Annotated in this window: 47 protein-coding genes and 1 pseudogene (2 of these 48 cut by a window edge); 30 read left to right on the forward strand and 18 right to left on the reverse strand. The window is 42.0% G+C overall.

The window, feature by feature from the left end; all coding sequences use genetic code 11:
• The 3 genes in view from RM347_RS17235 to RM347_RS17245 are tightly spaced (at most 19 nt apart) and all read left to right on the forward strand, a layout consistent with a single transcriptional unit that may run on beyond the window.
• Nucleotides 1-701 carry the 3' portion of an ABC transporter permease gene (locus RM347_RS17235; RefSeq protein WP_322717623.1) on the forward strand. 154 nt of this gene lie to the left of the window's left edge, so 701 of the gene's 855 nt are visible here — the last part of the coding sequence; its start codon lies beyond the left edge, outside the window; it ends in the stop codon at nucleotides 699-701.
• A 19-nt stretch (nucleotides 702-720) separates the two neighbouring features.
• The gene (locus RM347_RS17240) at nucleotides 721-1,194 is read left to right on the forward strand and encodes a MarR family winged helix-turn-helix transcriptional regulator (protein ID WP_012410989.1); all 474 of its coding nucleotides are present in this window, start codon (nucleotides 721-723) and stop codon (nucleotides 1,192-1,194) included.
• Nucleotides 1,160-2,428 (forward strand): MFS transporter, encoded by a 1,269-nt coding sequence (locus RM347_RS17245; RefSeq protein WP_322717624.1) that lies wholly within the window; start codon nucleotides 1,160-1,162, stop codon nucleotides 2,426-2,428. The genes RM347_RS17240 and RM347_RS17245 overlap by 35 nt, the downstream gene beginning before the upstream one ends.
• A gap of 209 nt (nucleotides 2,429-2,637) precedes the next feature.
• On the opposite strand, the gene RM347_RS17250 is transcribed toward RM347_RS17245, so the two are convergent.
• Nucleotides 2,638-3,075 (reverse strand): hypothetical protein, encoded by a 438-nt coding sequence (locus RM347_RS17250; RefSeq protein WP_322717625.1) that lies wholly within the window; start codon nucleotides 3,073-3,075, stop codon nucleotides 2,638-2,640.
• Nucleotides 3,076-3,923: 848 nt separating this feature from the next.
• Here RM347_RS17250 and RM347_RS17255 point away from each other — a divergent pair.
• On the forward strand, nucleotides 3,924-4,598 hold the full coding sequence (locus RM347_RS17255; protein WP_322717626.1) for a VOC family protein: 675 nt from the start codon (nucleotides 3,924-3,926) through the stop codon (nucleotides 4,596-4,598).
• A gap of 5 nt (nucleotides 4,599-4,603) precedes the next feature.
• On the opposite strand, the gene recN is transcribed toward RM347_RS17255, so the two are convergent.
• Complete coding sequence (gene recN, locus RM347_RS17260; protein ID WP_322717677.1) at nucleotides 4,604-6,352, reverse strand: DNA repair protein RecN; 1,749 nt, start codon at nucleotides 6,350-6,352, stop codon at nucleotides 4,604-4,606.
• A gap of 253 nt (nucleotides 6,353-6,605) precedes the next feature.
• On the opposite strand from recN, the gene RM347_RS17265 reads away from it, so the two are divergent.
• Nucleotides 6,606-8,615: an ABC1 kinase family protein gene (locus RM347_RS17265; protein WP_322717627.1), complete on the forward strand. Its 2,010-nt coding sequence runs from the start codon at nucleotides 6,606-6,608 to the stop codon at nucleotides 8,613-8,615.
• A gap of 31 nt (nucleotides 8,616-8,646) precedes the next feature.
• Here the strand turns inward: RM347_RS17265 and cysC are convergent, their stop codons facing one another.
• On the reverse strand, nucleotides 8,647-9,201 hold the full coding sequence (cysC, locus tag RM347_RS17270) for an adenylyl-sulfate kinase (RefSeq protein ID WP_322717628.1): 555 nt from the start codon (nucleotides 9,199-9,201) through the stop codon (nucleotides 8,647-8,649).
• A 545-nt stretch (nucleotides 9,202-9,746) separates the two neighbouring features.
• Between cysC and RM347_RS17275 the strand changes: the two genes are divergently transcribed.
• Both RM347_RS17275 and RM347_RS17280 read left to right on the forward strand, forming a co-directional pair.
• A complete protein-coding gene (locus tag RM347_RS17275) occupies nucleotides 9,747-10,850 on the forward strand; it encodes a TIGR03032 family protein (protein ID WP_322717629.1) in 1,104 nt (367 codons plus the stop codon).
• A gap of 63 nt (nucleotides 10,851-10,913) precedes the next feature.
• Nucleotides 10,914-14,930, forward strand: coding sequence for a beta strand repeat-containing protein (locus RM347_RS17280; RefSeq protein ID WP_322717630.1), 4,017 nt, complete (start codon nucleotides 10,914-10,916; stop codon nucleotides 14,928-14,930).
• Between the two features lie 125 nt (nucleotides 14,931-15,055).
• Here RM347_RS17280 and RM347_RS17285 read toward each other — a convergent pair whose 3' ends face one another.
• Both RM347_RS17285 and RM347_RS17290 read right to left on the reverse strand, forming a co-directional pair.
• On the reverse strand, nucleotides 15,056-15,490 hold the full coding sequence (locus RM347_RS17285; protein WP_322717631.1) for a hypothetical protein: 435 nt from the start codon (nucleotides 15,488-15,490) through the stop codon (nucleotides 15,056-15,058).
• A gap of 161 nt (nucleotides 15,491-15,651) precedes the next feature.
• On the reverse strand, nucleotides 15,652-18,672 hold the full coding sequence (locus tag RM347_RS17290; RefSeq protein WP_322717632.1) for a valine--tRNA ligase: 3,021 nt from the start codon (nucleotides 18,670-18,672) through the stop codon (nucleotides 15,652-15,654).
• A 440-nt stretch (nucleotides 18,673-19,112) separates the two neighbouring features.
• On the opposite strand from RM347_RS17290, the gene RM347_RS17295 reads away from it, so the two are divergent.
• Nucleotides 19,113-19,295: a hypothetical protein gene (locus RM347_RS17295; RefSeq protein WP_322717633.1), complete on the forward strand. Its 183-nt coding sequence runs from the start codon at nucleotides 19,113-19,115 to the stop codon at nucleotides 19,293-19,295.
• A 372-nt stretch (nucleotides 19,296-19,667) separates the two neighbouring features.
• Here the strand turns inward: RM347_RS17295 and RM347_RS17300 are convergent, their stop codons facing one another.
• Together RM347_RS17300 and RM347_RS17305 are read right to left on the reverse strand one after the other, a co-directional pair.
• A complete protein-coding gene (locus RM347_RS17300) occupies nucleotides 19,668-20,747 on the reverse strand; it encodes a hypothetical protein (protein WP_322717634.1) in 1,080 nt (359 codons plus the stop codon).
• Nucleotides 20,748-20,797: 50 nt separating this feature from the next.
• A complete protein-coding gene (locus RM347_RS17305) occupies nucleotides 20,798-21,781 on the reverse strand; it encodes a hypothetical protein (RefSeq protein ID WP_322717635.1) in 984 nt (327 codons plus the stop codon).
• A gap of 544 nt (nucleotides 21,782-22,325) precedes the next feature.
• Between RM347_RS17305 and RM347_RS17310 the strand changes: the two genes are divergently transcribed.
• The 5 genes from RM347_RS17310 (at nucleotide 22,326) to RM347_RS17330 (ending at nucleotide 28,145) form a co-directional block, all read left to right on the forward strand.
• Nucleotides 22,326-23,078 carry a response regulator transcription factor gene (locus tag RM347_RS17310; RefSeq protein WP_322717636.1) on the forward strand — a complete coding sequence of 251 codons (753 nt, stop codon included), beginning with the start codon at nucleotides 22,326-22,328 and terminating at the stop codon, nucleotides 23,076-23,078.
• A gap of 53 nt (nucleotides 23,079-23,131) precedes the next feature.
• Entirely contained in the window at nucleotides 23,132-24,451 is a 1,320-nt protein-coding gene (locus tag RM347_RS17315; protein ID WP_322717637.1) for a sensor histidine kinase, read from the forward strand.
• A 28-nt stretch (nucleotides 24,452-24,479) separates the two neighbouring features.
• Nucleotides 24,480-25,148 (forward strand): phosphate signaling complex protein PhoU, encoded by a 669-nt coding sequence (gene phoU, locus RM347_RS17320; RefSeq protein WP_322717638.1) that lies wholly within the window; start codon nucleotides 24,480-24,482, stop codon nucleotides 25,146-25,148.
• A 586-nt stretch (nucleotides 25,149-25,734) separates the two neighbouring features.
• Complete coding sequence (locus tag RM347_RS17325) at nucleotides 25,735-26,364, forward strand: Crp/Fnr family transcriptional regulator (protein ID WP_322717639.1); 630 nt, start codon at nucleotides 25,735-25,737, stop codon at nucleotides 26,362-26,364.
• A gap of 131 nt (nucleotides 26,365-26,495) precedes the next feature.
• Nucleotides 26,496-28,145 carry an iron uptake porin gene (locus RM347_RS17330; protein ID WP_322717640.1) on the forward strand — a complete coding sequence of 550 codons (1,650 nt, stop codon included), beginning with the start codon at nucleotides 26,496-26,498 and terminating at the stop codon, nucleotides 28,143-28,145.
• Between the two features lie 82 nt (nucleotides 28,146-28,227).
• Here RM347_RS17330 and RM347_RS17335 read toward each other — a convergent pair whose 3' ends face one another.
• Nucleotides 28,228-28,488, reverse strand: coding sequence for a hypothetical protein (locus tag RM347_RS17335; RefSeq protein WP_322717641.1), 261 nt, complete (start codon nucleotides 28,486-28,488; stop codon nucleotides 28,228-28,230).
• 271 nt (nucleotides 28,489-28,759) lie between these two features.
• On the opposite strand from RM347_RS17335, the gene RM347_RS17340 reads away from it, so the two are divergent.
• Complete coding sequence (locus tag RM347_RS17340; RefSeq protein WP_322717642.1) at nucleotides 28,760-29,365, forward strand: DUF3318 domain-containing protein; 606 nt, start codon at nucleotides 28,760-28,762, stop codon at nucleotides 29,363-29,365.
• A gap of 423 nt (nucleotides 29,366-29,788) precedes the next feature.
• Nucleotides 29,789-29,980, forward strand: a complete 192-nt coding sequence (locus RM347_RS17345; protein WP_109011982.1) for a hypothetical protein — start codon at nucleotides 29,789-29,791, stop codon at nucleotides 29,978-29,980.
• Nucleotides 29,981-30,190: 210 nt separating this feature from the next.
• Here RM347_RS17345 and RM347_RS17350 read toward each other — a convergent pair whose 3' ends face one another.
• The 8 genes from RM347_RS17350 to ssuD form a co-directional block, all read right to left on the reverse strand.
• On the reverse strand, nucleotides 30,191-30,595 hold the full coding sequence (locus tag RM347_RS17350; RefSeq protein ID WP_322717643.1) for a hypothetical protein: 405 nt from the start codon (nucleotides 30,593-30,595) through the stop codon (nucleotides 30,191-30,193).
• Nucleotides 30,596-31,359: 764 nt separating this feature from the next.
• A complete protein-coding gene (locus RM347_RS17355) occupies nucleotides 31,360-32,715 on the reverse strand; it encodes a (Fe-S)-binding protein (RefSeq protein WP_322717644.1) in 1,356 nt (451 codons plus the stop codon).
• Nucleotides 32,716-32,778: 63 nt separating this feature from the next.
• On the reverse strand, nucleotides 32,779-34,128 hold the full coding sequence (locus RM347_RS17360) for an FAD-binding oxidoreductase (RefSeq protein WP_322717645.1): 1,350 nt from the start codon (nucleotides 34,126-34,128) through the stop codon (nucleotides 32,779-32,781).
• Nucleotides 34,129-34,370: 242 nt separating this feature from the next.
• Nucleotides 34,371-35,579, reverse strand: a complete 1,209-nt coding sequence (locus tag RM347_RS17365) for an SfnB family sulfur acquisition oxidoreductase (protein ID WP_322717646.1) — start codon at nucleotides 35,577-35,579, stop codon at nucleotides 34,371-34,373.
• 66 nt (nucleotides 35,580-35,645) lie between these two features.
• Nucleotides 35,646-36,737 (reverse strand): dimethylsulfone monooxygenase SfnG, encoded by a 1,092-nt coding sequence (gene sfnG / locus RM347_RS17370; protein WP_322717647.1) that lies wholly within the window; start codon nucleotides 36,735-36,737, stop codon nucleotides 35,646-35,648.
• Nucleotides 36,738-36,948: 211 nt separating this feature from the next.
• Nucleotides 36,949-37,194: a DUF7219 family protein gene (locus RM347_RS17375; protein ID WP_322717648.1), complete on the reverse strand. Its 246-nt coding sequence runs from the start codon at nucleotides 37,192-37,194 to the stop codon at nucleotides 36,949-36,951.
• A gap of 372 nt (nucleotides 37,195-37,566) precedes the next feature.
• Complete coding sequence (gene ssuE / locus RM347_RS17380; protein ID WP_322717649.1) at nucleotides 37,567-38,133, reverse strand: NADPH-dependent FMN reductase; 567 nt, start codon at nucleotides 38,131-38,133, stop codon at nucleotides 37,567-37,569.
• Between the two features lie 155 nt (nucleotides 38,134-38,288).
• The gene (gene ssuD / locus RM347_RS17385; protein ID WP_322717650.1) at nucleotides 38,289-39,449 is read right to left on the reverse strand and encodes an FMNH2-dependent alkanesulfonate monooxygenase; all 1,161 of its coding nucleotides are present in this window, start codon (nucleotides 39,447-39,449) and stop codon (nucleotides 38,289-38,291) included.
• Nucleotides 39,450-39,866: 417 nt separating this feature from the next.
• On the opposite strand from ssuD, the gene RM347_RS17390 reads away from it, so the two are divergent.
• Nucleotides 39,867-40,400: an MgtC/SapB family protein gene (locus RM347_RS17390; protein ID WP_322717651.1), complete on the forward strand. Its 534-nt coding sequence runs from the start codon at nucleotides 39,867-39,869 to the stop codon at nucleotides 40,398-40,400.
• Nucleotides 40,401-40,902: 502 nt separating this feature from the next.
• Nucleotides 40,903-41,397, forward strand: a complete 495-nt coding sequence (gene msrB, locus RM347_RS17395; RefSeq protein WP_322717652.1) for a peptide-methionine (R)-S-oxide reductase MsrB — start codon at nucleotides 40,903-40,905, stop codon at nucleotides 41,395-41,397.
• A 428-nt stretch (nucleotides 41,398-41,825) separates the two neighbouring features.
• Here the strand turns inward: msrB and RM347_RS17400 are convergent, their stop codons facing one another.
• A complete protein-coding gene (locus RM347_RS17400) occupies nucleotides 41,826-42,053 on the reverse strand; it encodes a hypothetical protein (protein ID WP_416211884.1) in 228 nt (75 codons plus the stop codon).
• On the reverse strand, nucleotides 41,951-42,277 hold the full coding sequence (locus RM347_RS17405) for a hypothetical protein (protein ID WP_322717653.1): 327 nt from the start codon (nucleotides 42,275-42,277) through the stop codon (nucleotides 41,951-41,953). The genes RM347_RS17400 and RM347_RS17405 overlap by 103 nt, the downstream gene beginning before the upstream one ends.
• Nucleotides 42,278-42,358: 81 nt before the next feature.
• On the opposite strand from RM347_RS17405, the pseudogene RM347_RS17410 reads away from it, so the two are divergent.
• The 13 genes and pseudogenes from RM347_RS17410 to RM347_RS17470 all read left to right on the forward strand — a co-directional run.
• Nucleotides 42,359-42,443 (forward strand): annotated as a pseudogene (locus RM347_RS17410) (IS5/IS1182 family transposase); the annotation flags it as partial.
• A gap of 982 nt (nucleotides 42,444-43,425) precedes the next feature.
• A complete protein-coding gene (locus tag RM347_RS17415; protein ID WP_322717654.1) occupies nucleotides 43,426-45,459 on the forward strand; it encodes a polysaccharide biosynthesis protein in 2,034 nt (677 codons plus the stop codon).
• Between the two features lie 72 nt (nucleotides 45,460-45,531).
• Nucleotides 45,532-46,548, forward strand: coding sequence for a glucosamine inositolphosphorylceramide transferase family protein (locus RM347_RS17420; RefSeq protein WP_322717655.1), 1,017 nt, complete (start codon nucleotides 45,532-45,534; stop codon nucleotides 46,546-46,548).
• Nucleotides 46,535-47,773: a lipopolysaccharide biosynthesis protein gene (locus RM347_RS17425; protein WP_322717656.1), complete on the forward strand. Its 1,239-nt coding sequence runs from the start codon at nucleotides 46,535-46,537 to the stop codon at nucleotides 47,771-47,773. Before RM347_RS17420 ends, RM347_RS17425 begins: the two co-directional genes overlap by 14 nt.
• Nucleotides 47,754-48,941, forward strand: coding sequence for a glycosyltransferase family 1 protein (locus tag RM347_RS17430; protein WP_322717657.1), 1,188 nt, complete (start codon nucleotides 47,754-47,756; stop codon nucleotides 48,939-48,941). The genes RM347_RS17425 and RM347_RS17430 overlap by 20 nt, the downstream gene beginning before the upstream one ends.
• 35 nt (nucleotides 48,942-48,976) lie before the next feature.
• The gene (locus RM347_RS17435) at nucleotides 48,977-50,176 is read left to right on the forward strand and encodes a hypothetical protein (RefSeq protein ID WP_322717658.1); all 1,200 of its coding nucleotides are present in this window, start codon (nucleotides 48,977-48,979) and stop codon (nucleotides 50,174-50,176) included.
• A gap of 43 nt (nucleotides 50,177-50,219) precedes the next feature.
• The gene (locus RM347_RS17440; protein ID WP_322717659.1) at nucleotides 50,220-51,359 is read left to right on the forward strand and encodes a glycosyltransferase; all 1,140 of its coding nucleotides are present in this window, start codon (nucleotides 50,220-50,222) and stop codon (nucleotides 51,357-51,359) included.
• Nucleotides 51,360-51,412: 53 nt separating this feature from the next.
• Complete coding sequence (locus RM347_RS17445; RefSeq protein ID WP_322717660.1) at nucleotides 51,413-52,666, forward strand: glycosyltransferase family 4 protein; 1,254 nt, start codon at nucleotides 51,413-51,415, stop codon at nucleotides 52,664-52,666.
• Nucleotides 52,644-53,951: a hypothetical protein gene (locus tag RM347_RS17450; RefSeq protein ID WP_322717661.1), complete on the forward strand. Its 1,308-nt coding sequence runs from the start codon at nucleotides 52,644-52,646 to the stop codon at nucleotides 53,949-53,951. The genes RM347_RS17445 and RM347_RS17450 overlap by 23 nt, the downstream gene beginning before the upstream one ends.
• A 55-nt stretch (nucleotides 53,952-54,006) precedes the next feature.
• On the forward strand, nucleotides 54,007-54,663 hold the full coding sequence (locus RM347_RS17455) for a sugar transferase (RefSeq protein WP_322717662.1): 657 nt from the start codon (nucleotides 54,007-54,009) through the stop codon (nucleotides 54,661-54,663).
• Nucleotides 54,664-55,131: 468 nt separating this feature from the next.
• Complete coding sequence (locus tag RM347_RS17460; protein ID WP_428850570.1) at nucleotides 55,132-55,947, forward strand: DegT/DnrJ/EryC1/StrS aminotransferase family protein; 816 nt, start codon at nucleotides 55,132-55,134, stop codon at nucleotides 55,945-55,947.
• Nucleotides 55,948-56,024: 77 nt separating this feature from the next.
• Nucleotides 56,025-56,903 carry a phytanoyl-CoA dioxygenase family protein gene (locus RM347_RS17465; RefSeq protein ID WP_322717664.1) on the forward strand — a complete coding sequence of 293 codons (879 nt, stop codon included), beginning with the start codon at nucleotides 56,025-56,027 and terminating at the stop codon, nucleotides 56,901-56,903.
• A 48-nt stretch (nucleotides 56,904-56,951) separates the two neighbouring features.
• Nucleotides 56,952-57,671, forward strand: the 5' portion of a protein-coding gene (locus tag RM347_RS17470; RefSeq protein WP_322717665.1) for a FemAB family protein. It continues 360 nt past the right edge of the window; the window shows 720 of its 1,080 coding nt (coding positions 1-720); the start codon lies at nucleotides 56,952-56,954; the stop codon falls past the right edge of the window.

Consider the following 57,671-nt stretch of genomic DNA (forward strand, 5'->3'; position numbering starts at 1 on the left):
ATTTAATAGTTCGAGCTGTACAACCAGCATTATGGCTGCTAATCTTTGGACAAGTTTTCGCCCGGACTCGTGCGATTCCAACAGGCAACTTACCCTATTTAGACTTCATTTCTGCTGGCATCTTGGCTCAGAGTATTTTGTTTGTGGCAATCTTCAGTGGTGGAATGACCCTAATCTGGGAGCGAGATTTAGGGATTGTACATAAATTTCTAGCTAGTCCTACACCCCGTGTAGCGATGGTGTTGGGCAAAGGTCTAGCATGTGGGGTACGGTGCTTATCTCAGGTAATATTCATTTACGGATTGTCATTTTTATTAGGTGTCAAACCAAATCCTCATCCCCTAGCTATTCTCCAAGTACTGCTGCTAGTCATAATGGGGGCGGGAACATTTTGTATTTTTTCATTAATTATTGGCTGTTTAGTGAAAAGCCGAGAAAGGATGACGGGTATTGGACAATTGTTAACCATGCCGTTATTTTTTGCTAGCAATGCCATCTATCCGATCTCGTTGATGCCCAGTTGGTTAAAGTTCATTTCCCATTTAAATCCGTTGACTTATCTGGTTGACGGGTTACGTAGCACCATGCTGTTAAACGGCACTAGCATCTATGGCTTTGGTCTGGATTGTACAATTCTCTTATTCACATTAATAATTTTGGCCATCCTTGGTGGAAAACTTTATCCACGGGTGGCCATGTAACTAGGAGAACAACAAGCCCATGACCTTGGATAAACCTAATCAAGGTGCAACTTCCGAAGAATGTGCCGCTAGAGTAATGGAGACAGTTCCATTAGTGATGCGGTTTATCCGAGCGGATATGCGTGCCCATAGTGCCGCTTTTTTATCTATACCTCAGTTGCGATCGCTAGCATTTATCAACCGCAATCCTGGTGCTTCATTATCTGACTTAGCAGAGCATTTAGGTGTCACCTCTGCCACGGCATCAGCAACCATAGAACGCTTGGTACAACGGGACTTCGTGAAACGGATTGCTCATCCTCAAGAGCGGCGCCGGGTGCTGCTTAATTTAACTGAAGATGGAAAACACCATCTCAAGCAATCCCAAGATCAAACTCGCGCTCATATTACCGACTTGCTGAAAGGTCTTTCAGAAGACCAAATTTCCAACATTGAAGAAGGCTTAACTCTACTAAAAAATGTCTTCGAGAAAACAGAACTCAAAGCCCCATAAATTTGAGGTTGCACAACACGATCCCTTTGCAGCCTTTAAGTTTCGAGACTATCGGCTATTTACCATTGGACGGCTGGTGCTGTTCGTGGGGTCGCAAATGCAAACTGTAGCGATTGGCTGGGAACTCTATGAACGGACTAACTCAGCGATCGCTTTAGGTGGTGTAGGACTGGCGCAAGTCCTACCGATGATTATTCTCACCTTAATTGCCGGAGATGTTGCCGATCGCCGTGATCGCAAAGTGACCATGTTACTCTCGGTAATGTTGCTAGCCCTCTGTTCCCTAGCTTTAGGGGTACTTTCCTATACTCAAGGGGCAATTTTTCTAATTTACGCCTGCTTAGTATTAACAGGTGTCGCTAGGGCATTCCTCAAACCTGCCAGTGATGCTCTGATGTGGCAATTAATACCTGTCACCGCTTTTACCAATGCGGCTACCTGGAATAGTAGTAGCTTTCAATTGGCTGCTGTTATTGGCCCAGCCTTGGGGGGATTCGGGATTGCACTGTTAGGAAGTGCTACAGGAGTTTATGTATTAGCAGCGATCGCAGCTTTACTGTGTTTTATTTTAACACTGGCGATCAAACAACAAAAAGTCATTCGCGCAACTGAGCCAATTTCATTTAAAGCACTTGCAGCCGGTGCTAAATTTGTTTGGCAGAATCAGTTGATTTTAGCAGCGATCACATTAGATATGTTTGCAGTATTGTTGGGTGGTGCGATCGCGTTGCTACCCATCTTTGCCAAAGATATTTTACATGTCGGACCGGTGGAGTTGGGATATCTACAAGCAGCACATTCCATTGGTGCTTTGACTATGGCGATTACCCTGGCGTATTTACCACCGTTACGTAAAGCAGGCCCAGCCTTATTATGGTCAGTGGTTGGCTTTGGGGTTGTAACAATTATCTTTGGACTTTCTCGTTCCTTTTGGCTGTCTATGTTGATGCTGATCCTTGGTGGTGCACTAGATAGTATTAGCGTTGTGATTCGACATACATTAGTTCAAATCAGAACACCAGATCATTTACGTGGTCGGGTTGCTGCTATTAATAGCGTGTTTATTAGTGCCTCGAATGAATTGGGTGGCTTTGAGTCAGGCTTGACTGCGGCTTTATTTGGCCCGGTGATTTCCGTTGTGGGTGGTGGGATTGGCACAATTTTCGTGGTGATTGCTACAGCCATAATTTGGCCGGGAATTGGTAAGTTAGGAGCTTTGCAGGAGTATAAATAAATGATCAAGTCATAGCTACTACTAAGTCTTCTATAAATAACAAAAATCCCCCCCTATGCAAAAGCTACAAGATTGTGATTGTTATCTCTTGCTGGGGTAAGATTTTTGAAAGAGTGAAAGTTGCACATCGCGTAATTAAAAGATAGACAAACCCAGAGTTTTAGGATTATGTCTAAGTTCAATTCACCCTTAAAGTTATACAATTGCCATTAAGCAATTGGGCTACCACTGCCACTACCACTACCACCAAAACTTGGTATATCGCCTCCAGTTGGAATACCATACTTAGAAGGATCAAAGCTGCCTTCAGTTGGGATACCATACTTAGAAGGGTCGAAGCTGCCAGCCGTTGGAATACCATAGCTACCCAAATTAAAGCTGCCTTCGGTTGGGATACCATACTTAGAAGGGTCGAAGCTGCCAGCCGTTGGAATACCATAGCTACCCAAATTAAAGCTGCCTTCGGTTGGGATACCATACTTAGAAGGGTCGAAGCTGCCTTCAGTTGGTATGCCATACTTGGCAAAGTCGAAGCTTCCATCTGTTGGTATGCCAAACGCGCCTCCAGGTGCGAACGGATCGCTGAGGTTGCCAGGATAAAGACTATCAAAAGCGTTACTAGGAAAAGAATTTGCATCAATTGCCATTAGAGTTAATCCTCCTATTAGGACATAAATTTTGCGTAGTCAAGAAATGTCAAGAAGGTGCAATTAAGCTTCCTTCATAACTTTTTTGTTTTTTTAATTGCTAATCTTGAGTTTTTCAGACTGAATTACAGAGTGTTTCCATAAAATTTACTAACTAAAACAGACCTGTAATTAACCCTAGTTGCCTGAAGAAAATATATAAAAATTAATTGATTTTTACAATGAAAAATTTTTAGATGCTTGTGTCAAATCTTTAGATGCTTTTTGTACTGTAATTTGCAGGGTAAACTCATTTAAATTTGTATAAATAGGACTTGACAAATGGGCATCATGAGTAAAAAGACAGCATTGCTGTCTTTGAAAAGTTCAAGGAACTGATTATTCGTATACCTCAAAAAGTACCTGGAGGAAGAGAGTAACAAATCTGTTTCTTACCTTCGGCGGATGTTAAAGAACTACTGACAGTAGCTCAAAAATTTTTCTAAAAGTCGTACCAAGCATTCATTACATTCATTTTAGTTAGAGGATACAATTCGCTAGAATCCTTTTATACGAAGTTCCTATGAAGATGCAATGTACTTAATGTTTATTCAACGAACTCCATAATCATACACAGAAGCAAGCTACGTGTAGCATCCCATTGGCGCAGCCTTTTGTAGAGAAGAGAAAGAAGAGATATTTTTTAAATTATTTTGGGCAATTTTGGAGAAAATTGGTAATATTAGTTACCACAATTGCATGGCAGGTGCTTAAGATTGGCTCAAAGCAATCTTAGTTATGATGGTAGATATAAGCCCTGTTTCTGAGCCTCAGTGTTGAATAGTAGATCGTTTTTATAGGTGAGCATTATGAGCAATAACCTTCCAGCAGACGCTGCAAAAGGTTTTAACTTAAGCGAGACTTCGATGAATAAAGAGTCGCCTTTTGTGGAAAGTGACGGATTGCTCTTGTATAAAGAAGAGTGCAAGACTCCAGAATTCTTAAACTCATCCTTTTGCATACATCTATTTGGTGAACGAGTCGTCGTAGATCACTATGTACTGTTGTTTCCTGATTCAGAAACTCTCACAGACTACGCTAAGACTCTGGTCAACTATGATGCCAAAATCACGGAAGGGCCAGGAAAATGGCCTGATAATTTTTGTCCGGAGCAAAACCTATTGCCCGAAGATGCTAGCATGTACTTTCTTTCAGCCTTAATGCCGTCAGGCATGATTTTGGTACTGCTTGCGCCTAACGCGCCACATGAACAGATCGCTAACTTATTCCAAGAGCAAGGTTTTAATACTGTCCATCACGTTGCCATTCTTGTTGATGATATCTATGCAGCAGCAGAGATGTGGCAGAAGAAGGGCTTTCTTCCTCTGTCTATGACTCCTCAAGATGATGGTTCCTTATGCCAATGGTTTTTCCGCAACTGGGCAGGCCAAATTATAGAGCTAATCTGCCGCCAATGGATGGGTAAAGAGACTTTTTCCTGTGAGAATATCGCTGGTTTACGCCTTTCCGAATTGGCAGCCTAAACTTGTCAAGTATGCCCTCCGAGACGGTGGTTAGCAGCTTGCAGTAACAGAGATTCTGCAAAAGCGATCGCGTCACTAGCAGATTTACCACCAGCTAATTGCGCTAATTCTTCGCGACGAGTGGTTAAATTATCCAAGGTAGTAACTCTGACAACAGTACGTTGTTCAGCGTTGTCATTGTTGGCTTTTTTACCTTTACCTTGATTGATAGTTTGCTTATCTACACGGAAATGACGATCAGCCATTGCTGCAACTAATGGCTGGTGGGTAACACATAATACTTGGTTACGTTGACTTAGCTGGTGTAATTTTTCAGCGATCGCTTGGGCGACTCTTCCCGAAACCCCAACATCAATTTCATCAAAAACCATTGTCCCAGCCACGTCAACCTGAGAAAAACAAGCTTTCAGCGCCAGTAAAAAGCGGCTCATTTCCCCGCCAGAGGCAACTTCCGTTAAAGGTTGCAGTGGTTCTCCAGGGTTGGAACTAAATGTAAAAGTAATTTTATCTGCTCCCATAGCAGTTGGGAAAGCTGGTAATATTTCAACCAGAAATTTCACCTTTTCCATCGCTAGGGGCTTGAGTTCAGCGATCAAACGTGATTCTAAATTAGCAGCCGCCTTACTTCGTAGTTGAGTTAACTGATAACTTGCTTGGGTAAGTTTTTCAAAACACGCCTTTTCTTGCTGTTCTAACTTTTCGATAGATTGTTCGCTGTCGTTAAGTTGGGATAATTCCCCTTGAATACGTTGGTAATAAGCGATCGCTTCTGTAAGTGTCGGCCCATACTTACGACAAATTTGCTTTAATTCCTGAATCCGTTCTTCTACCTCTTCCAACCGCTGCGGATCGGCTTCCAATCCATCCCCATAGGCATTAATCTGCCTTCCCACTTCCATTACCGCAGCTTGCGCGTCCCGCACCAATTCCAACAGGGATTGCAGTTGGGTATCGTATTCCACCATGTCATTTAATGTCGTCTCACTGTCTCCCAATAAATCTGCTGCGGCGGGAGTTTCATTATCGTTTTGATACAAAGCCTGATAAACCTTGTAACTCATTTGTTGCAAATCGACGACATGATTTAGGCGTTCCCGTTCTTGTCCCAACTGTTCCAATTCATTAGGTTCGTTGAGGTTGGCTGCTCCTAATTCTTGCACTTGATAGGTGAGCAAGTCGAGTTGTTGCAATCGTTCCCGTTCTGAAGTCCGGCGTTTTTCTAGTGCTAAATGCGCCTGTTGGTAAGCACTGAAGCTCGTAGCAACTTTATGGCGCTGCTGCATTAGAGAGTCACCGCCATATAAATCCAACCAGTCGCGGACTTGGGCAGATTGTCCAACTTGCACGGTTTGACCTTGGGCCGTGATTTCCACTAAGCGATCGCGCATTCCTGCCATGATCTGCCGATTTACCAACACGCCATTCACCCGCGATCGACTGCGAATATTACTAGCAGTGGCTGTGATTTCTCGGCTAATAACTACGGAGTTTTCATCAAGCAAATCTATTTCTTGTTCGGTCAACCAAGCAGCTAGGGGGGCGTTTGAGGTGAAAGTAGCTTCTACCAATGCCCGACTTGTCCCCGTGCGAATGACTCTACTAGAGACTTTACCGCCCAAAGCGGCATCAATGGCATCCAAGATAATCGATTTTCCAGCGCCGGTTTCACCTGTTAACACATTTAGTCCCGCGCCAAATTCCAATTCCAGTTGGTCAATTAGAGCAAAGTTTTCAATTCGCAGGCAAAGCAACATCAAGCCAAATTCTCCATGAGGGCAGATGCCGGATATTTCTAACTTACAAGACAATAAGTCTCATCTTTCAGCAACTAGCAATACCTACTACTATTGAACTAGTATGCCCGTTTAAGTGTAACAAACCACTGGGTACTGGCGACTGGGTAGTCGAAAAGAATTATTTTAATTCTAATGCCTAATGGCCTATGCCCAATCCTTCAACATATTGTTACAATACTTAATGTGATCGTTCTGACTGGTGGCCTTCTTCATGATTGTTAAGACACTTCCCCCTAGTTCCCGACCGATTCAGGAGGACAGTCGCAACGGCACAAATCGCCGAGGCGAACTGGACGTTATTGATGTAGTACCAGAAAGTGGTACACCAAGTTTAGTTGTGCGTAGGCATAGCCCGTCGCAGACATCGCCAAGACTCTTAGCAGCCCAACAGTTGAGGACAACAGCCCAACCTGAGACGCTTTACGATCCCGTAGGTATAGCGGCGCATTACCAAAACAGACCCCTGCAAGTTCTGCGGCGGATTTTCGCCGTGTTGGGGCCGACTCTATCCTTTGCTTTCGGGTTGTGGTCGGATAGTAAACGGGGAATTGTCGTCAAAAATGATCGCCGTCGAGCCACTCAGCTACGAGTATTGCTGACCCAATTAGGACCTGCTTACATCAAAATTGGACAAGCTTTGTCTACCAGACCGGATCTGGTTCCTCCCGTATACCTAGAAGAATTAACTAGGCTACAAGACCAATTACCGCCTTTTCCCAACGAAATTGCTTACCAGTTTATCAAAGAAGAACTAGGTGCACCTCCAGAAGAGGTTTACGCCGAACTCTCGGCCCAGCCAATTGCTGCGGCTTCATTGGGACAAGTTTATAAAGGTAAGCTAAAAACTGGTGAAGAAGTCGCTGTTAAAGTTCAACGCCCCGACTTAAGAGAGGGGATCACCATTGACTTGTATATCTTGCGTAACCTTGCCGCTTGGGTGCAGAAAAAAGTCAAACGGGTAAGAAGTGACTTAGTTGGGATTCTCGATGAATTAGGCGATCGCATCTTTGAAGAGATGGACTACATCCACGAGGGTGAAAATGCCGAACGATTTTTCGAGTTATATGGTCATATTCAAGACGTATACGTACCGAAAATTTACTGGGAATACACCAATCGTCGCGTCTTGACGATGGAGTGGATTAACGGCACCAAATTAACCCAGACAGAAGAAATTAGCGCCCAAGGTATAAATGCTCGTTACCTAATTGAAGTGGGTGTGCAGTGTTCCCTACGCCAGTTGCTAGAACATGGATTTTTCCACGCCGATCCCCACCCTGGTAATTTGTTAGCAACACCAGATGGCAAATTAGCTTATCTCGACTTTGGGATGATGAGCGAGATTAAGCCACCTCAGCGTTATGGTTTGATTGAAGCGATCGTCCACGTCGTTAACCGCGACTTTGAAGGTTTAGCAAAAGACTACGTTAAGTTAGATTTTTTATCACCAGAAACTGATTTAACACCAATTATCCCAGCTTTTGCCAGAGTCTTTGCTGATGCCCAAGGAGCCAGTGTTGCCGAACTTAACATTAAAAGTATCACCGATGAACTATCGGCTTTGATGTATGAATATCCTTTCCGTGTACCGCCATACTATGCCTTAATTATTCGCTCCCTCGTGACGCTCGAAGGTATTGCAATATATATAGATCCCAACTTTAAAGTTCTTAGCGAAGCTTATCCCTACGTTTCCAAACGTCTGTTAACAGACCCAGCACCCCAATTAAGAGCATCATTGCAAGATTTACTATTTAAAGATGGGAGATTTCGCTGGAATCGCTTAGAAAACTTGTTACGTAATGCGCGTAACAGTCAAGACTACGATTTCAACTTAGTGCTGAATCAGGGTATAGAATTTTTGGCATCTGAACGCGGTGCTTTCATTCGTGACAAGCTGGTAGATGAATCTGTTAACGGACTCGATGCTTTAGGTAAAAATGTTTTGCATAACTTCACTTACCTACTGCGGGAACGCGTAGGGTTGACAGCAGTTAATGAAACTCCGGCGGCAACAGTTGAACAACAACAAACCTTGGAGCATATCAAACGTATATTAGGTATTCTTCGAGAAACACGAGGCTTTGACCCAGCACAACTTGTGCCCCGAATTGCCCAGTTATTGGTAAATTCCGATGCACAGCGATTGGGTCAACAAATTGCCAACCGCTTCACGCAAAAGGCTGTAGCCAGGTTAATTCGGCAATTATTGGCATCTTAGTAAAAGTTATGAGTTAAAAAGTTTCATTAACTCATAGATCGTTCATTCTAGCACCTATATAACCCAACTTTTCCAACTTTTCTAAGACCTTAGTTGCACTTTGGGCAATACTTTCTAGGTTAGTTTTGCATTCGACTTCCGGACGGAGTGGTATTTCATAAGGATCATCAATCCCAGTGAAGTGCTTAATCTCCCCGGATCTTACTTTTTTATATAAACCTTTTACGTCTCGCTGTTCACAAACTTCTAATGATGCATTAACGTAAACTTCAATGAAATCTTGGATATTTTGGCGCACTTCTTCCCGAATTTCACGGTACGGTGAAATAGCTGAAACCAATACAATTACATTATTTCTAGCAAGAAGGTGAGCCACAAAGCCAATGCGGCGAATATTTTCTTCTCGATCCTGTTTACTGAAACCTAACCCTTTACATAGGTTTTGACGTACCGCATCGCCATCCAGAACTTCAACTGTGTATCCCTGTATCCGCAGTTCCTTCTCCACGAATTGACAGATAGTAGTTTTACCTGCACCACTTAGACCAGTAAACCATACTGTCACACCACACTCTTGTTGTCTCATCTTAACCTCCGCCGTACACTTCAAATGGCACAACAAAAAAAGCTTTTTTGGGGAATTTTAGGTCAAATAGAAATTTGATTTTTCTAACCCTTTTTTAGCAGGAATTTCAGGCGTTGCTTGGCAACTCGTGTCAGCCTTGCTACTTTTACCTCTAATTATTTCGAGCAAAAAAATCGCACTTACACGTATCTTGGCTCAATATTTAATACAGTAGCTGGCAATGTCCCAGATGGGCTATACTTACGAGTTTTCTCAAGCCTAACAACGGTCTTTGCGCCTACATAATCTTCTGATCCAGGTTTCAACTTATTGAAGTTTTGACCAAATTTTGTATTCAGTATATATACAGATTTGTTTTATATAAAAAGTCTTTATTATAACAACACAGGGTCTGGCAAATAAGACTCACAACTAGGACATTGTAAAGAAAACAAGGTTCGTCGTGAGCGATTTATCGCTCAATTTTAAGGGCTAGAGCCACTAATTTTATACTCAACTCAGTCCAAATTTGACCAACAAAATTTGAAATTTAATTCAACTTATTTATGTTAGCCACCTCTACCACTACTGCCCCGGAAGAGAATAACTTAATTCAGTGTGATGCCGACCAGGGATTTATCTCCTGGCTAAGTCAAGCCGGAGGCTCAGTTGCCATCACCACCTACCAAGCTGGAAAACTGGCAGTTGTGGGCTGGAATGGACAACAAATTACCATGCTGTTACGCCAATTTTCCAAACCAATGGGATTGGCAGTTCATGGTTCACGACTGGCACTGGCTAGCCATCACGAAGTCTATTTATTAGCCAATGCAAAAGCATTAGCTTATGAGTATTTAGAAGACCAGCCCGGACGCTACGATGCCCTCTACCTACCACGGATGGCATACTTCACAGGCGACCTCAACATTCACGACCTGGAATTTGGCAGGGAAGGGCTGTGGATTGTCAACACTCGCTTTTCCTGTCTTTCTGCCTTGAGTCCAGACTTTAGCTTTGTACCGCGCTGGCATCCCAAGTTTATTTCTCAAGTAGTGCCAGAAGACCGCTGCCACCTGAATGGGTTAGCGATGGTGGATGGCAACCCCAAGTATGTGACTGCTCTCGGTGCGACGGATACCGTCGGGGGATGGCGACCAGGTAAAGCCAACGGTGGGGTCGTGGTGGAAGTAGAGAGCAATGAAATTATTTTAGATGGATTATCAATGCCCCATTCTCCAATCTGGCATGACGGGTTTTTGTGGTTACTCAACTCTGGTGCTGGGGAAGTATGGCGCATTCATCCGGAATCAGGAGACAAACAAGTAGTCTGTGTACTCCCTGGATTTCTGCGGGGGTTGTGCTGCGTGGGGTATTACGCCCTAGTCGGACTTTGCCAAATTCGGGAACGGCATATTTTCGGAGGGTTGCCCATTACCCAACGATTTGAGCAGTTGCTCTGTGGCATAGCAGTCGTAGATTTGCGAAATGGGCAGCACGTAGGGATGTTGAAGTTCACCACAGGCTGTCAAGAACTTTATGATGTGCAGTTTCTTGCTGGTGTGCAGCGTCCGATGGTTTTGAATCAGGAACGAAAAGAAATCCGCCAAGCATTTACTGCACCAGAGTTGAACTACTGGCTCCGACCAAGTGCGGTGATTCCTAATGACTAAGGAGTCTGCCCTAATCAGACCGTAATTGTTGAAATCAAATTTTTAGTTTTTTAGAGGTTTTTCATGGCTGAATTCCAGGTTAATACTGAGACCAATAGTAATCAAAATAACTCCACGGTAGCAATTGATGCAGATGGGAATTTTATTATCTCCTGGCAAAGCTTTGGTCAGGACGGGTCTGGCTATGGGATATATGCCCAGCGCTACAACAGTGCTGGGGTGGCTCAAGGGAGCGAATTTAAAGTTAATACCTCCATCACCAACGACCAAAGTAACCCCACAGTAGTGATGGATGTAGACGGAGACTTTGTCATTTCCTGGGTTAGCGATGGTCAGGACGGGTCTGGCAATGGGATATATGCCCAACGCTACAACAGTGCTGGGGTGGCTCAAGGGAGCGAATTTAAAGTTAATACCTCCACCAGCGGCGATCAAATCAACCCTACAATAGCGATAGATGCCACTGGGGACTTTGTCATTTCCTGGCAAAGCCAAGACGGGTCTGGCACAGGGATATATGCCCAACGCTACAACAGTGCCGGGGTAGCTCAAGGAAATGAATTCAAAGTCAATACTTATACCGCCGACAATCAAAGTAACCCCAAAGTAGCGATGGATGCCGCTGGGGACTTTGTCATTTCCTGGCAAAGCTATTATCAGGACGGGTCTTACTATGGGATATATGCCCAACGCTACAACAGTGCTGGGGTAGCTCAAGGGAACGAATTTAAAGTCAATACCACTATCAGCAAATCACAATCGAACCCCACACTAGCGATGGATTCAGATGGGGACTTTGTTATTTCCTGGCAAAGCCTTAATCAAGACGGTTCTGGCTATGGGATATATGCCCAACGCTACAATAGTTCTGGGGTAGCTCAAGGGAACGAATTTAAAGTCAATACTTACAACAGCAACGATCAAAAGAACCCCGTAGTAGCAATAGATACAGATGGGGACTTTGTCATTTCCTGGAGTAGCTATGGTCAGGACGCATCTTATGATGCGATATATGCCCGACGCTACAACAGTGCCGGGGTAGCTCAAGGGGACGAATTCCAAGTCAATACCTTTACCACCAACTATCAATCTAACCCCACAATAGCTATTGCTAAAGATAATAACTTTGTCATTTCCTGGCAAAGCATTAATCAAGACGGGTCTGGCGATGGGATATATGCCCGACTATACAAAAACAGTGGGGTTCCCCCGACCATTACCTCTGGTTCTGCCTCTGCCTTGGCATACATCGAGAACGCCACTACGGCCATTGACTCAGGTATCACCGTCAGCGATGTGGACTCCCCTAACCTCTCCAGTGCCACTATCAGCATTAGCAGTGGTTTTGTCTCTGCTCAAGATACCCTCGCCTTTACCAACCAAAATGGGATTACGGGCAGCTACAACAGCAGCACAGGCGTTTTAACCTTAACTGGCAGTTCCACCCTTGCTAATTATCAAACCGCACTGCGTTCCATTACTTATACCAACAGCAGTGATAACCCCACTACCACACCTCGTACCGTCAGCTTTCTAGTTAATGATGGGACTGCTAATAGTACCGCTGTTACCCGCAATATTAATATTACAGCGGTAAATAATGCCCCCGTTGGTACTGCTACCAACTCTGCCCTGGCATACACCGAGAACGCCACTATAGCAATTGACTCAGGCATCACTGTCAGCGATTTAGATTCCGCTAACCTCTCCAGTGCCACCGTCAGCATTAGCAGTGGTTTTGTTTCTGCTCAAGATACCCTCGCCTTCACCAACCAAAATGGGATTACGGGCAGCTACAACAGCAGCACAGGCATTTTAACCTTAACTGGCAGTTCTACCCTTGCTAATTATCAAACCGCACTGCGTTCCATTACTTATACCAACAGCAGCGACAGCCCCACCACTACACCTCGTACCGTCAGCTTTGTCGTCAATGATGGGACCGCTAATAGTACCGCCGTTACCCGCAATATTAATATCACAGCGGTGAATGATACTCCCGTCGCTGTTAACGACAGTATCACCACAAACAAAAATACACCCATTATCATTAGCGCTACTACTCTGTTAAGCAATGATACAGATGTAGATGTCAGTGACGTATTGAGCATTAATAGCTTCACCCAACCTAGTCAAGGAAGCTTAGTTAACAACAACAACGGTACTTACACTTATACCCCTGTCGGAAACTATTATGGCTCCGACAGCTTCACTTATACGATAATTGATGGTCGCGGAGGCAGTAGCACTGCTACTGTCAACTTGACCATTAATGAAGTCACAAATGCGAATAATGGCACTTCCGGTGCAGACAACCTGACTGGTACGGTGAACATGGATATCATCTCAGGATTGCTGGGCAATGACACGCTCAACGGACTAGGTGATAACGACACTCTTGATGGCGGCGATGGAAATGATTTCTTAGATGGTGGTACAGGAACTGACAGTCTCATTGGTGGTAAAGGCAATGACACTTATACTGTGGACAACATCGGCGACACTATTATTGAATCCGCCAGTGCAGGCACAGATTTAGTCAAGTCTTCGGTGAGTTGGGTGTTGGGAAATAACCTGGAGAACTTAACCCTGACTGGAACAGAAGCAATCAATGGTACTGGTAACAGCCTTAATAACATCCTCATAGGAAATACTGGCGCTAACATCTTGAGCGGAGAAGGTGGTAATGATAGCCTATTTGGTAGCTCAGGCAATGACATCTTGTTGGGCGGTGCAGGTAATGACACCTTAGATGGAGGTGCAGGAGCTGACAGTCTTGATGGTGGAGCAGGTAATGACATTTATACTGTAGACAACATCGGCGATACTATTACTGAAGGCTTAAATGCAGGCACAGATTTAGTCAATTCTTCGGTGAATTGGGTGTTGGCAAATAACCTGGAGAAGCTGACTCTGACTGGAAGCGGGGCAATCAATGGTACTGGTAACAGCCTTAATAACATCCTGATTGGAAATACTGGCGCTAACACATTGAATGGAGTTGATGGCAATGATAGCCTGATTGGTGGGGCAGGTAATGACACCTTGTTGGGCGGTGCAGGTAATGACACCTTAGATGGAGGTGCAGGATCTGACAGTCTTGATGGTGGAGCAGGCAATGACATTTATACTGTAGACAACATCGGCGATGCGATTATTGAAGGCTTAAATGCAGGCACAGATTTAGTCAAGTCTTCGGTGAGTTGGGTGTTGGGAAATAACCAGGAGAACTTGACCCTGACTGGAAGCGGGGCAATCAATGGTACTGGTAACAGCCTTAATAACATCCTCATAGGAAATGCTGGCGCTAACACATTGAATGGAATTGATGGTAACGATAGCCTCTTTGGTAGCTCAGGTAATGACACCTTGTTGGGCGGTGTAGGTGATGACACTTTGGATGGAGGTGTAGGGACTGACAGTCTTGATGGTGGAGTCGGCAATGACATTTACACTGTAGACAACCTGAACGATGCGATTATTGAAGGCTTAAATGCAGGCACAGATTTAGTCAATTCTTCAGTGAGTTGGGTGTTAGGAAGTAACCTGGAGAACTTGACCCTAACTGGAAGCGGGGCAATCAATGGTACTGGTAATAGCCTTAATAACATTCTCATAGGAAATACTGGCGCTAACACGTTATCAGGAGAAGATGGCAATGATAACCTCTTTGGTAACTCAGGCAATGACACCTTGTTCGGTGGTGCAGGTGATGATTTACTAGCTGGTGGAATTGGTCGAGATGTGCTGACTGGTGGACTTGGGCGAGATAACTTCAATCTGGCTGATACCCGCACTGGAGGCTATGATATTATTGCTGATTTTACTGTTGGAGATGATACTATCTTCGTTTCCAAGACAGAATTTGGACTTAGCCAATCTCAGAATACTACACTCGATTCCAACTTGTTCCGACTTGGGACTAGTGCGACAACAGCAAGCGATCGCTTTATCTACAATCAAAGTACGGGTAACCTATTCTTTGATAAAGATGGGGTTGGTGGTACAGCACAAGTTCAGATAGCCCAGTTATCGAATCAGGCACTGCTTACTAGTGCAGATATTACTGTGATTGCCTAACGAAAGCTAACTATAGCAAGCATTGATAGATTACCCAGTAAGAGACAGATCAACTCTTGCTGGGTAATCTGTCATAAATACATACTTGGGTGCTGTGGCTCTATGGCCAACACAACTGCAAACTTTTAACTTTCCTCTTGGGGATAAGCATTTTTCTCACGTTTAAGGCTTTCTTCTAGGGCTTGAATTTGTTCACGACGAGCTTCTAATTCTAAGGAACGCCGTGCTAAGTCTTGGTTTTGCAACGTTAAGGATTGTCGCCAATGTTCTGCTCGCTCGGCTTCGTGCTGCAAAAATTCTGGGGTAATGCCGATGGTGAGGTAGCTTTGTACTAGATAGAGTACCCAGTTGGTAGCATCTTCTATTCTTTCAATGTCGCCTGTAGGGGAAAGTTCCACTAAAACAAGCAAGTTTTCACTCATGATCTTTCCCTTTCCCAGCAGAATGAAAGCCTCTTCGGGAATTATCGCCCACAAGTTATCAGCTTCTTGACGCGCCAACAAGCGTAACTGGTGCTGGTCTAAAAAATCGTTTTTACGCACCTGGGCTAGATATAGCATGAGGGTCGCTTCGCTCCAATTAAAAATTAAAAATTAAAAAATTTAATAGAATAGTAACTCCCAGAATTGATATTTGGATCTTGTTAATTGGTAATGGGTAATTGGGAATTATTGACACTCCCATTACCCATTACAGTTATCCTAAGCCACGTAGCCGATGTCTACAGCAACGCCTTCAGGCGTAAGCGCAAAATTTCCGCTTGTTTCTGTGCTTCTGCTAGAGCATCCCGTGCTCCCTGTACCACGTCGGCTCTAGCTCTATCCACAAAGCTAGGATTGTTTAATCTACTACTCAGGGATTGAACTTCGGCTTCGGCTTTGCTCAGGCTTTTCTCTAGTTTGGCACGCACAGCTTCAATATCCACTACGCCGCTCAGAGGAATTAGCACTTGTATTGTACCAACCACACCAGCGTAGACGCTTTGCGGCTTGCCGTCAGGCATCGCATTTTCTGGTTCTTGTGGTTGTTGTGCTTCTATCTGTGGGAAAAAGCGTCTCCATAACCTAAGTCTTGCTTGAGCAGTTAGTAAATTTTGGCTAACAAACCAAGCTGTGTAACCAAAACCAACTATTTCAAAGAAAGTTCCGACGATGGGAGTGTCATCAATCGCATACCCCACAGCTAAACCCAACCTACCAAAGACTATCGCCACAATAATTAAGCCAATTGTCTTCAAACCTCTTTGAGGTTTTTTAGCAGCAACAGTTTGGTTTTCTTGCTTGTCAGTAATGGTTAAAGTTTCAACCTTAGCCAAATCTTTAATGTAAGACTGTCCAGCAGTGAGAATATCCCGCTCCTTTTCACTTTCTGTTTGCAAATTCGCTGTTACTTTTACCCCTGGCTTAATATCCGCTTCAGCACGCAAATTCCGAATTGTGCGAATAGTAGCAATCAGTAATTCAAACTGTTCTTCTAAACCTAAATCAATCAAATTTTCATCTATCTGGGGATATAGTTGTAATGGTAAAGTTTGCGAAGAATCTGCTGGTTGTTGGGTGAGAGTTTGCCAAATTTCCTCGGTAATATGAGGCATGAAGGGATGAAGCAGTTTCAAAATCCCTTCTAGTACGTAGGCCAGAGTTTGCTGTGCTACCCGCCGCGATGCAGGATCTGCACCTGTTTGCAGCCTAGATTTCACTAGTTCAATATACTGATCGCAGAAATCCCCCCAAATGAATTCATACAATCCTTTAGCTGCTTCCCCTAAACCGTAATTCTCGATGTAATTGGTGGTTTGTTTAACAACTTGATGATACCGTGAGAGAATCCAGCGATCGCTCAATTCAGTGCTGAGTGGTTGACCAAGTTGTGCAGGAGTTTGTCCATCCAAATTCATCATCACAAACCGGGCTGCGTTCCACAACTTGTTTGCAAAATTGCGGGACGCCTCCACCGATGCCGATTCGTCTTTTTTGCGATCGTACTCCAACCGGATATCTTGTCCAGCGCCAGCCACTTCCCTAATTAGGGTATACCGCAAGGCATCAGTACCATATTTGTCAATTAATAACAACGGATCAATGCCATTCCCTTTAGTCTTTGACATCTTCTGACCTTTTTCATCCAGCACCAAGCCGTGGATGTAAACTGTTTGGAAAGGCATTTGCCCCGTAAAGTATCCAGCCATCATCGTCATTCTGGCTACCCAGAAAAAGATGATGTCAAAGCCTGTGACTAAAGTGGTAGTCGGATAGTAAGTCGCTAAATCCTGAGTTTGTTCCGGCCAGCCCAAAGTCGAAAACGGCCAGAGTCCAGAAGAAAACCAGGTATCTAGCACATCTGGATCTTGTTCTAGCCTGACATTTTCACCGAATTGCGATTTAGCTTTCTCCCAAGCTTCAGTTTCCGATTTCGCCACTACAAATGGCGTGTTATCGGTAATTTGCCCGCCCGTTTCACTGACAGCGTACCAAGCAGGAATTTGATGACCCCACCATAATTGGCGAGAGATACACCAATCTTTGAGTTTTACTAGCCAATCTCGATAGACCTTAGTCCAGCGTTGGGGGACAAACCCTGGAGAAGTTTGCTGGTCAAGGAATTCAAGAGTTTTGTCAGCGAGGGGGCGAATTTTGACAAACCACTGAGTTGAGAGGAGAGGTTCAATGGGTACTTTACCGCGATCGCTGTAGGGAATAGTATGTTTATAATCTTCTATCTTCACCAAAAAGCCATCTGTTTCTAGGCGAGAAACCACATTCTTTCTAGCAACAAAGCGGTCTTGTTCTTGAAACTCCCCAGCATTGGCGTTGAGAGTGCCGTCTTTATTCATAATGTTGATCAACGGCAGATTGTGACGCTTACCCATGTCAAAATCGTTCGGGTCATGGGCGGGAGTTACCTTCACGCAACCTGTGCCGAAAGTGGGGTCAACGAATTCATCGCCAATGATGGGAATTTCTCGTTGTAGAATTGGCAGAGTTACAGTTTTGCCGATGAGGTGTTTGTAGCGATCGTCATTGGGATTGACTGCTACTGCCGTATCGCCCAGCATCGTTTCTGGTCTAGTTGTCGCCACCTCTACAAAACCGGAACCATCGGTGAGGGGATAGCGGAAGTGCCAGAGATTTCCATTCACCTCTTGATTTTCCACCTCTACGTCAGACACAGCCGACTGAGAAGCTGGACACCAGTTAACTAAATATTCACCACGATAAATTAAGCCTTCCTCGTAGAGGCGAGTAAACGCCTCGACAACAGCTTTAGATAAACCCTCATCCAGGGTAAACCTCTCCCGTGACCAGTCCACCGAGACACCCAAGCGTCGTAGCTGATTAAGAATCGTTCCCTCAGACTCCGCCTTCCATTGCCAAGCGCGTTCTAGGAATTTTTCGCGCCCCAACTCGTAGCGAGTCTTACCCTCTGTTTTGAGTTGTTTTTCCAGCATACTATGTACAGCGATACTGGCGTGGTCAGTTCCAGGTAGCCAGAGGGTATTACGCCCCTGCATCCGGTGGTAGCGCACGAGGGTATCAATCAACGCACTTTCAAAAGCGTGACCCATGTGTAAGCTGCCAGTGACATTAGGTGGTGGAATGACGATGCAGTAGGGTTCGCCACCTTTGTTGGGGTTAGCTTTGTAAACTTGGTTGTCTTCCCAGAATTTTTGCCACTTGGCTTCTGTAGAAAAGGGGTCGTAGAGACTGGGGAGGCTGGGGAGATTGGGAATGGTTGCAGTCATGCGGGGCAAACTAAGTATGGAAGGACTCTAATAAATTTTGCCACAGGGTTGGAGAGAGGGTTTGATGGAAACATAGACATGAAGGGTATCAGCTTCTCAGCGAGAGGCTTCGCCAACGTGCAGCGTCTCGCTGAGAAAATGCCAAGGACGCTAAGAGAAGAGAGCCGAGTCTGAAGGTGGATAGACTAGCTTATGCTGTGATTAGGACGGCGATTTGTAAAATTAATTAAATTGGCTCGTAGTCAATGGCTCCAGCCCTATTTTAAGGGCTGAAGCCGTTTACTAAAAACCTTTAATTATTCACAACCACATACTTAAATAAAAACTCCTGTAAGTTCTAGGGGTCAAGTCTTATCCGAACCGTATTGCCCCCACTTTAGCTGTAAATATTGCGATGTTTTTGGGAAACCTAGATACTGAGGTCTCAAGGATTAAGCCGTATGGTCAGTATTCCCGGTTATCACGTTAGCAAAGAACTTTACAATGGTTCTCGAACCTTAGTTTATCGCGCTAATCGAGAAATTGACCAAAAATCTGTGGTGATCAAGCTGATGAAAACTGCTTATCCCAGCTTCAGTGAATTGGTACAGTTTCGCAACCGGCGTTGCATAATTGAAGTATGAATTTGAGCGATCACTAACTCATATATATTAAGATTTGTATTGATTTTGTTAAAAGTAAAGGTTCGTACAGGGGTAACATTATCCACTAAGTTTTTTATTTAAACTTAAATTTTCTGTGATATATTTCTGTAATCAACAATACCCGTGATGTAGATAATATTGTAGCGAATTTTAAAATTCAGTAATATGTCTAGTCAAGAACAAAATTCCAACCAAGCATTTCAACAAACACAGGCTAGCGGAACAAAGAAGAAACTACAACCTCCTCCAGACATCAAAAAACCAAAGAAAACCGAATAAAAAGCGTCATAATTTTTTATAGAGACTTAATTTTATTTAAGTCTCTACAATTCTCATCAAAAAGATATCAGCTTATTTGTTTTTCACTTGAGTCTTTGCTTGTTCTAAAGCTATTTCTTTGATTGCCTGATATGAATTAACATTTGAAGTACCTTCAATAGCTTTAACTGCCAAATCCTGAACTTGTTTGAGAGCAGATTCAAGTTGTTTAGAAAGATTTTGAATCCGCGTCTCTTGATTAGTAATAGTTTGTTCTAGAGATTGCAATCTTTGTTCATAAAAACGCTTTTGCCCTTCCACTTCCTTAGAATATAAATCTGATTTTATTTTCGCTTGGTAGTGGGCGATGCCTTTACCTTCTTCTGTAGCTTTTTTAATAGCTGCTTCTTTATCTTTTGGAAAAGCCTCCACCTTGGCTTTTAATTCTTCAAATTGTTTCTCTCTCTCAGAAATTGCTTTCTCTCGTTCAGCCCACTGTTTTTCTGTTTCTTGGAGTAATTCTTCCAGTTGCTTATATAGTGATTTTTGCTCTTGTTCGTATTCATCGTTTTCCAGTTGTCGCTGGAGTTCTAAATTATACTTGTACTCTGATGCATCGCGTTGCCGAGTTTTATGCAAGTTTTCATTCCTTTCTTTTATCGCCCGTTGCTGTTCCTCCTGTTCTTTTCCCCAAGTATTCCTTTGTTCTAATATTTCTTGGAATAACACTTCAGAACGGCGGCTATATTCTTCCTGATAAGCTTTAGTATTATCTTCATAGGCTTGAATGAGAGTATCCAAGATATCATCAGAAACTTCTAAATTGTGCAACTGTGTTAATTGTTGGATTTCTTCTTCTAAAGTTCGCCTGATTTCTTCTAATTTAGAGGCTTTTGTGGTTAGCTGTTCCGATAACTCATTAGCAGCACTGCCAAAACCTAATTGAATCTTCGCCAAGCTTTCAATCGTATTGTTCATCTTTTGTTGGATACTAGAAAGCTGATTCATAGCTGTTTTTTGTTCTAATTTAGGCTGTTCTTTAGTTCCAGATTGGTTTTCTTTAGCAACTTGATCGAGTTGCGATTTAAGTGCTGTTTTTTCTTTTGCTAACTCCTCATACGCCTGAAGAATTTCTACTTTAGTATTCTTATCAGTCGGCTTTTTTACCACCACAACAAACCTCCTCTTCAGGAATTAAAAATGATTAAGATACTACATCACAACTATTTAGGATTAGAACTACCAAAAGCCCTCATAGCTAAGTCTTGTGCTTGTTTTAATGCAGTTTGCAATTGAGCAGAAATACCTTCGATTTGTTCAGACTGTTTCTTAATTGTTTCTTCCAGAGATTGAATTTTTAGTTCATAACTCTGTTTGTTAGATTCCCATTCTTTCTCAAATAAATCAGCCTCAATTTTAGCTTTTTGGCTTGTTTCTTTAATTGCCTCTTCCCTAGCTTTCTTAACGGCTTCTTCCAGTTCGTTAGGAAATTTAGTTACCTTTTGTTCATAGTCTGCAAAGAGTGGTTGGTGTTTAGCGAATATCTTTTCTCGTTCTGCCCAATCTTTCTGTTTATTTTGAGAATTTTCTTGGATTTCCCTTTGTTGTTGGCGCTTTATCGCTTCGTAGCTATCTGTATTTAGTTTACGAGTAGTTTCTAACTTATATTGAGATTCTTCTTCTTCTTGTTGGCGATCTTTGGCTAATAAATCGTTATATGCTTGGAGTTTTTCCTCATACTCTGCTTGCTCTTTTTGCCATTCTTTTCGCCTAATTGTAATTTCTTTCTCTAGTGCTTCCCTTTTACTGATAGTATCTTGTTCGAGGATTTTTAATTTTTCTTGGTGTTCTTGACTTAAAATGTCTAGAGTATCAGCTACAACTCTGATTTGTTGAAGCTCTTGTAGGCGTTGAGTTTCAATTTCTATAGCTCGGTTCAATTCATCTAACTTGGAATTTTCCTGAGCTAGTTTTTCAGATAATCCATTGAGAATACTGCCAAACTCCAATTGTAAATCAGCTAAACCTTTGACAATACTATCAACGGTATATGCAGAAGCTGCTTGCAGAATTTCTTGACTTTTTGCCTTTTCTGCTTCCTCTTGTTTGGTTGCTATTTTAGATTCCAGTTTTTTTCTTTGGATAATAATTTGTTGAAATGCTTGCATTAGTTGTTGTTTGCTGTCCTTGACTCCAACTGTAGTCATCTTCCAACTCCCTTCAATAGGCAAATGATTTATTGGGTAGCAAGCCATACCAACGACTACCCGATGCAGACATCAGAGTAGCCTTTGAATCAACATTTTTAGCACAGTACAAATACTGAAATGATCAACATCTGACACTTAGTGGGTACGAATTTTCCACATACATGTCCTTCTGTTTTTTAGGTATAGTTTTCCTGTTGAGCTTTTATAGTACTTTTGTACTAAAATAAATATACCTAAACTTATCTCCTCTTGTCAAGACAACCCTTCATATAATTGCATCGCATAACAAGGTGTTCCCTATTTTTCAGACAGAATCGAAGCTATTTAGGAGTTTGAAAATGCAAAGTCCCTAACTAAAAGGCTATTAGAAGCTTGTAGCCACAGTGATTTGTAATTGAGGAAGGTTATTTGGTATATATTACTTTTTGTAAAGAAAATCTAAAAGAATTAACCTTAGTAGAAGCGCGGTTACAGTCAGGCGAGATAATAGATTCAATCATCCTAATTGATACAAGCACAGTCCCAGACTTTTGTGATATCAATGTATACCAGTGAATCGACCAAATATTCTGCCAGAACGGACATTGGACAAACCAGCCGTATTCTAGTAGTAGAAGATGAAGAATTAATCCAGGAAATGCTAGCTGTAGCTCTGGAAGAAGAAGGTTATGGGGTGATAACTGCCCCCGATGGGCGGTCTGCGATAGAGTATCTCAAAAGTTTTGAAACCAATTCCGGGGAGCTTCCCTTTGATCTGATCATTCTTGATTTGATGCTGCCACAAATTAATGGGCTAGATATTTGCCGTTTGCTACGTCATCAAGGAAACCCAGTACCAATTTTAATGCTCAGTGCTAAGGGTAGTGAAACTGACCGTGTTTTGGGGTTAGAGGTGGGTGCAGATGACTACCTGACCAAACCCTTTAGTATGCGAGAGTTAGTGGCTCGTTGTCGCGCTTTACTCCGCCGCCAACGCCTAAGTAATTTACCACAAGTACCAGTATTAAAATTCAAGGATATCACCTTGAATCCCCAAGAATGTCGCGTGCTGGTTCGTGGTCTAGAGGTGAGTCTTTCCCCTAAAGAGTTCCGCTTGCTGGAACTGTTTATGAGTTACGCCCGCAGGGTATGGTCACGGGAACAATTGCTAGATCAGGTTTGGGGGCCAGATTTCGTCGGCGATAGTAAAACTGTAGACGTTCACATTCGGTGGTTGCGCGAAAAATTAGAACAAGACCCCAGTCATCCTGAATATATTGTGACTGTAAGAGGTTTTGGCTATAGGTTTGGATAATTAGTTTGGATAGTTGTTAGTTTTTAGTAGTCAGCAAAAAACTAACAACTCAAATGCTTTTATTGGGATTTTTTCTGGGTTTAGCGGTAGGCATTGGGTTTTGGGTTTGGCAACAGGTTCAACTTAACCGCTACCTGGGGCGCTTACTCCGACCGTTAACCTCGCATTCTGACAAGATGGGACTGCTGATGATTCCTGGGTTGCGGCAGGAAATAGCGATGGTGAAACAGCAGCGACAAGATTTGCAGCAGTCGTTGCAAACTTACCAAGACCTGCTAGATTTTGCACCAGTGGGATATTTGCAGGTGGATGAGGAAAATCAACTGCTGTGGTGTAATCGACAGGCGCAGGATATTTTGTATCTGCAAAGGTGGCAACCAGAACAGGTACGCTTGTTACTGGAGTTGGTAAGGTCTTACGAACTTGACCATTTAATTGAGCAAACTCGTGATAGGCAAAAACCACAGACGGGAGAATGGGTATTTCATCCATCTTGTGATGATGCGGCAGAGATGGCAACAATAAAATCTCTGGCTTTGCGGGCGTCTAGCTTGCCTTTACCCAATGGACAAGTAGGAGTATTTTTAGAAAATCGTCAACCCCTATTAGATATAAATCAAGTACGCGATCGCTCTTTTTCTGATCTAGCGCACGAACTCAGAACACCGCTGACTTCGATTCGCTTGGTTGCGGAAACTTTACAAACCCGCTTGGAACCACCTCTAAATCGCTGGGTTAACCGCCTAATGCAAGAAGTTGATCGGCTGATTAACTTGGTGCAAAGCTGGCTAGACCTCACCCAAATGGAAGCCAACCCAACCATGCAATTGCAAGCTAAAGCTGTAGAATTGCGATCGCTGATTACATCTGTTTGGGAAACACTAGAACCCTTGGCACAGCGTCAACATCTGTCTTTTTCTTATTCTGGCCCGGAAAATATTTGGATTAAGGCAGATAAAGCCCGTATTTACCAAGTTTTTCTCAACTTACTAGACAACAGCATTAAATACAGCCCTCCTTGTACAAGCATTCATGTTGAAGCGAAAATCTTATCAACAAAGGATAATAATGCTGCTTCCCCCATCCTAGAAATAAATCTTATTGATTCGGGAGTTGGGTTTTCTGAGGCAGATTTACCCCACGTTTTTGAGCGATTTTATCGAGGAGATAAAGCGCGAACCCATTCCCCACAAGATGGTAACTCTATAGGGGCGATCGTTGGCAATGGTTTAGGTTTAGCGATCGTTGAGCAAATTCTTCTCGCCCACGGTGGTTCAATCAAAGCTATGAACCATCCAGAAACTGGTGGTGCGTGGATGCAACTCCAATTTCGTGAAGTTATGGCAAACTCCTTAAGCCAAGACTATAGTTAATAATATCTTCACGTTTGAGACAACAAGTGTGAAAGCTGTCCATTACAGTCCCAATCCTCAAAGACCCCAACTTGCACGCGCCATTAGGCGCTTAGAACGGGATGTATTACGCATGGGTGCTTTGGTAGAACAATCATTTCGCCTCAGCCACCAAGCGTTATTTGCTCGTAACTTAACAGCAGCTGAGGAACTTCCCCGGTTAGATAAAAAGATTGATCGGTTTTATAGACAAATAGAATCAGACTGTACGGCGATTATGACGCTGCAAGCCCCTACGGCTCAAGATTTGCGCTGCTTGAGTGCTTTTATGCAGTTGGTGCGAGACTTAGAGCGCATTGGCGATTATGCTGAGGATTTAGCTGAGATCGCGATTAAAATTTTTCCTTACGCGCCTCATACGTCTTTGCCAGACATTGAAGTTATGTCCCTTCACGCGCAGGCAATGCTAGCAACTAGTTTGAAGGCCTTGGGAGATTTTGATGAAGCCGGTGGACGCCGTTTAAAGCACCTAGATGATACTGTAGACGATGCCTACGATCGCGTTTATCAGACTTTAGCCCAACAACGGGATGTGCCAGGCGTAGTCGAGCCAATTCTACTGCTAGCACTGGCAATTCGTTGTCTGGAACGCATGGCAGATCACGCCACTAATATCGGTCAAAGGGTAGCATATATCGTTACCGGTCAACGCTCTTAATTGATATGCTGCCCAGATCCCCGACTTCTACCTTCAGAGAAGTCATCCTACGGGTATCTACAAGAAGTCGGGGATCTAAATTCAGCTTAAGTAAGCGTCATTCCAACCTACTGGCATGGCACAGCTAAATTTGTGCAATAAATTTTGTAGGTTGGGTCGTTCGCGTCAGCGTCGTGCAGCGAAGCATAAGACCCACCACCCCGATGAATGTTGGGTTTTGCGTTGCTCAACCCAACCTACGCTTAATGCATCATTTTAGCTGTGCCACGCCACTACATACTTAGTTAGTCTTCAGGAAATACCAAATAATTAAAAATAAGTTAACTAAATATTTTACTAAAAGCTTACCTTTTCTTAAACTTGCCGAATTAAAGTAACGGATAAACAACTAAAAGATTCTGGGTCTATCTCACTGATAGATACCTTAAAAGAGAAGTTGTTGTCATCAGAAGAATTTGAGTTAGTCTTTAGCTCTTATTGAGAAAAATAGACTTTCAGATATACAGGTAAATTTTGGTACAAATTATTAGAGTTTCTTAATCATTATAAACAGCGAGATTCCCTGATAATTATGTAGTTACAGTTAATGATGTATTCCACAAGTCCTATTTCAAACTCTTCTGTCGTGTCAAATAGCTCTGCTTTTAGCGGACAATTACCCCAGCAGATATTTACCCGTCGGGAAGTAATTCCACCTCAAAATGACGTACTTTGGCGTATTGAGCACGGTGCAGTTCGTACCTTAACGTGGAGTGAAGATGGAACATTTATCACTCTCGGTTATTGGGGACTAGGGGATCTAATTGGCTATCCTTTGTCTAGAGTCAAGCCCTACCAAATTGAATGTCTCACTGGCGTGGAAGTAAGCATTGTTCCACCTCATTTGTGGCATCAAGATATTAATGCTTTGTTGTCTCACATTCAACAATCAGAGGATCTACTCAGTATTGTGCATCGAAAACCAATTTCGCTACGTTTATGGCAGTTTTTGGTGTGGTTAAGTGAAAAATTTGGACGTGACGTAGAGAAGGGCAAATTAATTGATTTAAATGTTACCCATCAAGATATTGCTGAAGTGTTAAATACTACGCGAGTAACAGTTACCCGACTTCTACAACAGTTGGAGAAAGAAGGAACAGTTTTACGTTACAAACGCCGAATTATTTTGCGGTTACCAAATAAACTAATTAAAAATTATGGTTCAGCATTATGCTAACTGACTTGCTTGTAATAATCACAGGATAAAGGTATAATCATCTCTGTGGTTATGTGTAGAATCCGCAAAAGTAAAGTGTTTTAAGCATTTTACCATGACTGGATTATGTAGGTGTGAGTGAGAGTAAAAACATGACAAAACGATTCTGGAATCTTTTTAAAGTCAGTCCGATTGTTCTAGCTGCTACATTTTTTGTTGCTAATAGCGCCTTAGCTGGCGAAGTCAATGAACAAGTAACAAATGTTGGCGAGTTATCTGAAGCTCAAGACTCTAACAGCATGAGTCAAGTAACTTCAGTTTCGCAATTTTCAGACGTACAGCCTACAGATTGGGCATTCCAAGCTTTACAATCCCTAGTTGAGCGCTACGGCTGTATTGCAGGTTATCCCAACAGTACATATCGTGGTAACCGTGCTTTGACCCGTTATGAATTTGCCGCAGGTTTGAATGCCTGTTTAGATCGGGTTAACGAACTGATTGCTACAGCTACTGCCGATTTGGTCACCAAACAAGACCTAGCTACTTTACAGCGCTTACAAGAAGAATATTCTGCTGAACTAGCAACTCTGCGTGGTCGTGTAGATGGATTAGAAGCCCGCACTTCTGAGTTGGAAGCTAATCAGTTCTCCACTACTACCAAGTTGGTTGGAGAAGCAATTTTCGCCGTGTCTGATGTTTTTGGTGATACTAGAGCCGCTCGTGGTGGCGCTCCTACTCAAGACTTGAATTATAATACCACTTTTAGCGATCGCGTTCGTTTAAAACTGTTGAGCAGTTTCACTGGTACAGACCAGTTGGAAACACGTCTAAATGCTGGCAATATCGTCTCCAATCGTGGTAACGATGCATTGGGTACTGGTACTGGTACCAACATGAGCCGCTTAGGTTTTGATGGAGATACTGGCAACAGCATTAGCATCGATAAACTCAACTATGCTTTCAACTTGACTGATGCAGTACGTGTCAAAATTGATGCTACTGGTGCTGAATTATACGAAAACGTTAATAACTTCAACTCTGACTTTGCAAGCTCTGGTAGAGGTGCGCTCTCACGCTATGGACGTTTCAGCCCCATATATCGCCAAGGTCAAGGTGGCGCTGGTATAACTGCTACTTTCAATCCTAAAGGCGCCATCAGTCTCAGCGGTGCTTATCTAGCTAGGACTGCTAACGACCCTACCCTTAATAATGGGTTGTTTGATGGTGATAGCGCTATCTTTGGTCAGTTATCTTTCCAACCCACCAAAGCGTTTAATATTGGTCTAACCTACGCTCGCACTTATCAAACTGATACTGCTGCCAATAACCTTTTCCAAGGTACAGGTAGTATTTTTGCCAACACTCCTTTTGGAGCTAACACACGTACCGAATCTAACAACTACGGTGTAGAAGCTACCTTCCAATTTAGTCCTAAATTGGCTATTAGTGGTTGGGGAGGTTATACAACTGCTGATGCTAAGACTGGTGCTAATGCAGGTGCAGACGCAGATATTTGGTATTGGGCTGGAGCGCTTGCTTTGAAAGACTTTGGTGGCGAAGGCAACGTTTTAGGTATTATCTTTGGTCAACCACCCAAAGTTACTGGTGGTAGCATCAAAAATGTCGCTGGCAATACTACCTTCGACGACAGTACCTCTTATCACTTAGAGGGTCTTTACAAGTACAAGGTTTCCGATAATATTCAGGTAACACCTGGCTTGTTAGTAATCTTCAATCCAGAGCACAACGACGCTAACGACACTGAATACGTAGGTACTCTACGTACTACTTTCACCTTCTAAAATTGGCGATGAAATATAAAGCTCAGAATTAGATAAACAAAACCCCACTTCTAGGTGGGGTTTTGTTTAGGAAAAAAATTAGCTATGTAGGATTGTAATCTGGCTGATTGGATATATCTTTTGGGGGGCGATCGTTACTCCAAGCCCACCACACAGAACCACAGTGGCAATAGTAAAACTCTTGCCATTTGCGACGACGGTCTTCTGTAAGTACAGGCGATCGCCGATTTAGCCAAACTTTTTCAGCTTCTCGGCTATTTGAGTGGCAATTAGGACAACAAAATTCATAGGCATGTATTGCCTTATTCGTCCATTCAGGCGGGAGGGTAGCAAAAGCGTCCATGTCGTTATAAGTGTAGTAGCAATGGTTATCCAAAACTTTGAGGTTTTGAATTTAGCGGCAAACGGATACTATAAAATCCCGCCACACTATCAAACTGCTTAATCAATATTCTTATGTCTTTATCTGGTCTATTCACAAATCACAATTTGCAGAGGTTTTTACCAATAGAACAGCTATTTAGAAAGACTGCAAGAGCATCTCACAAATCAAAGGTTAACACGAATGATAACTAAAATAGTTACCATGCACATTATGGCTAATAATTAAATTTATGGAGCCAAATGTTGAAATTCGCCGTTTGTTAGATGTCATGCCTGCTTCTGGTCGGATGACGACAAAAATCGTTAGTAAGCCAGAGCAGGCAAAAGTGATTGACGCCTCTTTTCCCCAACCCTGGAATCAGACGCGACCGATATATATTAATTTCGATTTGTGGCGTCGCCTGACAAAGCCGCAACGAGACTTGCTGCTGTTGCAGATGGTTAGCTGGTTAACGGGCGTGAAATGGTTTAAACCCGACATTTATCAAGGTGTAGTGCTGGCGGGGCTGTTAGGCGGATCATTGGAAGCAGCACAGTCAGATGTGGTAGGTGTAGCTGTAGCAGGGGGATTAAGTGCGATCGCTGCTTTTCGGATCTGGCGTAGTAATAAATCTCAAGAGTCAGAGCTAAATGCCGATGCCGCAGCAATTCGCATAGCACAACGCCGCGGTTATTCAGAAGTAGAAGCAGCACAGCATCTGTTATCTGCAATTGAAGCGGTAGCTAAAATTGAAGGGCGTTCCAGTTTAAATTTTACGGAGTTGATTCGTTGCCAAAACTTACGAGCGATCGCAGGTTTATCACCAGTGGGTATGCCAGAAAGTTATGATAGGTAGAATATATGTCTCTGCTGCTCATTTGTAGCAACATTTAAAGTTAAAAATCTTTATGTAGGTTTTTGACATCGAACAATCCTAAAACCTCTAAATTTCAGATGAGGTTTTGCTCTTGTCTAAGCTTGATTTTTAGCATAACTTATCATTTTTTAGAACAACAGCAAGCTTTCAGTAGCAAATAGGGTTTTGTGCATTTAGCCCAAGCCTTCTAGGCTTCAAGCGACGATATGCAAGACATGAGCCTCAAACTAGTGCAATTGATGAGGCTATTCTACACTGGGATAAGAGAATGTGTGTTTAACTGACTTAGATATCAAAAACTGGGGAGTTTTGTCATACCTTCTCGGTGTTTCTGATGAAGTGCTTACCTCGTGTGGTAAAACTTAACTTAAATTCTGTCAGTTACTAACGGAGTTGATAGGAATGGGTACTTTAATTGTTATTGGCTTGATAGTCGTTTACGGAGGCGGCGTTTGGAAGTTTTGGAATGGATTTGGACGGACTAATTTTAATCCCACTTTGACCAATCGCATTGGTTTATCTTTGCTATGGCCAGCTTTGTTTATTACAAATCAATCCTATCGTCGAAACTTTAGAAAGGCGTTGAAGGGCTAGAGTTTACTATTAAGTTTAAAGTCATCTGAACCTGATGGTGGCATATATCCCAATATAAATCCTAACCCACCAACCCCCTTTACCTACTAGGGAAAGGGGGTTGTGTTTGCTCATCCTAAAAGGAGAGGAATTAGGGCAGGGATAAGTTTGTAGTGTTTACAAGTGCAACCTGTTAGCAGTTGGAAAGTATTTCAGCTAATAAATTACTAATTATTTGCCATTGGTTAGCAGATGGATTGCTGCACCTACAGCTGCACCATCAACAGCATTGCCAAGGGTATCTTTGCTATCGCCAGTAATTACGCCAGTTGCTGCGCTAGCGCCTGCACCGACTCCGACATCTTGAACAACGTTCCGATGACGGCGATTGCGAGTGTTTCTCAGACCATTTGCACCATTGACAGCTGCACCAGTTACACCACCTTTAACAGCATTGCCTAAGACACTACCATTTCCTCTAACTGCTCCGGTGACCACATTGGTAACAGCCCCAATACCTGCATCTCTTAATACTTGGTCATCAGCAGCAGCCGGTTTAGCGGGAACTAATGTGACACCAGCTAAACTTGCAGCCATGAGGCTGGGTAGAAGTGTGCGCTTTAGGATATTATTCATTGTGTTACCTTCTCAAAACATCAAACAATTGGATAAAGGCAAAGTTACTGGAGTCAGAGAAAATCATACTTTTTGAATTGGACAACAGCAACTATCTATTGTTTGAGGACATATACATAATCGCATTTATAAAGTCATAACTGCATCACCTGAAAGCATGAATATAAATTAAGTCTTCAGAAGGCCTTGCTGATTTATTAGGCGATACTAGAGATTACACATTGACAAAATAAACTAAAGATGCAGTGTAGACTTTTAGTTATGAAAGTTTCATTTTTTCAATACTAACAAGTGATTTCTGATGATAAATCGTGTACTGTTTACCCTATCTATCTAAAGATTGTTGACAAAATAACTAAACTAACTAATGGGGGTTAATATTTTATGCTCTTACTTTAGCAGCCAAGCGTTGCGATCGTGCTTCTGCTTGCTGCGTAGACGCTCTTAGCAGCTTGTCGTTAGACATCGCTAGCATCATCAGACTTTGGAAATGGCAACTCTTTGGGAAATTCAGGATTGAGTTCGACAGGCCTCTCCCTGCCTTGAACTAAAGTTCAAGCCTGTCCCTCTCCGACTCGGAGAGGGACAGGTTTTGCGTAGTAAAACCAGGGAGAGGTCTTTTGGGTGGACATGATATGACCAGTCGAACTTACGTTAAAAAAATATCCAAATAGTAGAGGCGCACAACTATGCGCCTCTACCTGTGGTTTTCTGGCTTTATCAAGAGATGACAGAAGTAAATGCATAATGCAAAAAGCAAATGTCTACAATTCTAACTTCTCACCCCGAATCGAATAATCCAACAACTCCATCGGGTGAATAACTGAAATCTTTTTACCTTGCAACTGCAAATGCTTCGTAATTTGCAAAGTACACCCCGGATTAGCAGAAGCAATTAACTCAGCACCAGTATTCAACAAATTCTGTACTTTTTGCTGACCCAATTCTTCAGCAACTTCCGGTTGCAGCATATTATAAACCCCAGCACTGCCACAACATAAAGCTGCGTCTATTGGTTCTCTCAACTTCACCCCTGGAATTTGCCGCAATACCTGACGCGGTTGGACGCTAATTTTTTGTCCATGCAATAAATGACAAGCATCTTGATAAACCAAATTCAAGGGTTTATCAGTTAGTGGTGAAAGTTTTGCTGTTAAGCCAACAGTTGCTAAAAATTCTTGAGCATCTTTGACTTTAGCCGCAAAATCCTTGGCTTTTTCCCGATATTCTGGGTCATCTTCTAAAATGTGACCGTATTCTTTCAAAGTATGACCACAACCAGCAGCATTAATAATCACAAAATCTACATCAGTGTTAGCAAAACTATCAATCATCTGCCTTGCTAAAGCTTTCGCCTGTTCTGTTTGTCCTTGGTGTTCGGGAAGCGCTGCACAACAACCTTGAGATTTGGGAATCACAACTTCACAACCATTTGCTGTTAAAACCCGCACCGTTGCTTCATTCACAGGAGAGAAAAACAGCCGTTGTACGCAACCCAAAATCATCCCGACTCGGTAGCGCTTCTCACCTTTGGCAGGAATCACACTAGGCAAATTATCTTGAAAAGATTTGAGAGTAATTTCTGGCAGAATTGATTCCATTGCTGCCAAACGGGGCGATATTTTATTGAGTAAACCCGTAGCGCGAAAGAATTTAGCAAACCCCAACTTTTGATAAACCAATAACGGAACTAATAAAATCCGTAAAAGATTGGGATAGGGAAACAGAGAAAATATCAGTTGACGAAAAAATTGATCTGGCAAACTGCGGGGATAATTTCGTTCAACTTGATGACGAGTTGCAGAAATCAATTTGTCATACTGTACCCCAGAAGGACAAGTACTCACACAAGCAAGACATCCCAAACAAGAATCAAAATGTTCTACCGTTGCCGTATTTAGAGCAATCTCACCCTCATTAATTGCATCCATTAAATAGATGCGTCCTCTAGGAGAATCCATCTCCTTGCCAAGCACCCGATAGCTGGGACATGTCGAGAGACAAAACCCACAATGTACACAACTATCAATTAACTTTGGATCGGGCGGATGATTAACATCAAATCCCTTTAAATTCTTTAAACTAGCCGTATTACTAACAGAATTTTCTGAAACTTGCATATTTTTCCCTTTCCCCTCTCTATCTCAGCGTCCTCTGTGTCTCTGCGGTACGTTTTCTTCAAACTAAATCCCACCTATAAAACGACCAGGACTTAAAATATTCTTACTATCAAACTGTTCCTTAATACGGCGCATTAATGGCAAAGCATTCCCCGTATAACCCCAAACATCTATTTGTTCTTTAACCACCATTGGTGCTGCCAAAATTGTTAAAAAACCTCTATGAGCTTGAGTGCGTAGGCGCAGCCCGCCGTAGGCATCGCTTCCATTAGACTGTAGCTCATCGCGGATTTTCAAAACTTGATTTTTACTCTCAAATTGTAACAAACCTAAACCACTACTAATATGTATCAAACCCAACTCCACCTGAGTCAAAATCTCCACGGCAGCAGTAGGTAACACTCCTATTTTGCAGGTAATTACAGATTCTGTAGCAGTAGTATGTATTCGTTCTTGCAATCTCTGCCATAGATTAGCTTCATCATCATCTGCAAAAATTGCCCCATTTAAACCTAACTTTTGCCCTACTTCCAAAACTCGGTTTGATTGTTCTTTAACACTCTCACTAATACTTTGAAAGCGGGCAATTAATCCCAGTCCTTGACCCAAACCTAAACTAGATACCAATTTAGTTGATAGCAAATCAGCCTGAACTGGTGTTAACGCCGAACCTCGAAGGACATCAGCCGCTTGAGATACAGCCTCTGCACTACCCGTTAGTACCACCGTCCCCGATGCCTCTGGTAACGGATACAGGCGAAAAGTTAGTTGACTAATAAAGCCTAATGTGCCATAAGACCCAGTAAGCAACTTCATCAAATCATATCCGGCAACATTTTTAACTACTCTTCCCCCAGCTTTAGCGATTTGTCCATCAGCACGCACAAAGGTAATACCTAGTAACTGGTCACGCACACTACCATAACGTTGCCGCAGAGAACCTGTATCACCTGTGGCAACAATACCGCCAATAGTTGCCGACTCTGGTGCAGTGGGGTCAAGGGCGAGAAATTGCCGCGACTTTGCCAAAAGTGCTTGTAGATCAGAAAATTTCATCCCAGCTTCTACCGTGACAGTCAAATCGCCAACCGCGTGTTCAATCAGTTGATTGATACGTTCTGTACTGACTACAACATCAATGCCCTTAGCTAAACCACCCCAATTGAGTTTACTGCCACTACCACAGGGGAGGACGCGCCAGTTATTTGTGTGAGTTGTGGCGATGACTGCGGCTAGCTGTTCTTGGCTGCGGGGATAGATGATACAACTGGGAAGCTTTCCAGAAGCTATAGCCTGTTGAATACGTTTTTGCTGACCTAGTTCGATATTTTCCCAAAGGCAAACAGCATTTTCTTCGCCGACGATAGATGCAAAATAAGAAGCGCAGACGCCTTGCGGCTTGTCGTTAGACATCGCTTTGTTTGAGTTTATTTTTTTACGCCCTACATCTAATTTACTGGCTAACCTGACCAAAAAAGCGCATTGCCATTAATACACAATGGTTAATTCAGTTGCGAGTTCTGCTTTAAAAAGAGGCAAGGGAGCAACTCTCCTGCTCCCCTGCCTCTTTAAAATAAAAAATAGACTTCTTGCAAAAAACCGTAGCCTTAATGTTCCTAACAAATATTTGAGTGTTAGTAACGACAGCTTTAACATTACAGCCAAGGATGACGCGGTGGATTGACGTTGTTTAAGAAGTAATTACCAACAGCGTAATATTTCCAACGTACAGGATCGTGTAGGGTGTGCGCTCTCGCATTGCGCCAGTGGCGATCGTAATTGAACTCTTGCAAGGTGGACTTGGTACCTGCCAGTTCAAACAACTTGTTAGTTGCCAGCAAGGATGCTTCGGTAGCTAAAGCTTTAGCCTCAGCTACTGCAATAGAAGCCTCAACTACTTTGGCTTCTTCTAAACCAGAAGCGTTTGCCCGATCAATAAATTCACCTGCACGCTTTAACAGTGCTTCAGCAGCGTGAACCTGAATCTGCACCTGCCCAAGATTATAAATTGTTAGGGGATCTTCGTAACCATGTTCCAAATTACTATCAACCCAAGGGCGGGTATGCTTGCGAACAAAGCCGATGGTGTCTCGCACTGCGGCTTTGGCAATGCCAACATCCACCGCCGCTTGGATAATTTGAGCGATCGCACCCATAGGTGTAGCACGCTCAAAGGCTAAGTAATGGGGAATCACATACTCTGGTTTCACCTTCACATTTTCTAGAATGGTAGTGCCACTAGCAGTAGTTCGCTGGCCAAAACTACTCCAGTCATCGAGTAAGGTTAGCCCTTCGGCATCACGTTCTACGAAAGCAATTACTGTTTTGCCTTCGTCATTAGCTGCAATCACGGGAATCCAATCTGCTAACAGCGCCCCAGCTGAGTAAAATTTGCGCCCGTTGAGGACATATCCATCACCAGATTTTATTAAGCGTGTTTGCACGTCGGTTACAGATTTAGTACCAATTTCCGAAAAGGCATTGCCAAACCGCTTGCCTTGCAATACCAAATCAAAGAAAAAGCGTTTCTGTTCCTCCGTACCGTCCAGTCGAATTGCTTCCACCATATATAGGTGATTTTGGGGAATTTGTCCCAGGCTAGGATCTGCCTCGGAGATAATTTTGATGACTTTGGCGAGGGTAGCATTAGAAACAAACGCCCCACCATATTCCTTGGGTACGGTGATTCCCCATAAGCCACTAGTAGAGAACTTTTTCACCTCTTCATAAGGTAAACGCCGCTGCTGATCGCGTTCTGAATCACCTTTGACAAATTCAGCCGCTAGTTCCTTAGCGATCGCGATCGCTTCAGCATCACTAGTAATCACATGCGCTTTTTGCTCAGAAGAAATTACTGTTGTCATATAATACTTACCTTTTTATCTTTCCACAGACGCGATTCATCGCGTCTCTACTGATTGATCGCGTCTCTATGCAACTACCAACTCTTCAGTTGTCCGGCGATGAGCTGCAATTTCTCGTACTAAAGGAATTACAGTTTGACCAAATGCTGGTAAGTCATCTGTATAATGCAGAAAACCACCAAGAATTAGATCAACACCAATTTCGTAGTATTGACGAATGCGATCGGCAACTTGCTCAGTCGTGCCAATTAATCCGGTTTTGAAACCGTCGTTGTACTGAACTAAATCAGAGAAATTGGAGTTTGCCCACATTCCCTGGCGATCGCGAGTGGAAGCGCCGGCTTGTTTCACTGCTTCCCCAAACCCGTGAACTGCTTCTACATCTGCTTTCGCGATAATTTCTTCTAAAACTGCATGGGCTTGGGCTTCGGTATCCCGGACTAAAATAAAGGCATTCAAGCCAAATTTCACTTTTCGTCCTTCTTGACGCGCCAGTGCAGAAACTTCTTCAATCTGCTCACGCACTCCTTCTAATGTGTTGCCATTCATGAAGTACCAGTCAGATACGCGGGAAGCCATTCGCCGTGCAGCTTTCGAGTTTCCACCTTGAAAGATTTCCGGGTGAGGCGAACTGATGGGTTTGGGTTTCACCCAACCACCATTGATGCGGTAAAAGTCCCCCCTAAAGTGGAACTCTTCCTCAGTCCACATCCCTTTGAGAACGCGAATAAATTCTTCAGAACGACGGTAACGCTCATCATGATCTAACCAGTGTTCACCGTAGATGGTGAACTCATCTTTAAACCAACCGCTGACAACATTCAGGCAGAAGCGACCATTGGAGATAGCATCAATGGATGAACCCATCTTGGCAACGACACCTGGATGCCACAATCCTGGGTGAACAGCTGCAATCAATTTTAACTTCTGAGTCACTGGTGCTAAAGCAGCTACGGTGGTGAGAGCTTCCAGTTGATATTCAGCACCATAGCTGGCAATAAACCGGGCTTGTGCCAAAGCGTAGTCAAATCCTACCTGTTCAGCAGTTTGGGCTAGTTGGGCGTTGTAATCGAAAGTCCAATCTGTGCGTTGGGCTATTTTGCTGACAACCAACCCCCCACTGACGTTAGGAATCCAATATGCAAATTTTATATCCATGTTTTACACCTCTGTGTGCGATCTGATTCTGTTAGTTATCTATTCAGGTTTTAGAGGATATTTTAAAAGTTCTAAAAAGTATAATTTTGCTGTTCTCACTTAGGTTCAATTCGACGATAAATTAAGGTTTTAGCCTTGTGCTGACATACTTTTCTGTGCTAAATAAAAGTGAAAAAACCCTTTTAAAAGCTCCTCTAAAGATGTGACTTAATCACCCAATTTCTAATGTTTTTTTGGCATGTTTCAACTGTTTCCAGAGAATGTGAATTTGTTTGTAAGCTTCTTCTGGAGAAAGTTTGCCACCAGTTTGTAGATTACAGATGTAGCTAACACGTTGAGAAAACTCTTGGAGATTAGCATTAAATACCAAATACTCTGGCTTAAACTGCCCATAGTATGAACTACGAGGATATAAAAAATCACACAGTTCCGATAGAAAATCAGATTTTGGATTCATATAAGTTGAGGTTTATTAGGTAATAGCAAAATTCAAGAAACTCTTCGATCTTATAATTGCCATTTTAAAACTTCAGGAGAGAAAGTAGTAAATGAGTAAATTTCACTCATCTACTACAGGTAGAGTTAGGAGACAATTTACAGATGTATAACATCTTGAATGAGAAAAATCATAGATTACAGCAGTGTTAGTTTAATAGACTAGAGAGGTTTGGAGAGAGGTCTGAACGTAGTCTATTCATTTGAATATCGCTATAAAAATGTAATTATTGAGAATAAATTTATGTTGCTCCGATTAACTTTTAGAGAAAGGTAGCAGATGGGTATAAATTACCCATCTGCTACAAGCAAACGGAGGTACAAACTTGATTATTTAATTGGCATGAACCAATTCTTGAGGCGCTGCGGCATCATATTCTACAGCTTTCACAAATTCCTTGAGAACGTCTTTGAGTCTTTGCTCAATTTCCTCATCTAATAGCACGCTATTATCAGCTTGTCGTTGAATTTGTTTGTCTACTGCATAAACTGTAGCTAGGATATGCCGCGCTCCTAATTCAGATAAGACAGGTTTCAAGGCATACTCAATAGCCAATAAGTGAGCGATCGTCCCACCAAGGGCAATTGGTAACACGGGTTTACCTGTCAATGATTTTTGTGGCAGCAAATCTAGAAATGTTTTGAGCACTCCTGTATAAGCAGCTTTGTAAATTGGGGTGGCAATAATCACACCATCTGCCTTTGCTAGTAAAGCTTTTGGCTGTTCCAAAGCAGGGCTGTCATATCGTCCAAAAACTAAATCTTCAGCAGGTAAATCTCGAACTGAAATAATGTCTACATGCAAGCCTTCTTGTTGTAAAAGCTTGGCAGTGTATTCGACAACGCCATAGGTTCTAGATGGATGAGTTGGACTACCTGCGATCGCTAAAATATTTGCCATTCAATTCAACTCCTATGTATTAATGGGGATTGGGGAACTCGGGGCCCCCTTTAGAGATAAGGGGCAATGGGTATTAGGGACTGGGGAAGAGGCAGCAGGGGAAGAATAACTATTGGTTATTTACCAATGCTCCATACCCAATACCCTAAACTTTACTAGGATATGGATGTGGCTTTCTCCTTATGCTGCTGCTTAGGAAAATCTTCATTTGCAACAATCTCGCCAAATGGACTCAACACATGTTGCTTCTCCACTGTCGGTAGATTTTCTAAGGGCAAATGGGGAAATAGAAGCTCTGCAACTCGATAAGCTTCCTCTAAGTGAGGATAGCCAGAGAGGATAAATGACTCAACACCTAAATCTGCATATTCCAAGATCCTGGCCGCTACGGTTTGGGGATCACCTACTAAGGCCGTTCCCGCACCACCCCGCACCAAACCAACTCCCGCCCACAGGTTCGGGCTAATCTCTAATGCCTCACGATTACCGTGGTGTAATTGAGTCATCCGGCGTTGTCCTTCTGAATCCATCCGGGCATAAGCTTTTTGGGCTTTAGCGATCGCCTCGTCATCTACATACTTAATCAATTGATTCGCCGCATCCCAAGCTTCACTCTCAGTTTCGCGCACAATCACATGTAGGCGAATCCCAAACCGCAAAGTTCGACCTTCTGCTTCTGCAAGTCTGCGAACTGATGCAATCTTCTCGGCTACTTGTGCTGGTGGTTCGCCCCAAGTTAGATAGACATCTATATGCTTGGCAGCTATTTCTTGGGCGATGGGAGAAGAACCACCAAACCACAAAGGTGGATATGGCTTCTGAACAGGTGGAAACAGCAGCTTACCATCCTGAATGTTGAGATAGTCGCCTTGGAGATTGGCTTGTTCGCCACTAGCGATCGCTCGCCAGACTGTCAAAAATTCATCTGTTAATTCATAGCGCTGATCGTGATCCAAATGCAAGCCATCTCCTGCTAACTCCACGGGATCGCCTCCTGTCACGACATTAATCAGCAGGCGTCCTCCAGAGAGGCGATCAAAGGTCGCCGCCATCCGTGCTGCCACTCCAGGTGATACCAAGCCCGGACGAATCGCCACCAAAAAACGCATCTGTCGTGTCAGTGATACCAGTGTTGACGCTACAATCCAAGCATCTTCGCAAGAGCGCCCCGTGGGCAACAATGCCCCTGTATAACCAAGGTCATCCACCGCTTGGGCAATCTGCCGCAGATAAGGAAAGCTTACTGCCCGTCCGCCTGTAGCAGTTGCAAGGTAACGTCCGTCGCCGTGGGTTGGGATGAACCATAGTAGCTGCATGAGTCCTGTCCTTCTAAACTACGGTAATTCGATAGAAATACCGTGCTTTATTTATAGTTTTTAGAGTATCACATATTCCACTTAACCAAGCAAGAAGTTTTTCATAAAACTCCGGTATCTCTATCAAAGCAATGTATATTGAGCCGTGTTCGATCGGGTGGCGATCGCAAAAATTGGGGATTGATTATTGCCCCTGCTCCCCGTTCCTCTGCATCTTTCTGTCTCTAGGAAGAATACAGCAATGACAGGTTTGTGTATATTAGTTTACTTATTCCTAACCTTCTGTTAAATTAACCTTAATGTACGCCAAACCTATTGATTTGCTGTAGTTAGGTTTTCAACGACAAATATGAGTAGCTATGCAGCCTGCTGGCAATAGGCGCAAAATTCCGTTTTATCTCTAGGAGAAATAAGGCAATGGGGCCGATGTTTATTGCTGCCAACGATTGGCCACATATAGCGTTTAGATTGTCTTTGGCGCTCCTGGTGGGTTGCTTGATTGGATTTAACCGTCAGCAAGGGGGTAGACCAGCAGGGATGAGAACATTTATGCTCGTGAGTATGGGGGCAGCATTATTCGTGATGATTCCTTTGCAGGCTGAGGGCGAGAGTCCCTATGCTGCTACCAATGCCCTGAGTCGCACAATTCAAGGTGTAGCTACCGGGATAGGATTTCTCGGAGCCGGATTGATTTTACAAGAGTCTCCGAGAAAATCTGCGACCCCAAAAGTAAAAGGTTTAACTACAGCAGCCTGTGTCTGGACAGCAGCCGGGTTGGGAGCTGCGATCGGCTGTGGTCTGTGGCAAATGGGATTATTGGGAGGCTTACTGACCCTGATTACCCTAAGTGGGGTAAAGCGGCTCAATCGCGCATTTGTGTTTCTGACGAGTCAGGGTAAACAGGGGACTACTCAGGATCTAACAACCACCTCTGATGAAGATGATGATTGACCATCGTTACACTAGATCCACAATTTAGCCAACACTTCTGATGAAAACCCGATCGCTCTCTAATCTATGCACAACATGCAGGTGTACTGTTCAAAATCAGATCAAGTCGATCTTGATTCCCGTGCAGTATTTTGTTATCAAGAAATGCAGAGGGCAGGAGGCAGAAGGCAGAAGGGAATTATGATTCCTGCCCACAGAAGAGACCGTACCCCTACGGGGAAGCAAGCTACGCGCAGCGTCTCCAAGAGTTGGGAGTAAGGGTTTAAGACCCCCACCAAATTGAAAATTTGGTGGCTCAAGTTTTAGGAGGGGTCGGAATCTCCTTCTAAACAAAACCTTCTGCCCTCTGCCCTCTGACTTCTGCCTTCTTCAATTGTTAGCTAATTTTAATCAGTTTTTCAGGGAGAATTCAGGGAGATCGCTGATTATCGTCATTAATAGTAGGGAATGCCGTACTGGAATTGATTGGCCAGTGAACCGGAAAATAGAAAATAATAGATATATGGACAAACGGTATTTTTTACAGGCTAGTGCAGTAATAGTCGGCACGGCATTGTTATCAAGGTATATCAAATGGGGGCCAGAAGAGATGACAACTTCTAAGAGCGGATTTGAAATTACTAAACCTGAAGAAGAGTGGCGCACGATTTTAACGCCAGAACAGTTTCGTGTATTGCGTAAACATGGGACTGAACGCGCTCACACCAGCCCATTGGATAAGGAATACGACAATGGTACTTATTATTGTGCTGCGTGTGAACAGCCACTGTTTACCTCTGATACCAAATTTAACAGTGGTACTGGCTGGCCCAGCTTTTTTAACCCGATTGAAGGTGCGATCGCCACTACTGTAGATAGGTCGTTGTTTATGACCAGAACTGAAGTGCATTGTAGTCGTTGTGGTGGTCATCTGGGTCATGTTTTTGATGATGGCCCTGCACCCACTGGTAAGCGCTACTGTATGAACGGTGTTTCGCTGAAGTTTACTCCTGCCTAATTTAGTTGCGTAGGCGTAGCCCGCACTTCTCTACGAAACGCTGCGCGTAGCTTGCTTCCCCGTAGGGGTACGGCAAGCTCAGTGACCATCGTAGACATCGCACGCATAGAGGCTTGACCAAGGGTGAATAAATTTTTGACAATAACTTCTCCTACTCTGTGCTACTGGACGAAGTATTGTCAATTTAAGGAAATGCAACTCTTGGTCTTCGCTAGAACTATTTAGCTAAATCGTCCTATTTGTTTGGGTCTTTTTTCTCCTTTTTGTCTTTGGGATCTTTTTTAGGTTTTTTAGCTTCTTTATTACTTTTTCTTTCCTTCGACATCAGCGTTCTCCAACTAGGTTAATCAGTAAAAGCTTTCACATTCTGCCGTCAGGAAATCAGGAGATGACTTACCTGATATTCTTTTAAGGCAAAAAAGAAAGTATCAGACATAAATGCTACTAACTACCATGATACGGTGTTGTTTGATTTTCTTCTTACAGCCTTTTTCATCTATTTGAATCAAAATCTTCTGTAGGGGCGTATAGCTAGCTGTGCGCCCCCGCTTATTTACAACGTTGCTACAAGTTCCTGCAAGCGATCGCTTCCATTGCCAAAGACGGCCCAACCATTCTCTGGGTAGCAACTTTTGCTTAAGTAAATGACATTCCACTTTACGAAAATTTTTTTATCTGAAGTACTATGATTGGGTAAACGACGCTGTAGCCGACGTTTTATCCAAAAGTTATTCCTAAAGAAGTTGAACCTACCTTGCTCACGATCCGCTTCTGAGTCTGCAAGGTTTTGTCTCTTTTTTCTCCAGAGCGATCGCCAAATTGCATCCGACACTTTTGTCGGATAATCTGCACACAACTGACCTCGAAGCATTTCAACCAAAGCACCTACTACCTCAACACCCGTTGGGCCAGCGCCTGCGATCGTAAACGTGATGAATCAGATTCCTTTAGAAAAAAAGGTTTTGTCCATTTACCCAAGCGCTGGTTGTAGAGCGACCTTCAGATGGTTCAACCAATATCGTCGTCTCAGTAAAGATTATGAGCGAGGCTAGAAACTTAATAATAGTTCTCATAATGAGTTTATGACAGCCGTCGGCTACCAAGCAATGCGGGTTCTAACCCCCCTGAAGAGTTACTAGAAAAGTTATGCCAAATTGGCGTGACGTATGCAACTAAAATCTGGTATAGATTTTATAGTTCAATATAGTAATAACAATAGCTACGTTTAGTTATATACAACGTAACTATTACTAACTTTAAGTGTTAGGTTACACAAATTTGAACTCTTATCAATTACCAATGTGGTGTTATTAGGGGTACATTTTTAGATATGATATTCACTCATTGCATAAAGATAACGACGCCACTAACTTGCAAAACAAATAATCAATCAAAACTACCGTGTGGTGCTCGATACAAGAAGACGTTAGTTTAAATATCCGGTTTTTCAGGACATAACTTGTCTAGAATTATCAAGGCAAACTATAACAATTAAACAATTGCTTAAGACAACTCAAGCATAAATACAAACTAGTGCAAACATAAGAGTTGCACCATGCATCCCGAACCACACCATAGGTGAAGAGTACTTATCTGAAAAGTATTGCTATGCATCCAACTAAATCCCGTAGTTAGGAGCAAATACTCTCTGTCCCTTAAAATCATTGGGATGTCTGTTGCTTTACGCTTGTATATATCTTGAACTCAATTGTTTGCTAAATATCATTTTTTAGCATGGGCATTTTTGCGATTTCAACTATGTCCATATCTAGACAGAGCAACTGTAATATGGGGATAAAATTCAGAGAAAAGGAGGTAGTTTAAAAATTAAATCTTTGTTGACTTATCAAATATAAAATGGACAAAATACTTAGCCGTGCCAATTCTCTATAAATGATTATTCAATAGGACATTCCAGGCATACAAACATCATTTTTTAACTTACTTGACGATATTAAATATTCTCTGAATGGATATTTATGTACAAAACGGATGATTCTGTAGCTTGCTCAGGAGGTCTTTTGAAGTATGAAACTCTTACTTAGAATTTTTCAAAAATTTAGTGCAAGTTTATTAAGAAAGCTGCTAGAGCTAAAAAATACGCACTTATTAATTTTTGATATCATTATTTTTTCAATTACTCCTTTATTAGCGCTGCTTATCCGTTTAGACGGCTCTCTCGATATTGAAGCAGACATATCACAACTAGGAATCGCAACTCTACTATTTTTATTAGTTAAACTAATTGTATTTTGGAGTTTCGGTTTTTATAGGCGCTACTGGCGCTATGCCAGTATTGAGGAACTGACATATATAGCTATGTTGATGGTAAGTGCAATAGTCATCCAAAGCATGACATTTAATGTTCTTCATCACATATTGCCTTTTGTAATAGATAATCTGCCGCGATCGCTACCATTCCTTGATGGGTTATTGTCCTGTATTTTCATAGGAGGGCTGCGTTTCAGTTTTCGAGTTGCGGAAAGATTCATTCAACGACAAGTAGTATTTAACCCAAGGGAACGGGTGCTGATTATTGGTGCTGGTAGTGCTGGAGTTTCCCTTGTGCAAGATATGCAAAGCAACCCTCAGTTGGGTTTTCATCCTGTTGCCTTCATTGACGATGACCCTCGAAAATTAAATGTACATATTCGTGGCATTCCAGTAGTTGGCGATCGCTACCAAATTCCTAATACTTTGAAATCTTCCCAAATCCATAAAGTTATTATTGCGATGCCTACGGTTGCTGGACATGTCATTCGGGAAATCGTAGATATTTGCAAAGCAACTGGAACGCAAACTAGCACCTTACCTGGAATACATGAAATCCTCAATGAGCGTGTGCGGGTAGATAGCATTCGGGATGTAAGGATTGAGGATTTGCTCAGGCGAGAACCTGTACAAACAGATATTGAGCAAGTACATAAATTTATCAAAGGTAAGATAGTACTTATTACAGGTGCAGGAGGGTCAATTGGTAGCGAACTCTGCCGTCAAATTTTCAAATGCCGCCCTGCGGAAATAATACTTATGGGACACGGAGAAAATTCCGTGTTTAATCTCCAACAAGAATTAGAACAACTGAGCCGAGTGCTCAAAGACGATGGCAAAGTACAACCATATACCCCCCGTCTTTATACCTTTATTGGTGATATTCGCTATTGCGATCGCCTAAAACACGCTTTTGAGCGATTTCAACCTGACGTGATTTTTCATGCGGCGGCTCATAAGCACGTTCCGTTGATGGAATTAAATTCACCAGAAGCAATCACTAACAATGTGCTTGGGACAAAAAATTTATTGGATATGGCCCTGCAATACAATGTTCGACATTTTGTGATGATTTCTACAGATAAAGCTGTTAATCCTACTAATGTTATGGGGGCCAGTAAAAGAGTTGCTGAAATGTTAGTACTGCAAGCTGCAAGAGAAAGTGGCAAACCTTATGTTGTTGTGCGTTTTGGCAATGTTTTGGGTAGTCGCGGTAGTGTAGTTCCCACTTTCAAAAAACAAATTGCTTCAGGTGGCCCAGTAACCGTTACCCATCCTGATATCTGTCGTTATTTCATGACTATCCCGGAAGCAGTACAACTCGTTTTACAGGCAGCAGTACTGAGTCGTGGTGGTGAAGTCTTAATGCTGAATATGGGTGAACCTGTAAAAATTGTTGACTTGGCGAAGGAATTAATTCGCCTTTCGGGATATGAAGTAAACAAAGATATTGAGATTTTGTTTACAGGCTTACGACCTGGAGAGAAGCTATTTGAAGAACTGTTTATTGAGGGAGAAGAGTATGAATCTACCCAACATGAAAAATTGTTTCTGGTGAAAAATAGCAGTCGGATTGTTTCAGAAAATCTGGCTATTCTTGTGGAAAAATTATGTACAGCAGCAACTAAAAATGATGCTAACTACATTATGTTCCTTCTGGAACAACTTGTGTCAGGATACAAACCTAAATACTTAGAAAATAATACACCAACAAATATTTTCACAAATGGTGCTGTAATCGCAGCTTCAAATAAAAATATCCTAGCGAAAATGGAACCTGGAGGGGCTTAATCAACTAGAGCATTTGACATTTCTCTTTATATAGTTTTCATCAAAAAACTCTACAGTAATTTACGAATCAACATGAAATTAATGCATAAAACTAGAAACTTACCACAGGTTTTAGATAGAGGATCTGCTAGGAAATCCGGATATTTTTCTTTCAAAAGAATGGCAAGAGCTTTTGTCAGAAGAACATGTGACTGGTCAATTGGAATTTATACAGGCGAATCTCTTTTTGATTTCGTTTCTACAGAAAATATCAAAAATCCAGTTTTGACTGCCAAAGATGTAACGGATGTAATAGCCGAATTTGTTGCCGATCCATTTATGGTTTGTAATGACGGTATTTGGTATATGTTTTTTGAAGTGATGAATAGTCTTACTAATAGAGGAGAAATAGGATTAGCAACTAGCAATAATGGATTCCATTGGAATTATCAACAAATAGTAATGAAAGAACCATTTCATTTGTCTTATCCTTATGTATTCCAATTTCAAAATGAATACTATATGATTCCAGAAAGTTATAAAGCTAATTCCATTCGTTTATACAAAGCAGTTGATTTTCCAACTAAATGGACATTTTTAAAAACTTTAATAGATGACGGAGATTATGTAGATACTTCTGTTTTTAATTTTAACAAAAGGTGGTGGATGTTTACATCATCATCACAAAGCAATATTCTGCGTCTGTACTATGCCCATGACCTAATGGGGCATTGGATTGAACATCCTCAAAGCCCTCTTATAGAGAATAACTTAAATATAGCTAGACCAGGAGGAAGAGTTGTATTCTACGATGGACAAATTTTTCGATATACCCAAGATGATGAGCATTTCTATGGTAATCAAGTGCGAGCATTTGAAATCACCGATTTGACAACAACAACTTATGAAGAAAAAGCAGTCAAAGATAATCCAATTATCAAAGCAAGTGGTTATGGGTGGAATAAAACCGGAATGCATACTATCGATCCTCACAAGCTTGATAGTGGCAAATGGATAGCCTGTGTAGATGGTTATCAACTCATTGTTGTGTTTAGTATCAAACTGCAAAATTGGATGAGGCTAATCACTAAAGCAAATGCAACAACATAAACCACTAACACTACGCGGTAACTTTTCCTGGACTTTCGCTGGTAACTTAGTTTATTCAGCTTGTCAGTGGGGAATGTTGGTAATGCTGGCTAAACTTGGCAGTCCAGAGATAGTAGGGCAGTTTACCTTAGGGCTGGCGATTACAGCACCTGTAATCATGTTTACAAATCTTCAGTTGCGAATTGTCCAAGCAACAGATGCCAGAAAACAGTATCCTTTTAGCGATTACCTGGGGCTGAGGCTAATCTCGACAGCTTTAGCGCTTGCGATCATTGCGGTCATTAGTCTGTCAGGCGGGTTTCGATGGGAAACATCTTTAGTTATCTTCTTGATCGGTTTGGCAAAGGCATTCGAGTCTATTAGCGACATATTTCATGGACTGATTCAGCAGCACGATCGCATGGATCGGATTGCAATGTCGTTGATGATTAAAGGCCCTCTATCACTGCTACTACTGGGCATTGGAGTATATATGTCTGGCCATGTTCTGTGGGGAGTAGTGGGGTTGGTCTTTGCTTGGGCAGTGGTGTTAGTCGGCTGCGATATTCGCAGTGGTATCTTGATGCTACAGAGGTCACAATTGCAACCACGCTGGCATCGAAAAACCCTAATAAAGCTGGTATGGTTCTGTTTGCCTCTGGGATTTGTAATGATGCTAATTTCACTCAATACCAATATTCCCCGTTACTTTATTGAACGATATTTGGGCGAGCGGGAATTGGGGATTTTTGCAGCCATTGCCTACTTGATGGTGGCAGGAAACATGGTAGTAAGTGCCTTAGGGGAGTCAAGCATTTCCAGGCTAGCTAAATATTACGCAGCTAAGGATGCTATAGCTTTTCGTACACTCTTGCTCAAACTGATAGGAATTGCTGTCTTAGTGGGTGTAACAGGTGTTTTGGTGGCTGCTGTTGCTGGAGGGCAGATCCTGACTTTCGTGTATCGACATGAATATGCTGAGCAGACAAATTTGTTTATTTGGCTGATGGTTGCTGCTGGGATTAACTATATATCGTCCTTCCTGGGCTATGGAATGACAGCATGTCAGTACTTTCTCATCCAAATGCCTTTGTTTGTGACTGTGGCAACTATCTCAACCATAGCTTGTCTGTGGCTGCTACCCAGTTTGGGATTGCTAGGGGCTGCGATCGCACTAGTTATTGCAACTATTATCCAAACAATTTTTAGTTTAGGAGTTATCTTCCATGCACTACACAAACTCTAGAGATATCCAGAAGGTGGATCAGCATTCAATACGTGTCCTCCATGTTGTTGCGGGGATGAACAGGGGTGGAATTGAAACCTGGCTAATGTACATTTTGCGACACATTGATCGCGATCGCTTCCAGATGGATTTTCTAGTTAACACAGCCCAGCCCAGCGCTTACGATGAAGAAATTCGTACCCTTGGTAGCAAGGTTATTCCATGTCCTCATCCGTCACAACCCTGGTTGTATACTCTTAATTTCAAACGCATCTTACGTGAGTACGGCCCTTATGATATTGTTCACAGCCATGTTCATCACTTCAGTGGTTATATCCTCCGTCTAGCACAGCAAACTGGTGTGCCGATCCGCATTGCCCATAGCCACGTTGATTCTTTCTTACTTGAGGCGAAGGCGGGATGGTCTCGGCGTTTGTATCTAAGTTTGATGGAACGATGGATTGCTTTATATGCAACTGAGGGTCTAGCATGTAGCCGCAAAGCAGGAGAGGCTTTGTTTGGTCTAAGCGATCCGCCCTGGCGGGTGCTTGACTGTGGAGCTGACCTGAAACCCTTTCAGGCTGTTGTTGATCCAGTTACTGTACGTGCTGAATTCGGTATACCTAAAGATGCCTTAGTCATAGGTCATGTTGGCAGATTTGAGCAACCAAAAAATCATCAGTTTCTTGTAGATATCTTTGCAGAGGTCGCCAAGCGAGAACCAAAGATGTACCTCTTATTGGTAGGTAATGGATCGTTGCGCCCAGATATAGAGCGGAAAATCATGCAGATGGGCTTAACAGACCGTGTAATTCTCGCAGGCGTTCGTCCTGACGTACCCCGACTTATGTTAGGCGCTATGGATATATTTCTGTTTCCATCTCTCTACGAAGGGCTGGGCTTAGTATTAATCGAGGCACAAACAGCAGGGCTACCTTGTGTGTTCTCAGATGTTGTTCCTGAGGAAGCAGATGTGGTCAAGCCTTTGGTGCGAAGAATGTCTCTGTCGGAACCAGCTTCTGCTTGGGCTGAGGCAATCCTAGCTGCAAGCAAGACTGGATCAGGAATGAGCCAAAGAAAAGCTTTTGAGATTATTGAGCAATCCTCATTTAATATTCACAATAATGTTGAAACTTTGGAAAAAATATACTTAGAAAAAGTGCATTTATCCAAAAATAATTATTTTTAAATATTATACAAAGTTAAAAATATTGGTGTAAAAAAATGTCAAATAGCATCATTAAACAAACATTAAAACAGGATTTTTGTAATGACATAATTCTCTTGCCTATTGATTTAGTATTGATTTTTTGTACTACATTTTCTGGAAAAAATAAAACTGTATATGAAATTCCTTTCTTTTTGGCTTTTTGGACTATAGTTTTTGTCCTGAGAAGAAACTTTATTTTAAAGCCAGCAGAAATTTTTGCTCAAATATTCATTGTTATCGCTCTCCTACCTATTTTTATTCAATTTTATCAATACAGTTTTGACTATTATTTTGGTGCTGTATCAGTAATTCTATATGTTAATATTCTTGTTTTTGGAACTCATGTAATCGAGCGAGCGCTCAGTGATAGTCCAGGTTGTAAAATAGTTCGATGGCTGCCTGCCATCACACTAATTTTTCTTGGAGTATTATCTCAACAGTTTACTGGAAACGATCCGAGACAATCCTTTGTATTTGGGCCCAATATTTACTACAGGATTATTGGAACTATTTTCTTGCTAAATCTCGTGTTGGTTCACAAAAACTATTCAGGAAAGAAAGAAAAAATTTCAATATTTAGTTTAATAGTTACAATATTTTGTCTAGCTATTGCACTATCTCTAATGATTAAAACAGGTTCTAGAGGTGCAACAGTAGTAGGAATTGTTATGACATTATCTTTCCTTTACACACTATTATCTATTAGATTAAAGTGGCTAAAATTTGCTAGTGTATCTATAATATTTTCTTTTTTTGCATTCATTATATATTCAAGTTTTTCTAAATCTCTTATTGATTCTAGAGTATTTTGGTTTTACGATCGAGGTGCCTCCTCTGGTTCTATTGCAGCCAGAGAAGGATATTGGCAAAACTTGCCATCTTTTTTTCTAAAAGATAATTTTTTATTCGGTGAAGGAAGCAACTACATATATTCCTATCCTCACAATATTTATTTAGACCTGCTATATAATGGCGGCTTTTTACCCTGTGTCATTCTTCTAGGATTTACTGCAATGTATGGAATATTTTTATGGAAAGGAAAAATAAATCGTAGCTGGAAGATTATCACTCTAGTTTGTTCGCCAATTTATATAGGTTCTTTATTTTCTGGAACATTATATGACAACTATTCAATTATCAGCCTCATATTTGCATTGCCAATTTTGATCCAAAACCAAGTTCCTACTATATCCACAAAAAATCAAAGGGTTTGATAGAGATTTAAATCTATAGTTTAAACAGGAGAGAATCACTTTTATGCATGAATTTGATGAATTTCAAATACGGTCAACTGTTATCCTATATGTTGCACCAATTACACACAATCGGATTACTGGGTTAACACCTGCCATAACACCATTAGTTAATGTCCTGCAAAATTTAGGAGTGCAAACTGGACTGTTGACTACTTCTACACTAGGGCGCTATGAAAATCCCGAACCATATCCAGTTGTTTATATAGAGGATTTACCTCTTTATCCAGGCATAGCCTCAATGCCAGAACCATTAAATAAACCCAATATAATTGTTTTCCAAAGTACCTATGTTTTGAATCATATTCCACTCGTGTATGAGGCTTTGCAACGCAATATTCCCTATATAATTACGCCTCAAGGCGGGATGACAGAGAGAGCGCAGCAGCAAAAAAAACTGAAGAAAAAGGTAGGCAATCTTTTATTTTTTAACTGGATGGTGCGAAATTCTGCTGCTTTGCATTGTTTAAATGAACAAGAAGCCATAGAGGTGAAAAAAACTTGGAATCATGGTACATTTATAGTTGGAAATGGAGTCAATATACCGCAACGTAAAGTATTGGCATCTCCAGGGAGTAAACCAGAATTAAAATTTGTCTTTTTAGGAAGGCTTGATATCAACCATAAAGGATTGGACTTTTTGTTAGAAGCTTGTGCGCTGCTACAAGAAAAATTGAGACAATCCAAAGTTCAGATCCTTTTATACGGGTCTGATATAGCCGGAAGTAAGGCAAAACTTGAGAAGATGATAAATAAATATCAACTTGAAGATATTGTTCATCTCAATAAACCAGTTTTGGGAGATGCAAAGCAGGAAGTTTTCCAAAGTGCAGATTTGTTTGTACATACCTCACGTTTTGAAGGACATCCAATAGCAGTTTTAGAGGCTTTATCTTACGGAATACCTTGCTTGCTCACACCCGGTACTAATATGGCGGATGAAGTGGAGGCTGCTGCTGCTGGATGGTCGGTAGAGGCTACTCCAGCAGCGATCGCTAAAGGTATGCAAGATATTTTAGCCGCGCGATTAGAACTCCCAAAAAGAGGACAGGCGGCACGAAATTTAGTAGAAGAAAAATATTCCTGGAACCAGATTGGCAAGCAGTCACTTAGAGAATATTTCAACCTATTGAATCAAAATTAGAAAAATGCAGATGTAATTGTTAAGTTCAATAATTCTGTAGAGGTACAACGCTGATGGATACTCGCACATTAATTTATTTACATCAATATTTTTCTATTCCCACAGTTTCTGGCGGCACAAGATCCTGGGAGTTTTCGACTCGTCTTGTTCAAGATAAATGGCAAGTCTGTATGTTTTGCGGTGACTCAGAAATTCATGGAGTTTCCACCGCTCATATCCTGAAATTATTCAACACAAAAAATGTTAGTTTTGAATTAAATGCCATTCCTTTAAAATACAGTAACCACATGAGTTTCTCGCGAAGAATTTTGGCATTTTTGAGTTTTGCTGTTAGGTCTTCTTTACAAGTCCTGCGAGAACAAAAAGCTGACCTCACTTTTGCTACTAGTACACCGCTTACTATTGCAATACCAGCTTTGTTGCGAAAATGGTTGCATGGCACCCCTTATGTTTTTGAAGTCAGAGACCTCTGGCCAGAAATGCCAATAGCTGTGAAAGCTGTACGCTCACCATTAGCTATATTTTTGGCTCGGCGATTAGAACTGATAGCCTATCAAAATGCTTCTCATATTGTGGCGCTTTCTCCTGGTATGAAAGAAGGCATCGTCAAGCAGGGTATTTCTCCTGATAAAGTAGAAGTGATTCCTAATGCTTGCGATAATGACCGTTTTAATATTTCAGAAACAATTGGATTAGAGTTTCTCCGTCAACATCCCGAATTATCTGGCGGGCCTTTGATTGTTTACACCGGTACATTCGGGCATATAAATGGAGTCAACTACTTGGCTTATTTAGCAAGTCACATGAGAAATATCATACCTAAGGCTAAATTTCTGGTGGTTGGTTCAGGTGTCTGTGAAAGTGAAATCAGAGAAGCTAGTCGTCAATTAGGAATTTTGGAAAAAAACTTCTGGATGTGGCCACCTATTCCCAAAGCTGAAATGCCAGCACTTCTTTCTGCATGTACCGTTGCCACCTCCTTGTTTAAGCCAATTCCTGAGATGGAGCATAATTCAGCTAATAAATTCTTTGATGCGCTAGCTGCCGGGCGTCCGGTTGTGATTAACTATGGCGGCTGGCAAAAAGAGATTCTCGAACAGTCTGGTGCTGGTATTAGCGTTTCTAGCAACGATCCAAAAGTTGCTGCAATTCAACTTGCAAAATTTTTAAATAGCTCTGAGTCCTTGCAAAGTGCTCAGACTGCCGCAAGAAAACTTGCAGACACAGTGTTTGATCGGGATATTTTGTACAAGAAACTAGCAAATGTTTTTCAGAAGGTTTTAAATGAAACGCATTCTGGCATTTAAAAAGTGGAAGCCTTGGTCGAAAATAAAATTCTTACGTTGTGCTGAAAAGTTAATAGCAGCCGTTGGTATTGTTGTTATGTCCATCGTCTTTATGGCAACAAATACAGAAGTTATTGCAGAAGATATATACCCTCAAAGTAACGAATTTCCGCTAGGCCTATACTCTATACACGAAGCAGAAGATATGCGGATGGTGGGGCAATTCGGATGGAAGATCGCCCAGACTTATAATTTTACTCCCTCTTTCCTTAAGACTGTGGCAGAGGGTCAGATGCTCGCTCTTGCCAGCTTGCCAGGTGAATATGAGCCAATCCCAGAGGCGGAAGCGGCAGACAAGATTGCTACTCTTGCTAAGAGCGATCGCGTGGCGTGGTGGGAATTTCCCGAAGAACGGCGCTATTGGGAAGATGGAGAAATGGCGATAGTCACGAACTACGCGAATTGGACACGCAAGTATGACCCAAAAAAGCGACCAAATTATATGTACATCCCCAGCCACTACGATGCTACGAGTGTGCAGCAGTATGTACCTTACTTGGATATCATTCCCGCCAGCGTTTACACCAATTACATACGGATGCCACATGCATGGGTGCGGTGGCGCATGGAAAGCACAGTGAAAGGGATCGAACTTGCACAAGCCAAAATAGGCCCTGACTATCTGAACGGAGAAAAAACTCCTGTGGCGATTCTGGAACTCTTTCACGAATCGGGCGATGCGATCGCCACAACCGAAGGGGCCTATCACGACTTCTGGCAGTCTATCGTATCTGGTGCTAGGGGGATTCTGATTTTTTCTTACTGGCACGAGCGCGATCATCCGTATCTAAAAAGTGTTTTGCAAACGTATCATAAGGCTGCTGGAGAGATCGTAGGGCCAGAGCAACTCGGCTCGGCTATCTTGTATGGCACGAGGCTGGATGATGTGAGCTTTGAGATCCTCGCTGGGCCAGAAAGGACAGAGGAGTTCTACACCTATGGCATGGAGGAGCCACTCAGCTTTCCTTCTATTAATCTCCTGACAACTATTTGGAATGAATCTACTTACGTTATTGCCGTCAACTCAGCAAATGAACCTGTTTCGGTTAGTCTTACTGGTCTTCCTAATACATCCACGGAAGCAACTGTTCTATTTGAAAATAAGACAGTTCCCCTTACCGATGGAGTATTGAATACCAAATTTCAACCACTCGGTGTACATATCTTCAAAATTGCTGACAACAGCAGTAGCAGCAAAGTCTTAGAAGGGGAAAAGCAAGCTATCTGCGCTCAATTTATTCATTGAGAGCGATATACCTTGGTTGTTGATTGTTTCTTTTACAAAAGTCAAGAATACAGCTATGAACAGCAAATATTTGCAGCGACATATTTTCAGAAAAAATAGCAGATTAATCAAGTCTATATTAGATAGATTTGTAGCAGTGATCGCCTTATTGGTTCTTTCTCCGGTGATATTGATAATTGCGATCGCAATTTATTTCCGCATGGGTTATCCGGTGCTGTTCACCCAACCCCGTCCTGGTAAAAACGCTCGTATTTTCAATTTTTACAAGTTCCGCACTATGACGGATGAACGCGATGCCAAAGGCAATCTTCTCCCTGATGAGAAACGCCTCACGCCTTTTGGTGAATTTCTTCGTCAAACCAGTTTGGACGAACTCCCACAACTTTGGAACGTCCTCAAGGGTGACATGAGTTTGGTGGGCCCTCGTCCTTTACTAGTACAGTATCTTGACCGTTACAGCCTCGAACAAGCACGCCGCCACAATGTTAAACCGGGTATCACAGGTTGGGCGCAAATCAATGGTCGCCGATTATTAGATGGATGTTGGGAAGAGAAATTCAGATTAGATATTTGGTACATTGACAACTGGAATTTATGGTTGGACTTGAAAATTCTGATTTTAACTCTGTTCAAAGTTTTCAAAAAAGAGAATATTAGCCAAGAAGGCTACGCTACAGGTGAAGAATTTCAAGGTAGTACTAGAGAAGTATGAAATATTATTGTACAAACTCTCAATAAATAAGGTAGAACACAGAGAAAAGTCCGAGTGGGGTTTTCCGAAGCTCACGGACTTGCTAACACTTCAGAACTTCGTAAAGGCAAGAGATTTGCTTCACCATAACGAAGAAAATCTCTTGTAAAAATATCCTATTAGTTCAGGTAAATATTTATGGAAAAACGATGGGAATTCGGTTCTGAGTTTGATTGGTCAAATGAGTTTTTAATAGCATCTAAAACTAACAGTTTACTGCCTAAATTATATGAACTTTTTTCCACTGGTACAGTTTGTTTGATTTCTCTTAGCAGTCTATTAAATCAGAATAAAGGGCGTCAGTTACGACTGCATTTACCATCTTTTTTATGCATGGATTTTGCAACAAAACTCAAAAATAATTTTGAGATATGTTGGTATCGAGATTTGCCAACTCAAGAATCCCCAGATTTTAACTCCCTCAATACTTTGCCAGGTGATTTAGTTTTAGCAGTTAACTTATTTGGGGTTAGACAAAGAAAATTTTGGCAAGATTGGCTATCTAAGCATAATGATATTATCTTAATTGAAGACCATAGCCACGACCCTTTTTCTTCTTGGGCACAGCAAAGTAATGCTCACTATGCTATAGCTTCTCTGCGTAAAACTCTGCCAATCCCAAATGGAGGTATTATCTGGTCTCCCCAAAATCTTAAGTTGCCAAAAGCTTCTTCAGAATCACCAGCTAGTTGTAAAAAACTGACTGCGATGCTGTTAAAACGAGCTTATCTTAGTGGTGCAAATATCTCGAAAGATACCTATCGACGGCTAGAAATTGAAAGTGAGGAAGAACTAGATCGTGAAACTAATTATGCAGCTTCAACTTTTACCTCTAATATTCTAAACTGCCTGAACATTACAGAATTTAGGAGAAAAAAAGAAAAAAATGTCAAACATTTTTTGACTTCAATCTCAATTACAAACCACCCAAATTGGACGCCGCTCTTTACCTCTTGGCCTGATGGTTCTGTGCCATTTAATAGTATAGTAGTTTGCCAAAACACAGAAATTAGAGGAAATTTACGTAAGTACCTAATAAGTCAAAATATATTTCCACCGATTCATTGGCCGCAAACACCAGAAAATTCATCTAATGACCCTTTAGCAATAAATTTGTCAAAGCGCATTTTAACAATACCAACAGATCAACGTTACTCATTAGATGATATTAGTCGTGTGGCAGCAAAATTTCGAGAATTTTTCCAACAATATGACAATCTTGCTATCTCTATAATTGGAGGATGAAAAGTAATTCAAAATTCAAGAATTTATTGTTGTTCGCACAATTTTTTGAAGTCTTGAAAGTAAGCAGGATACATTACATGAAAACTTTTACTTACAAATTATCACAAGAGCAGCTAGCTCTTTTACCCACAGAGTCAGATATTGCTTTTTATGAAGAACACGGCTGGTTTATTAGCAAAAAAGTTATACCTGATGAGGTTATAGATGAAGCGATCGCAGGTAGCGAAAAGTTCTATCGTGGAGAGCGAGACGCAACACTTCCCTATAGTATTGGTTACAGCGACTGGAAGCCTGGAGATGGAGACGCTGTACGCAATAATCAACACGTTTCTTATCGGAAAAAAGAACTACGCAAGCTCGTTCTTCAGCCAATTGTTGGAGCGATCGCTGCTAGGCTAGCTAGAACTACAGAAATTCGATTATTTGAAGATACGCTAGTCTATAAGGCGCCCATCACCACTAGCGATCGAGGAGGGGTAGTTGGCTGGCATACCGATTACTCTTATTCTTCTAACTGCACCTCTAAAAAAATGCTTTCCGCTTGGATACCCTTCCAAGATATTGATGAAAATAAAGCACCACTAGTTGTTCTTGATGGTAGTCACAAGTGGTCAGATACCGAACATCTGCGTTGCTTCAATAACCAGAATCTCAAAGAGATAAAAGAGGAATTTGCCCAAAAAGGACGAGAGGTTGTTGAAGTACCTATCATCCTGAATAAAGGTCAAGTTAGCTTTCACCACTGTTGTACTATTCACGGTAGCTATCCCAATTACAGCAATTCAGTGCGCTTGGCATTTGCTTTATATTTGCAAGACTACGCCAATTGCCATCAACCTTTTTGGAATAACGGAGAACAAATTCATCACTTTCTTGACAGTATGTGTCGCAAACTGCCTAATGGTAATCCAGATTATAGCGATCCAGCAATATTTCCTATTTTGTGGTCAGCATAAGATAAATATTAAATAGTCAAATGTAGCAAAATAAATAGGGAGAATCACATGAATTTACAAGTACAAATAATTGAATTGACCAACGATTTGTGGTTAAAAACCTTGCAAGAAATCCGTCATGATTTTTACCATTTGCCTGAGTATACTTATTTAGAGGCTAAAAGAACTGATACTATCCCCGAGGCTATATTAATAACTGAAGGTGAAAAAAAGTTTTTTGTACCTTATTTGCTCAGGAAATGTAATGACATCCTCTTTGAAGGACTACAATCAGCAGATATTTTTGATGTTGTTTCCCCCTATGGCTATCCGGGGATCTTGCTCAGTGAAGCAGCTCTTAACACACCAGGATTTCTAGATGCTGCTCTAGATATGATGAAGCAGGAATTTCACTCTAGAGGGATATGCTCTGCTTTCTTTCGTTTGCATCCAATTCTGAATGAGAGTTTCACCAAAGTCTCTCAAACGGAAAATTTTAAACTTACAGGGGAAACAGTCTCAGTTGATTTGAGACTTTCTAACTTGTGGACTCACACGAGAAAGGGTCATCGTAGCACAATTAACAAGTGTAAGCGCCTCGGAATGATTGCAAGGATGGTTCCATTCCAAGATTATTTGGACGAATTTGTTGCAATCTATGAAGAAACCATGAGACGTGTCAATGCAACTACAGGATACTACTCTTTTAATTCCCAATATTTTACTCAAATGAATAATTTGTTAGGTCTTAGTCTTCATCTATGCATTGTTGAACACGAACATCAGATA

The organism is Nostoc sp. ChiQUE02 (genome assembly GCF_034531305.2).
GTDB lineage: Bacteria > Cyanobacteriota > Cyanobacteriia > Cyanobacteriales > Nostocaceae > Nostoc.

What these genes read in the sequence shown, in the direction of transcription:
- RM347_RS17265 (WP_322717627.1), top strand. Translation starts at nt 6,606, where the DNA reads ATGATTGTTAAGACACTTCCCCCTAGTTCCCGACCGATTCAGGAGGAC.
- RM347_RS17325 (WP_322717639.1), top strand. Translation starts at nt 25,735, where the DNA reads ATGATGTATTCCACAAGTCCTATTTCAAACTCTTCTGTCGTGTCAAAT.
- RM347_RS17340 (WP_322717642.1), top strand. Translation starts at nt 28,760, where the DNA reads ATGGAGCCAAATGTTGAAATTCGCCGTTTGTTAGATGTCATGCCTGCT.
- RM347_RS17440 (WP_322717659.1), top strand. Translation starts at nt 50,220, where the DNA reads ATGCATGAATTTGATGAATTTCAAATACGGTCAACTGTTATCCTATAT.
- msrB (WP_322717652.1), top strand. Translation starts at nt 40,903, where the DNA reads ATGGACAAACGGTATTTTTTACAGGCTAGTGCAGTAATAGTCGGCACG.
- RM347_RS17280 (WP_322717630.1), top strand. Translation starts at nt 10,914, where the DNA reads ATGGCTGAATTCCAGGTTAATACTGAGACCAATAGTAATCAAAATAAC.
- RM347_RS17360 (WP_322717645.1), bottom strand. Translation starts at nt 34,128, where the DNA reads ATGTCTAACGACAAGCCGCAAGGCGTCTGCGCTTCTTATTTTGCATCT.
- RM347_RS17285 (WP_322717631.1), bottom strand. Translation starts at nt 15,490, where the DNA reads ATGCTATATCTAGCCCAGGTGCGTAAAAACGATTTTTTAGACCAGCAC.
- cysC (WP_322717628.1), bottom strand. Translation starts at nt 9,201, where the DNA reads ATGAGACAACAAGAGTGTGGTGTGACAGTATGGTTTACTGGTCTAAGT.
- RM347_RS17305 (WP_322717635.1), bottom strand. Translation starts at nt 21,781, where the DNA reads ATGACTACAGTTGGAGTCAAGGACAGCAAACAACAACTAATGCAAGCA.
- RM347_RS17240 (WP_012410989.1), top strand. Translation starts at nt 721, where the DNA reads ATGACCTTGGATAAACCTAATCAAGGTGCAACTTCCGAAGAATGTGCC.
- RM347_RS17315 (WP_322717637.1), top strand. Translation starts at nt 23,132, where the DNA reads ATGCTTTTATTGGGATTTTTTCTGGGTTTAGCGGTAGGCATTGGGTTT.
- RM347_RS17365 (WP_322717646.1), bottom strand. Translation starts at nt 35,579, where the DNA reads ATGACAACAGTAATTTCTTCTGAGCAAAAAGCGCATGTGATTACTAGT.
- RM347_RS17445 (WP_322717660.1), top strand. Translation starts at nt 51,413, where the DNA reads ATGGATACTCGCACATTAATTTATTTACATCAATATTTTTCTATTCCC.
- RM347_RS17335 (WP_322717641.1), bottom strand. Translation starts at nt 28,488, where the DNA reads ATGGACGCTTTTGCTACCCTCCCGCCTGAATGGACGAATAAGGCAATA.
- RM347_RS17295 (WP_322717633.1), top strand. Translation starts at nt 19,113, where the DNA reads ATGGTCAGTATTCCCGGTTATCACGTTAGCAAAGAACTTTACAATGGT.
- RM347_RS17455 (WP_322717662.1), top strand. Translation starts at nt 54,007, where the DNA reads ATGAACAGCAAATATTTGCAGCGACATATTTTCAGAAAAAATAGCAGA.
- RM347_RS17350 (WP_322717643.1), bottom strand. Translation starts at nt 30,595, where the DNA reads ATGAATAATATCCTAAAGCGCACACTTCTACCCAGCCTCATGGCTGCA.
- RM347_RS17450 (WP_322717661.1), top strand. Translation starts at nt 52,644, where the DNA reads ATGAAACGCATTCTGGCATTTAAAAAGTGGAAGCCTTGGTCGAAAATA.
- RM347_RS17375 (WP_322717648.1), bottom strand. Translation starts at nt 37,194, where the DNA reads ATGAATCCAAAATCTGATTTTCTATCGGAACTGTGTGATTTTTTATAT.
- RM347_RS17275 (WP_322717629.1), top strand. Translation starts at nt 9,747, where the DNA reads ATGTTAGCCACCTCTACCACTACTGCCCCGGAAGAGAATAACTTAATT.
- RM347_RS17435 (WP_322717658.1), top strand. Translation starts at nt 48,977, where the DNA reads ATGTCAAATAGCATCATTAAACAAACATTAAAACAGGATTTTTGTAAT.
- ssuD (WP_322717650.1), bottom strand. Translation starts at nt 39,449, where the DNA reads ATGCAGCTACTATGGTTCATCCCAACCCACGGCGACGGACGTTACCTT.
- RM347_RS17310 (WP_322717636.1), top strand. Translation starts at nt 22,326, where the DNA reads ATGTATACCAGTGAATCGACCAAATATTCTGCCAGAACGGACATTGGA.
- RM347_RS17355 (WP_322717644.1), bottom strand. Translation starts at nt 32,715, where the DNA reads ATGCAAGTTTCAGAAAATTCTGTTAGTAATACGGCTAGTTTAAAGAAT.
- ssuE (WP_322717649.1), bottom strand. Translation starts at nt 38,133, where the DNA reads ATGGCAAATATTTTAGCGATCGCAGGTAGTCCAACTCATCCATCTAGA.
- RM347_RS17425 (WP_322717656.1), top strand. Translation starts at nt 46,535, where the DNA reads ATGCAACAACATAAACCACTAACACTACGCGGTAACTTTTCCTGGACT.
- sfnG (WP_322717647.1), bottom strand. Translation starts at nt 36,737, where the DNA reads ATGGATATAAAATTTGCATATTGGATTCCTAACGTCAGTGGGGGGTTG.
- RM347_RS17415 (WP_322717654.1), top strand. Translation starts at nt 43,426, where the DNA reads ATGAAACTCTTACTTAGAATTTTTCAAAAATTTAGTGCAAGTTTATTA.
- RM347_RS17430 (WP_322717657.1), top strand. Translation starts at nt 47,754, where the DNA reads ATGCACTACACAAACTCTAGAGATATCCAGAAGGTGGATCAGCATTCA.
- recN (WP_322717677.1), bottom strand. Translation starts at nt 6,352, where the DNA reads ATGTTGCTTTGCCTGCGAATTGAAAACTTTGCTCTAATTGACCAACTG.
- RM347_RS17345 (WP_109011982.1), top strand. Translation starts at nt 29,789, where the DNA reads ATGGGTACTTTAATTGTTATTGGCTTGATAGTCGTTTACGGAGGCGGC.
- RM347_RS17250 (WP_322717625.1), bottom strand. Translation starts at nt 3,075, where the DNA reads ATGGCAATTGATGCAAATTCTTTTCCTAGTAACGCTTTTGATAGTCTT.
- RM347_RS17330 (WP_322717640.1), top strand. Translation starts at nt 26,496, where the DNA reads ATGACAAAACGATTCTGGAATCTTTTTAAAGTCAGTCCGATTGTTCTA.
- RM347_RS17245 (WP_322717624.1), top strand. Translation starts at nt 1,160, where the DNA reads ATGTCTTCGAGAAAACAGAACTCAAAGCCCCATAAATTTGAGGTTGCA.
- RM347_RS17255 (WP_322717626.1), top strand. Translation starts at nt 3,924, where the DNA reads ATGAGCAATAACCTTCCAGCAGACGCTGCAAAAGGTTTTAACTTAAGC.
- RM347_RS17390 (WP_322717651.1), top strand. Translation starts at nt 39,867, where the DNA reads ATGGGGCCGATGTTTATTGCTGCCAACGATTGGCCACATATAGCGTTT.
- RM347_RS17420 (WP_322717655.1), top strand. Translation starts at nt 45,532, where the DNA reads ATGAAATTAATGCATAAAACTAGAAACTTACCACAGGTTTTAGATAGA.
- RM347_RS17465 (WP_322717664.1), top strand. Translation starts at nt 56,025, where the DNA reads ATGAAAACTTTTACTTACAAATTATCACAAGAGCAGCTAGCTCTTTTA.
- RM347_RS17290 (WP_322717632.1), bottom strand. Translation starts at nt 18,672, where the DNA reads ATGACTGCAACCATTCCCAATCTCCCCAGCCTCCCCAGTCTCTACGAC.